The following is a 55,066-nucleotide window of genomic DNA, read 5'->3' on the forward strand; positions in this document are numbered from 1 at the left end:
ATGAAGCTGCGCGGACGCTACTACCCGAGAGGAGGGCGGACATGACCTTCGAGATGACGGACCACGTGCCCGGACTCACGGATGCCCGCGTTGCTGAACTCGTCGAGGCGGCGGAGGCCGGACACGACCTCACCGATGCGGAGGTTGAGCCCAACCCCCATCTCGGTCACGCACAGGTCGTGCCGGAGGAACTGTGGGGTGCCATCGAGGAGCGTGCCCGTCAGGACTGACGGTCTCCGGAGGCGGTGGTGCGTGAAGCGCTCTCGAGGTATCTCGACACCGCCTGAGCGGCCGTCACCGCCCCCTCAGACCAGGGCGCGCTCCAGGAGGACCTCGGCCAGCTGCACGGTGTTGAGCGCGGCACCCTTGCGCAGGTTGTCGTTCGAGATGAAGAGCACGAGACCGCGGCCGTCCGGCACGGACTGGTCGACGCGGATCCGGCCGACGAGGGAGGGGTCCTTGCCCGCGGCCTGCAGCGGCGTCGGGACGTCGGCCAGCGCCACCCCGGGCGCCTGCGCGAGCAGCTCGCGCGCCTGGTCCGGCGTGATCGGCTCGGCGAACTCGGCGTGCACCGCGAGGCTGTGCCCGGTGAAGACCGGCACCCGCACGCAGGTGCCCGAGACGGCGAGGCCCGGTATGCCGAGGATCTTGCGCGACTCGTTGCGCAGCTTGATCTCCTCGGTCGTCTCGTCGTCGGCGCCGAGGTCACCGGCCAGGGGCAGGACGTTAAAGGCGATGGGGGCGACGTAGACCCCGGGCTCGGGCATCGCGACCGCGCCGCCGTCGTGGGTGAGCGTCTCGACCGGCAGGTCGCCACCCAGGGCGGCGCGGGCCTGGTCGGCGAGCTCGGTGACACCGGCCAGCCCCGAGCCGGAGACGGCCTGGTAGGTCGCGACCCGCAGCCGCTCCAGGCCGGCCTGCTCGTGCAGCGGGCGCAGCACCGGCATCGCGGCCATCGTGGTGCAGTTGGGGTTGGCGACGATGCGCTTCCCGCCCTCGGCCAGCGCGAGCGCCAGGTCGTCGGGGTTGACCTCGCTCACCACCAGCGGCACGGCGTCGTCCATCCGCCAGGCGGAGGAGTTGTCGACCACGACCGCGCCGGCCTCGGCGAAGCGCGGCGCGTGCTCCTTGCTGGCGCCGCCCCCGGCGGAGAAGAGGGCGACGTCGATGCCCGAGAGGTCGGCGGTCGCGACGTCCTCGACCTCGATGTCGCGGGCCACGTCATACCCCGGCGCGCCGGCGGCGGACCCCGCCCAGGCCAGGGTCGTGCCCGCGGAGCGGGCGGAGGCGAGGTAGCGCACGGAGGCGACCGGGAAGTCGCGCTCGGCGAGCAGCCGGCGCATGACGGCACCGACCTGGCCGGTCGCCCCGACGATCGCGACGTGCAGCCGCCGCCCGTCCTGCGCGCCGGTGTCCTGACGCTGCTGCGCCTCGGTCATGGTGCTCACCGTCCCGTCCCGCCGTAGACCACGGCCTCTTCCTCGGCGTCCAGGTCGAAGGCGGTATGCACCGAGCGCACCGCCTCCTGCAGGTCGCTCTGGTCGCAGATCACCGAGATCCGGATCTCGGAGGTGCTGATCATCTCGATGTTGACCCCGGCGTCGGCGAGGGCGGAGAAGAGCCGGCTCGCGACCGAGGGGTTGGAGCGCATGCCCGCCCCCACGAGGGAGAGCTTGCCGACGTGGCTGGTCCAGAGCACGTCGGCGAAGCCCATCTGCTCCTGCAGGCCGCGCACCGCGGCGACCGCGGTCTGGCCGTCGCTCTCGGGGAGGGTGAAGGAGATGTCGGAGGTCTCGGCGTCGGTCGTCGAGACGTTCTGCACGATCATGTCGATCGACACCCCGGCCTGGGAGACGGCGCCGATGACGGCGGCCGCGGCGCCGGGCCGGTCCGGGATGCCGACGGCGGTGATCTTGCCCAGGGACGTGTCGTGCGCGATGCCGGAGATGATCGGCTCTTCCATGGTGTCCTCCGTGAGGGGTCGCCCGACCAGGATCCAGGTGCCTTCCTGGTCGGAGAAGCTGCTGCGGACGTGCAGGGGCACCTGGAAGCGGCGGGCGTACTCCACCGCGCGCAGGTGCAGGATCTTGGCGCCGTGCGCCGCCATCTCGAGGGTCTCCTCGATGGTGATGCGGGTGACGCGCCGGGCGCTGGGGACGATGCGCGGGTCGGCGGTGTAGAGCCCGTCGACGTCGGTGTAGATCTCGCACACGTCGGCGTGGAGGGCCGCCGCGAGCGCGACCGCGGTGGTGTCCGAGCCGCCCCGGCCCAGGGTGGTGATGTCGTCGTCGGTGGAGATCCCCTGGAAGCCGGCGACGATCGCCACGGCGCCGTCCTCGAGGGTGCGGCGCACCCGGTCCGGCTGCACGTCGAGCAGCCGGGCGCGGCCGTGGGCGGTGTCCGTGCGCATCCCCGCCTGGGCGCCGGTGTAGCTGCGGGCCGGCACGCCGAGCTGCTCGATCGCCATGGCCAGCAGCGCCATCGAGATGCGCTCGCCGGCCGAGAGGAGCATGTCCATCTCGCGCTGCGGGGGAGCGCCGGTGGCGATCTGTCCGGCGAGGTCGAGCAGGTCGTCGGTCGTGTCTCCCATGGCGGAGACGACGACGGCGACCCGGTCGCCCGCCCGGTGGGCGGCGACGACGCGCTGGGCGACGCGGCGCATCGCCTCGGCGTCGGCGACCGAGGAGCCGCCGAACTTCATCACGAGCAGAGCCATGGAACTTCCTGTGCAGGGGTATGCGAGTACCTGGGAGGCCGGACGGCGGCGTCCCGACCTCGTGGGTCCGAGGAGCAAGTCTAGGGGGCGCGCTCCTGTGCCCTTGACGCCGGGGAATCCGCACAGTGCAGAGCGTCCGGTGTGGTTGCGCGCCGGGCCCACGGCATACCCTCGGGGCCATGGATGACGAGGACCGGATCGCGCTGCTCATCGACTACGAGAACCTCGCGCTCGGGTCGCGCGACCACCTGGGCGTCCCCTTCGACCTGCGTCCGGTGGCGGACGCGCTGGCCGAGCGTGGCCGGGTGGTGACGCGGCGGGCGTACGCCGACTGGTCCTACTTCGACGAGGACCGCCGGATGCTCACCCGCAACCACGTCGAGCTCATCGAGATGACGCAGCGCATGGGCGCCTCGCGCAAGAACGCCGCGGACATCAAGATGGCGGTCGACGCGGTCGAGACGGCCTACGAACGTGACTACATCACCACCTTCGCGATCTGCACCGGGGACAGCGACTTCACCCCGCTGGTGCACAAGCTGCGCGAGCTCAACAAGCGGGTCATCGGCTTCGGGGTCCGCGACTCGACCTCGACGATGCTGCCGCCGGCCTGCGACGAGTTCCTCTACTACGACGACCTCGACGGGGTCGTCCCCGCCGGCGCCGAGGACACCTCCTCGCGCGGATCGGGGCGCAAGGGCCGAGGCCGCGGGTCCTCGGCCAAGGGCGGCGGGAGCTCCGCGCCGACGCAGGAGCCGGAGCCGACCGAGGACGCGGACGACGGGGGCGAGGACGCGACCGACGACAGCGCCCCCGACCTGGCATCGCTCGTCGCGCAGACCGTGTCCGGGCTGCAGCGCAGCAGCGGGGGAGCGGTCACCGCGTCGGTCCTCAAGCGGACGCTGGTGCGCAAGGACTCGACCTTCTCCGAGGCGGCCTACGGATTCCGTGCCTTCGGCGAGCTGCTGGAGCACCTCTCCGGTCGCGGCATCATCGACCTCAGCGCCGGCCCCGCCAAGGGGGACCCGGAGGTCACGCTCCCCGAGGAGGGCGGCCGCCCGGAGGCCTTCGCGCTGCTGCGGCAGACCGTGAGCGAGCTCGACGACGGCGGCGGCGTCGCGCTCTCCGGGCTCAAGGACCAGCTGCGCACCCGGCGCGAGGGCTTCTCCGAGAAGCCGCTCGGCTACGGCTCCTTCCTGCAGTTCGCCAAGGGGGCGGACGCCGCCGGCCTGGTGCAGCTGCGGCGCAAGGGCTCCGGGTATGTCGTGAGCGCCCCCTGAGGGCGCCCGGCGACACGCCAGGAGGTCCTGCTCGGACTCGTACAGGTTTTCGATTATCGTCGTCCACATGGTGCCGCCGCCGGCACGGTCGTCCACAGATCTTCTGTGGAGGCCGGGGTATGTCGGTGGGGGCCCCTAGCGTCTGACGCAGACGCAGGATCACCCGCCCGGGTGGCCCTCGCCGTCGGTCGAAGGTAGGCGCGCCCGCCACGAGACGAAGGAGCAGGCACATGCCGCAGGCAAGCAAGACCACCGGGGCGACCGGGGTCAACAACGACAGGCTCAGGGCCCTCGACACGGTCATGGCCCAGATCGAGAAGCAGCACGGCAAGGGCTCGGTGATGCGCCTCGGCGACGAGGACCGCCCGCCGGTGCAGGTCATCCCGACCGGTGCCATCGCGCTGGACGTCGCGCTCGGCGTCGGCGGTCTGCCCCGCGGTCGCGTGGTGGAGATCTACGGCCCGGAGAGCAGCGGCAAGACCACGGTCGCGCTGCACGCCGTGGCCAACGCGCAGAAGGGCGGCGGGATCGCCGCCTTCATCGACGCCGAGCACGCGCTCGACCCGGAGTACGCCAAGAAGCTGGGCGTCGACACCGACGCGCTGCTCGTGAGCCAGCCGGACACCGGCGAGCAGGCGCTGGAGATCGCGGACATGCTCATCCGCTCCGGCGCCCTGGACATCATCGTCATCGACTCGGTCGCGGCGCTGGTGCCCCGCGCCGAGATCGAGGGCGAGATGGGCGACAGCCACGTGGGTCTGCAGGCCCGGCTCATGAGCCAGGCGCTGCGCAAGATCACCGGTGCGCTCAACTCGACCGGCACCACCGCGATCTTCATCAACCAGCTGCGGGAGAAGATCGGCGTGATGTTCGGCTCGCCGGAGACCACGACCGGTGGCAAGGCGCTGAAGTTCTACGCCTCGGTGCGGATCGACGTGCGCCGGATCGAGACCCTCAAGGACGGCACCGACGCGGTCGGCAACCGGACCCGGGCCAAGATCGTCAAGAACAAGGTGTCCCCGCCGTTCAAGCAGGCCGAGTTCGACATCCTCTACGGCCACGGCATCTCCCGCGAGGGAGGGCTGATCGACATGGGTGTCGAGCACGGCTTCGTGCGCAAGTCCGGCGCCTGGTACACCTACGAGGGCGAGCAGATGGGCCAGGGCAAGGAGAACGCCCGGCAGTTCCTCAAGGACAACCCGGACATCGCCGACACCATCGACCGCAACATCAAGACCAAGCTCGGCATCGGTGCCCCGAAGCAGACGGAGGACCTCCCGGACGGGGTGGACCCGGTCACGGGTGAGGTCTCGGTCGACTTCTGATGGCCGGCGCAGACAGGCTGTCTGCGGCTCGCGAGGCGCTGGCGGCGGCCGAGGCCTCCGCCAGTGCCTCCGGTCTCCGTCCCGCCGACGCGACCAGTGTCCGGAGCAGCACCGAGCCGGACCCGCACGCCGTCGCCCGCAAGATCGTCCTGCGACAGCTGGCGATGGGCCCGCGCACCCGGCGCCAGCTCGAGGACAAGCTCGCCGACCGCGACTGCGACCCCCAGGTGGCTGCCCGCGTCCTGGACCGGATGGCCGAGGTGGGGCTGGTCGACGACGAGGCCTACGCCGAGATGTACGTCCGCTCCAAGCAGGAGACCAAGGGTCTGGCCGCCGGGGCGCTGCGCCAGGAGCTGCGCCGCAAGGGCGTCGCCGAGGAGGTCGTCGACAGCGCGCTCGACGACATCAACCCCGAGCACGAGCGGGAGCAGGCCCGCGCCCTCGTCAGGCGTCGGCTGCGCACCATGCAGGGTCTGGAGCGGGAGGTGCAGACCCGCCGGCTCGCGGGCTTCCTGGCCCGCAAGGGCTACAGCCCGGGTGTGTCCTACCAGGTCATCCGGGACGCCCTGGACGGTCTGCCCGAGCACCAGCGCGACTGAGCCGGCCGCCTCGCCCCCTCGCCGGGGCGCCGGCGAGGGGGGAGGACCTAGGCGGGTGCCTGGGCCGGTTGTCCGGGGACCGCGGTCAGCCCCGCACCTTCGGCTCGGGCAGCTCCGGCGGCGCGGCGGCCGGGGTCTGCGCCAGCTGGGCCAGTGCCTCCTCGATGGCGCGGTCCAGCTGCCGGTCCCGGTCGTGCGCCGTGTCGGCGGGGGAGTGGACCACCTCGATGTCCGGGTCGACACCGTGGTTCTCCACACCGAAGCCCTTGCCCTCGAGCCAGAAGGCATACCGCGGCTGGGTGATCGCCGTCCCGTCGACGAGGTCGAAGCGGCCGTCGATGCCGACGACCCCGCCCCAGGTGCGGACCCCCACGACCGGGCCGAGGCCCATCGCCTGGGCACCGGCGTTGACGATGTCGCCGTCGGAGCCCGAGTGCTGGTTGGCGACGAGCACGACCGGCCCCCGCGGCGCCTGCTCGGGATAGCTGCCGACCGCCTCGTAGTAGCGCGCCGGGGCCCAGCCCACGACACGGGCCGCGAGCCGGGCCAGGACCAGCTGGCTGGTGTGCCCGCCCCGGTTGTAGCGGACGTCGACGACCAGTCCCTCCGCCCGGGTGGCGTGGTGCAGGTCGCGGTGCAGCTGCGCCCAGCCCACGCTCATCATGTCCGGGATGTGCACGTAGCCGAGCCGCCCGCCGGTCTTCTCCTCGACGTAGGCCCTCCGTGAGGCGACCCAGTCCTGGTAGCGCAGGACCTCCTCGTCACCGATCGGCACCACGACGACGCGCCGGTCCTGCCCGTCGCGGCGCAGGGTCAGCTGCACCGGCTTGTCCGCGGCACCGACGAGCAGCGGCGCGGGGCCGGCCGCCGGGTCGACCGGACGCCCGTCCACGGCCACGACGACATCGCCGACCTGCGCGCCGACCCCGGCCGCCTGCAGCGGGGATCGGGCGTTGGGGTCGCTGGACTCCCCGGGCAGGATCCGGTCGATGCGCCAGCCGTCGGCCTCGGGCGACAGGTCCGCGCCCAGCAGCCCCAGCCGCCGGTCCAGGTCGCCCGGCGGGTGCGGCGGCGTGACGTAGGCGTGCGAGGTGTTGAGCTCGCCCACGGTCTCCCAGAGCACGTCCTGGAGGTCGTCGTGGGTCGCCAGCCGCTCCACGAGCGGTCGCCAGCGCTGCGTCGTCGCCGCCCAGTCCACGCCGTCCATGTCCGCGCGCCAGAAGTGGTCGCGCATGATGCGGGCGTTCTCGTCGAACATCTGGTGCCACCGCACCCGCGGCTCCACCTCGACCCGCACCCGCTCGAGGTCCACCGACACCTTGTCGGCGCCGCCCTCGTCGCCGTCCTCGGGCTTGCGGTCGGCGGGCTGCACGTGCAGCGACTCCTTGTGGTGGACCACGGCACGCTCGCCGTCACCGGAGACCTGGTAGTCGTCCACGGCGTCGGCGACCGTGGTCAGCGTCCGCTTGGTGAAGCTGTAGAACTCCAGGCTGTCGGTCGCGGGCTCGCCCTCGACGCCCGAGCGCCGGGTGCCGAGCACGCCGGAGTCACCGGCGACGTGCACCCAGAGCACGCCGTCCTTGGCGGCCCGCAGGTCGCGATAGTCGGCCGAGGGCACCGGGAACGGCGTGATGCGCTGCTCGGCTCCCTCCGCGTCCAGGTCCGGGCTGGCCGGGGGAGCGGCCGCCTCGTCCGTGCTCTTGTCCTCGGCGTCGGTCGCCGCGTCGCCGCCGGGGCGCTTGTCCTCCTGCACCTCGCTGATCCGCCAGCCCTCCAGGCTCGGCCCGAAGGGCGGCGTCCGGTCGGCCGCGAGCGGGACGAGCCAGGGCCGGGTCGCCCCGGTGAAGCTCAGCGCGAACTCGTGCGCGTCGTAGGTCGGGTCGAAGGTCCGGTCGGACAGGAAGACCACGGCGGCGCCGTCACGGGTGAAGTCGGGGTCCCGGTCGTGGTAGCGGCCGCTGGTCAGGGCCACCGGCTCGCCCTCGGTCCGCACGTCCAGCAGCACGACCTGGTGGTGCTCGCCCTCGCCCGAGGTGGGCTGGCTCCAGACGAGGTAGCGGCTGTCCGGCGAGAAGCGCGGGGTGAGCGCCTCGCCCTGGCGAGAGCGACCGACCTCCCGCACGGCGCCGCTGCTCGCGTCCAGCACGCGCATCGCGCCGTCGTGGCTGACGGTCGCCACCCGCGACCCGTCGGGCGAGGCGGCCAGGTGCAGCACCCGGCCCAGCTCGCCGCCCACCAGGCGGCGCGGCGGGGTGGAGCCGTCCAGGGTGTGGACCTCGAGCGCGTCCTCGCCGTCGGCATCGGTGACAAGCACCGCGCGCGACCCGTCCTGGCCGAGGAAGATTGGCTCCCGGGTGCGCACGGCGGAGTCGGCGACGAGCGCGCGCACCGGCCCTGAGCGGTGGCTCACCCAGAAGCTCGCCCCCTGCGTGCCGACGAGGCTGGCGTCGCCGCCGCGGTCGACGTCCAGGTGGTCCAGCCGCTCCGCGGCGGGCACGGTATGCCCGGCCGGCGGCCCCACGGGCAGGTCCACCTCGATCCGGCGCGGGGTGGCGGCGAGCGAGTCCAGCAGCCACAGGTCGCCCCGGGAGTGCCACACGACCCGGGTCCCGTCGGTGCTGGCGTCCCGGACGTAGCCCTCCTGCTCGCCCTGGTGGGTCAGCTGCCGCGGCTCGGTCGGGCTCTTGCGGAGCCGTCCGGTGGTGCCACCGGGCCGCTTCCAGGCCCACAGGTTGGCCTGCTCGTGCGCGTGGTCCGGGAAGGTCGCGGCCCGGTCGGAGACGAAGAGCAGCTCGTCGCCGACCCACATCGGGTCCACGAGCGAGGCCGGCTCGTCGGCGAGCAGCTGGCTCCAGTCGCCCTTGCCCTTCTCGTCCAGCCACAGCCGCGGGGCGGTACCGCCGCGGTACCTCTTCCACTGCGCGGGCACCCGGCTCCCGACGGTGCTCAGCGCCACGGTGCCGTCGCCCCGCACCGCCACGCCCCAGGCGCTGCCCCAGGGCAGACGCTCCACCGAGCCGTCCAGCCCCACCGCCTTGACCACGGCGTGCCGCATGTTGCTCTCCCCGGCGTTGCTCGCCACGAGGACCCGGCCGTCCTCGCTCCAGCCGAGGACGAGCGCCACCGAGCCGCCCCACCAGGTCAGGCGCCGGGCGGCGGCGGTCGCGACCTCGACGACCATGACCTCGGGGTGGCCGTCGCGGTGGCTGACGTAGGCGATGTGCGCGCCGTCGCGGGAGAAGCGCGGGCAGCGCGCCGGCTCGTGGTCGGCGGTCAGCCGCCACGCCCGGCCGCCGTCGACCGGCGCGATCCAGAGGTCGTCGTCGGCGACGAAGGTGACGAGGTCGTCGTGGACATGGGGGTATCGCAGGTATCCGTTGCTCACCCGGCCGACCCTACGTCTCCGCGCGGCAGGGCGCATGGGGGTTGGACAGGCGGTGCTACTCGTCCTCGCCGGGCTGCGGCTCGTCGGAGGGCTCCCACTCGACCTCGGTCAGCTCCTCCTCGTCCGGGTCGTGGTAGTGCATCGCCGACTCCTCGGGGGAGTCCCAGCTCGTCGTGCGGCACTCGCGCGCGATCTCCCGGGCCTCGCCGTCGGGGCGGTGCCGGTCGGCATACCGCTGCGACTCCTCCTGCCGCTCCCGCTGGGCGATGCTCTCCTCGTGCGACTGCTCGTCGGCGGTCACCCCGAAGGCGCTGGACCCGACGTAGTGGTCCCCGGACTGGTAGCCGCGGTCGAGCACGTCGCCGTCCCCGTCGAGCGTGTCCTCGGGCTGGAGCTGGTCCTCTGCGTCGATGCTCCACACCCCGAGGTCGTCGCCGATGGTCTCGCGGTCGGCCTGGTCGCTCATGACGGTGCTCCTTCGCTCACGCCTGTGGAGCACACAGTAGCGCCGACGGGCGCCCACCGGCAGGGGTCGAGAACGCAGCATGGGTGACACTGTGCCCATGACCCTCGCCCTGCTCCTCGTGCTGACCGTGGCGCTCGGGGCGGCGCTGCAGCGGGTCTCCGGTATGGGGCTGGGCATGACGGTCGCCCCCGTCATGTCCGTGGTGGTCGGGCCGGTGGCGGGGGTCACCCTGAGCAACGTCGCCGCCGTGGTGGGGGCGCTGCTGCTGGCGTATGTCATGCGCGCCGACATCGACTGGCGCCGGTTCCGGGGGCTGGCGCCGCTGCTCGTCGTCGGGTCGGTGGTCGGGGCCTGGGTGGTGCGGGTGGTCTCCCCGGACGTGCTCGACCTCGTCCTCGGCGGGTGCGTCCTGCTCGCCATCGGCGCGGCGCTGGGCCTGCAGCGCCTCCTCGTCGTCCGGGGGCGGGCCGCGGTGCTCGTGACCGGCACGGTCGCCGGCTTCATGAACACCACGGCGGGGGTCGCCGGGCCGGCGATGACGGCGTATGCCGTCGCCTCCCGGTGGGGGCAGCGCTCGCTCGCGGCCACCCTGCAGCCGATCTTCCTCACCGCCAACCTCGCCTCGATCCTCACCAAGGCGGTGCTGGGCGCCACCCCGGAGCCCGGCGTGCTGCCGTGGTGGTCCTGGCTCCTCGCCTGCGCGGCGGTGCCGGTCGGGATCGTGCTCGCGACCCCGCTGGCGCGGCTCGTACCGCTGCCGGTCGCCCGGGCCCTCGCGATCACCATCGCCAGCGCCGGGGCGGCGCTCGCGCTGGGCCGCGGCCTGGTCGGCGTCCTCGGCTGAACGCCGTACCCTGGATGCTGCCATGAGCAGCACCAAGACCTATGACGTGCGCACCCACGGGTGCCAGATGAACGTGCACGACTCCGAGCGCCTGGCCGGGCTGCTGGAGACGGCCGGCTACATCGACCTCGCGGCCGTGCCCGAGACCGAGCGCCCGGACGTCGCCGACGTCGTCGTCTTCAACACCTGCGCGGTCCGCGAGAACGCCGCCAACAAGCTCTACGGCAACCTCGGTCAGCTGCGCCCGGCCAAGCAGGCCAACCCCGACATGCAGATCGCGGTCGGCGGCTGCCTGGCGCAGAAGGACCGCTCCACCATCGTCGAGCGCGCCCCCTGGGTCGACGTCGTCTTCGGCACCCACAACGTCGGCTCGCTGCCGGCGCTGCTGGACCGGGCCCGGCACAACAAGGCCGCCGAGGTCGAGATCCTGGAGTCGCTGGAAACCTTCCCCTCGACGCTGCCGACCCGGCGCGACTCGGCATACTCCGGCTGGGTGTCGATCTCCGTGGGGTGCAACAACACCTGCACCTTCTGCATCGTCCCGGCGCTGCGCGGCAAGGAGAAGGACCGGCGCCCCGGCGAGATCCTCGCCGAGATCGAGGCGCTCGTGGCCCAGGGGGTCGTCGAGATCACCCTGCTCGGGCAGAACGTCAACACCTACGGCGTGGAGTTCGGCGACCGGCTCGCCTTCGGCAAGCTGCTGCGCTCGTGCGGCCAGATCGAGGGCCTGGAGCGGGTGCGCTTCACCTCACCCCACCCGGCGGCCTTCACCGACGACGTCATCACCGCGATGGCGGAGACCCCCAACGTCATGCCGAGCCTGCACATGCCGCTGCAGTCCGGCTCGGACCGCGTGCTCAAGGCGATGCGGCGGTCCTACCGCTCCACGAAGTTCCTCGGGATCCTGGACCGGGTGCGCGCGCAGATCCCGGACGCGGCGATCACCACCGACCTCATCGTCGGCTTCCCCGGCGAGACCGAGGAGGACTTCCAGGACACCCTCGACGTCGTGCGCGCCTCCCGCTTCTCCAGCGCCTTCACCTTCCAGTACTCCATCCGCCCCGGCACCCCCGCGGCCGAGATGGACGGGCAGGTGCCCAAGGAGGTCGTGCAGGAGCGCTTCGACCGGCTCATCGCGCTGCAGGAGGAGGTCTCCTGGGCCGGCAACCGCGAGCTCGAGGGGCGCGAGGTCGAGGTGCTCGTCGCGCCCGGCGAGGGCCGCAAGGACGCCGAGACGCACCGCCTCTCCGGTCGCGCCCGCGACAACCGGCTGGTCCACTTCGCGGTCCCCGAGGGAGCCGAGGTCCCGCGGCCGGGGGACGCGGTGACCGTGGCGGTCACCTACGGCGCGCCGCACCACCTCGTCGCAGACTCCGGCGTCCAGGGCGGACGGTATGCCGTCCGCCGCACCGCGGGCGGGGACGCCTGGGCGGCGCTGCAGGAGGGCGGGACGCCCGGCGCGGTGAAGAAGCCGGCGGTGAGCCTGGGCATACCGACGATCGGTGCTCCGCCGCTGCCGGACGTGCCCGCGGGTGCCTGCTGCCCCACCGACTGACCGCGCGAGCCCGCGGCGGCGTTGCTAGGGAGCCTCGCTGCGGGCGGAGCGCTCGCTGAGGTCCGCCCGGCGGTCGGCCTCGCGCGCCCGCTCGGTCGCCTCGCGAGCCTGCTCGGTCTCCTCGCGCGCCTCCCGGCGCTCGTGCTGGGCGACCGAGGCGCGGTAGTGGGCCTCCACCCGGTCGATCCAGGCGCGTGCCTCGGGCTTGCCGTGGAAGCGCACGATGCTCCAGACGATGAGCCCGATCGCGATCGCGCTGGAGGCGAGCATGGTGATCGCCACCGGGCGCCCGCCGAAGAGCCACCAGGCGTCGTCCAGCGGCCACCACCCGGGCGGCGGGGGAGAGATCAGCCAGACCACGCCGACCGCGATGAGCCCGGCGGTGATGAGCAGCGTCAGCGCGATGCGGGGGATGGTCTCGACGCTCTCGGCGGCGCCGCGCAGCGCCCGGATCTTGACCGGCATGGTCCACCGGCGGGCCCATTCGTACTGCGTCGACAGGATCGCCAGCCCGGCGAACGTCCCGAGCAGGCCGGGGCCGGGGAGCAGCAGCATGAGGACGCCCGCGACCAGGACGACCCACCCCAGGGTCTCCAGGACGATGCGCTTGGCCGCGGCGTTCACCGGGACAGCGTAGGTCAGCGTCCTGACGGGCGCGAGCGGCGAGCACCGCCCCGCTCCGACCGAGCGCGCGACCCGATGTGACGGATGTGGCAGGCTACGCGCCGTGACATGGAGCCAGGTCGACCGTGACGAGCTGCTCATCCGCTCCGGCAAGGACCCCTTCGTCCGCTTCGCGACCAGCCACGAGCTGGTGGCGGTCGCGGGCCCGCACGGCTGGGCGTGCGCCAGTCCGTGGCGCCCGGGCTCGCGGCACTGGGGCGGCGCCGCCGTCGTCGGGCCAGACGCGCCGGCGGACGCCGAGACCGCAGCGCTGCGGGCGATCGCGCTAGCCGCCCCTGATCTCGCGCTGGAGTGGTTCTCGACCGAGGACGGGCGAGATCTGGCGCTGCCCCCGGCCTACCTCGGCACGGGCTCGGGTCGGTGGTCCTTCATGTGGTGCGAGCGCACCGCCGCCGCGGTCGACCCCGCCGGTCTCGCGGCCCAGGGCCTGGAGCTCGTCGAGCTGGCCGACGACGCGGACGCCGACCTGCTCGACGCCTTCGGTCGCACCCACGGCGAGGATCCCTACATGGGCTTCCCCGGGCACGGCTTCGCCTCGCTGTGGCTCGCCGCCCGCGACGAGGTGGGGCAGATCGTCGCCGTCGGAGCCTTGCACGAGCTCGGCTCCGGTATGCCCCACCTCGCCGGCCTCGTCGTGCGCCCAGAGCTGCGCGGCCAGGGGATCGGCGCGCTGCTCACCGAGGCGCTCACCGCGCGGGCGGTGCAGGAGGCGGGCGTCTCGACCCTGTCGGTCTTCACGTCCAACGCGGGCGCCGTCCGGCTCTACGAGCGGCTCGGGTATGCCACCGCCCACCGCTTCCTCACCCGCGAGCTGGCACCGGCCGGGCCGCCCGGCTGAGGGCGGGGCGACCTACGATGGTCCGGTGAGCGAGCGGCATACCTCTGCGACGGCGGGCACCCTGCCCGCACCGACGGAGCGCCAGCGCGCCGCCGGACGTCTCGCGGCCGTGCTGGTCGCGGTGGAGGCGGTGGTCATCACCGGGCTGGCGGTGTTCTACCTCGTCGAGCTCGCGCTGGGGCAGGGGCAGGACCTCATGATCGTCACCATGTCGGTGGTGACGATGGTCGTCTTCATCATCGGTCTGGCCTACACCGCGCTCGGCCTGTGGCGTCGCCACCCGCGCTCGCAGGCCCCCGCGATCGCCTTCAACTTCCTCATGGTGCCGCTCGGCATCGCGCTGCTCCCGCTCGCGCCGTGGTGGGTGGGCCTCGGGGCGCTGGCCCTCGGCGTGGTCACGGTCGTCGCGGCCTTCCTCATGGGCCGGCTGGAGGACCGCGACCAGACCGCCTGAGCGGGCGACCGTGGGTGGGCGGCTCAGAGCCGGTTCGTCCACTGACCGCCTCGATGTCACTCGCGAGCCTGTTCGAGGGGGCTGTCACCTGACGAACCGGCTCTCAGTCAGGCGGGCCTGACCTCGGTCGCACCCGGATCATCTCTCGGGTGCAGCGACCTGGACCCGGGTGCAGCGGCCGCGGTGGACGAGCACGCCGCGCCCCGGCAGCTGCAGGTCGCCGACCGGGAGGCTCGCGCCCAGCACGGCGCCGTCGCCGGGGCTCCGCGGCTGGAGCACCACGCCGCTGCGGGAGCGGGTCACCAGCGCGAGGATGCCGCGGAAGGCGCTCGTGGCCGCCTCCGTGTCCGCCGCCACGAGCAGCTCCATCCGGTATGCCGTCGCCAGCTCGACCAGCACGTCCTCCGCAGGCGTGCCGACCAGCAGGTGGGCGTCGTCGACCACGAGCAGGCCACCGGTCCCCAGCTCGGCGCACGCGGCGCGCAGCTGCTCGGCCTCCGGCGGCGACGCGAGATCCACGACGACCGCGGGGCGACCTCCCTGCAGTCGGTCGAGGGTGTGCGTGCGGCCGGACCCGGGTTGCCCCACGACGAGCATCGACCCCGCAGGCTGCGGCACCGGTGCGGCCTCGTCGCCGCCGACCGCCCAGTGCCCGCTGCCCACCGGGGCGCTCCAGCGTCGGGGGAGCGGGCGGCATACCAGAGGGGGCGGACCGTCAGGGCGCTCGAGCCCGGCGCCCATGGCGGGGAGCACGACGTGTGCCTCGGTGCCGTCGCGCACGCCGACCAGGCGCCCGGGGGGCTGCGAGGACGGGACCTGGTGCGGGCGCAGGCCGGTGAGGAGCAGATCGGTCGGGTCGTTGAGCCGCAGGGCCCAGGTGGTCGGCAGCACCGGCGCGACCCGGCCCAGCAGCAGGCTGCGGTCGCCGCTGAGCAGGGCCACGACCCCGACCGCGGGTCCCTCGCGCAGGACGCGAAGTGCCACCTCTAGGGCGCGCCCGCGCTCGACGGGCTCGTAGAGGTCGACGAAGCGGTCCCAGCCGTCGAGCACCAGCACGACCGGCGCGCGAGGCTCGCCTCGCCCGGCCGCCTGACGGCTGCGCACCAGCTCGTCCAGCCGGTCCAGGACCTGTATGCCGTGGGCCAGGTCGTCCGGCTGCACCCACGCCACCAGCCCAGGGTGGGTGCCGGCCTCGGACGCCTCCAAGCCACGACCCAGGTCGAGCACGACGACCCACGCGCCACTCGTGCGGCTGAGCACCGAGCGCAGCGCCGTCGTGCGCCCGGAGCGGGCCGCGCCGACGAGGCCCAGGTGCTGGTCCACGCCCCAGGTCAGCGGGGAGCGGGCCTGCTCCGCCGGCAGGTCGGCCAGCGCCCAGGCGCCCGGCTCGCCGGGAAGGCTCTCGATCCGGTCCGGCAGCGGCGGGTGCCAGACGACGGGTGGCCGCAGGTCCTCCCGCTGCGCCGCCGCGCGGAGCGTGCACGCGAGCGCCCCGAGGTCGTCCTCCTGGGCCTCCGGCTGGCCGGCCTGGTCGAGCACCCGCCTGGCCGACCAGATGTCGGGGAGCGCCTGCACGTCCCATCCCGCGAGGGAGCGGCGCCGCGGTGGACCGACGCGGGCGACCTGGACCGCGTGCGGAGGCTCGGCGCCGGTGCGCCACAGCGCCAAGCCGGGGCGTCCCTCGGGGAGCAGGGCGGCCTGCCCGGTCTCGATGACGTCGTGGGAGTCCGAGGAGTCGCGCAACCGCAAGGCGATGCGGAGGTTGACGTTGGCCCGCAGGTCGGGGCCGACGACACCGGCCGGGCGCTGGGTGGCGAGGACGAGGTGGACCCCGAGGCTCCGGCCGACCGCGGCCAGGCGAATGAGGCCGCTCATCACCTCCGGCACCTCCTCGGCGAGCACCCGGAACTCGTCGATGACGACGACGAGGCGGGGCAGGCCGGGGACCTGCGCGGCGTCCTTGGCGCCTGCCGCCGCGACGACGCCCTCGCGCCGGGTCAGCTCGGCCCGGAGCGAGGCGAGCACCCGGCCCGCCAGGTGCGGGTCGAGGTCGGTGACCATGCCCGTGACGTGCGGCAGCGAGGCGCAGTCGCCGAGGGAGGACCCGCCCTTGAAGTCGACGAGCAGCAGCGCCAGGTCTGCGGGTGAGTTCCGCAGCGCGAGGGCGACGACGAGCGACCTGAGCAGCTCGGACTTGCCCGCGCCGGTCGTGCCGGCGACCAGCGCGTGCGGCCCGTCGCGGACCAGGTCGACCGTCACGGCCTGCCCAGCGAAGTCATGGCCGAGCGGCACCGCCAGCCCTGGCAGGGCCCACGCGGCGAGCGCCTCCTGGGCGTCCTGGGGCCAGCCGACCAGCTCCCCGAGGGGCGGTGACCCGGTGGGCAGGGCCGGCGCGTCGGGGTCGGCGTCCGCGGCGTCGCGCGCCCGCAGCGGTGCCAGCGTCGAGGCGAGGGCACGGGCACGGGTCAGACCGAGCGTGGTCGGGACGAAGACCACCTCCGGCCGGCCCGGTACCTGCAGGACCGCCCGCGTGCCGGAGGTGAGCAGGACACGGGTGGCGCCCGGTGGGGCCTGGGTCACGTCGTCGACCAGGACCACGTCCTCGCCCCAGCGCAGCGCGCGTCCGACGGGGTCCGCGCCACTCGTGTCGGTGTGCGGCAGCCAGCCCAGCAGGTCCCATGCCTCTCCAGGCGCGCGCCCGGGTTCGACGAGGAGGCTCCACTGCGTCGGCGGGTGTCGGGTGGCGAGCTGCAGGACGAGCGACCGCGCGAAGGCGTCCCGGAGGGAGCGCTCCCCACAGATGACCAATGGCCCCAGCAGGACCAGCGGCAGCGGCGCCGCGTCGTGCCAGAGGGCCTCGCCCTCGAGGTGCACGCGCGAGGGGCACCGGTGCTCGCCCAGGCATACCTCGAGCTCCTCGGCCGAGCACGCCCAGAGCGAGGTGGAGGGATGGGGGACCAGCGCGGTGGTGACCCCGACCAGCCCGGGGTGGCGCTCGCGCAGCTGCACCAGCTCCTCGGCGAGGGCATGCCTCGCGACCAGCTCGTTGTCCCGTCGCGCCCGGGCGTGCTCGACCAGCGCCTCCTCGTGCTCGATCCGGGCGGACCGGCGGTCGCCCAGGAAGTGACCCAGGACCATCGCCGGCCCCAGCAGCCCGAAGAGCAGGAGCCAGGGCATACGCAGGAGCAGGGCGACGGCGAGCGCGACGACCAGGGGAAGGGTCCAGGTCCAGGCGCTGGGCGGACGGACCCGGCGCCGCGCGGGCACGGGTGGCGTGGTGAGCTCGACCTCCACCGGGGCGGAGACCGAGCGCGGCCAGGGCACGATCTCGCGCAGGCCTGCGGAGGGGGCCTGACGGACCGGTGCCGGCGGGCGCGGCACGAGCACGACCCCGGACACCCCGAGGAGCAACCGGTCACCGACCGGCCAGGTGCCGGCGCACGGCGGCTCTCCGCCCTCCCAGCCCACCCCGTTGGTCGACCCGAGGTCCTCGACCCTCACGCCGTCGCGCTCCTGGCGCACCCGCAGGTGCCGGCGCGACAGCCCGGGATCGGCGACGGTCAGGTCGCACCGTGGGTCCCGGCCGAGCGTGACCCACCGTCCTGGCGGCAGCGCGGCGGTGCCCCCGGCGTCCGGGCCGGTGGCCACGACGAGCCGTGGCACCCCCGCCGGAGCGGTATGCCTGTCCGAGGAGCGGCTGCCGATGGCGGCCCCGTGCTGCAGCGGCTGGGCGTCCGACCCGGCCCCAGGACTCCCGCCGGAGACGGCTGGGTCGAGGTGACGCCGGAGGTCGCCGAGGGTGGCGTCGTCCGGTGCGGTGACGACCAGGTGCTCCACGCGGTCGTGGACCGGCCGGGTCACGATGACTCTCATGCCCCGATCCTGCGCGGATCGGGGATCGTGCCCCCGGAGTTGTCCACAGGCTCGACCGCGGGCACAGCGCGGAGGCCGGCCCCGTGCATACAGTGGCAGCGACGGAGGACGACCCTTGGCAAAAGCAGGTGCCAGTGCCAGGATCGGCCAGAACAGCGGGCGCAGGCCGCGACGGCGCGGACCGCGCGACCAGGCTGGGGAGGCAGGGGAGATGTCGGCGACGGCGTTGCAGCTGCTCGAGGACGACGTCCGCGAGCTCATCCGGCGACGACGCCTGGACCCCTCCCGGGACGACGCAGCGGTCCGCGACCTCATCGGCGAGGTGCTCGACGACTACGACGACCGCTCGCTCGTGGGCGGGCTGGTGCCGCTCGCCGACCGCAAGGAGGCCCACCGCGTCCTGCTGGAGTCCGTGGCCGGTTTCGGGCCGCTGCAGCCCTACCTCGACGACCCGGCGGTCGAGGAGATCTGGATCAACGAGCCGAGCAAAGTTTTTGTTGCTCGCAACGGCCGCTCCGAGCTGACCCCGACGCTGCTGAGCGAGCAGCAGGTCCACGACCTGGTCGAGCGGATGCTGCGCAGCTCGGGCCGGCGCGTCGACCTCAGCAGCCCGTTCGTCGACGCCAGCCTGCCGGACGGCAGCCGCCTGCACGTCGCGATCCCCGACATCACCCGGCGTCACTGGGCGGTCAACATCCGCAAGTTCGTCGTCGCCGCGGACGAGCTCGCCGACCTGGTACGGCTGGGGACGCTCACCGCGCAGGCGGCGCGCTTCCTCGATGCCGCCGTGGCTTCAGGGCTCAACATCCTCGTCGCGGGCGGGACGCAGGCCGGCAAGACGACGATGCTCAACTGCCTGACCGCCGCCATACCCCCGGGGGAGCGGGTGGTCACCTGCGAGGAGGTCTTCGAGCTCAAGGTCAACCTCCGCGACGTGGCGGCCATGCAGTGCCGCCAGCCGAGCCTCGAGGGCACCGGCGAGATCCCGCTGCGCCGCCTGGTCAAGGAGGCGTTGCGGATGCGACCCGGGCGGATCATCGTCGGTGAGGTCCGCCAGGAGGAGAGCCTGGACCTGCTCATCGCGCTCAACAGCGGGCTCCCCGGGATGTGCACGATCCATGCCAACTCGGCCCGCGAGGCGGTGACCAAGATGTGCACCTTGCCCTTGCTCGCCGGCTCCAACGTCAGCAGCAGCTTCGTCGTGCCGACGGTCGCCAGCTCGATCGACATCGTGGTCCACCTCGCCCTGGAGGCCGGCGGTCAGCGACAGGTGCGGGAGATCGCCGCCATCCCGGGACGGACCGAGGGAGAGGTGATCGAGATTGCCGACCTCTTCGTGCGCTCCGGCCAGGACCTCGGGCGTGCCGACGGCTACCCGCCGCACCGGGAGCGCTTCGCCCGGGCGGGATTCGACCTCGGTCAGCTCCTGGGGCAGCCCACATGATCGCCGGCGCGGGGTGGGGGCTGGTGCTCGGCCTGGGGCTGGCCAGCATCTGGTGGTCCTTCTGGCCACGGGCGCAGCGGGTCGGACCCCGCCGCGGCAGGCGCCGTCTCGAGCGCCTGCAGGACCAGATCGTGCTGGCCGGCCTGCGCGGACTGGGCGCGCGCACGCTGGTCATCCTGTGCGTGGCGGCCTCGCTCGTCGTGCTGCTGCTCGGGTATGCCGTGACGCGGGTCTGGACGATCAGCGTCTGCTTCGCGCTCATGGCGGCCTGGCTGCCGCTGGCGGTGGTGATGGCCCGCGCCCGCCGGCGCAGGTCGAGGCTGCGCGACGTCTGGCCGGACGCGGTCGACCACGTCCAGTCGGCGGTCCGGGCCGGTCTCGCGCTGCCGGAGGCCCTGGTGCAGCTCGCCGACCGGGGTCCGGAGGCGCTGCGCCCGGCCTTCGAGGAGTTCGCCCACGACTACCGGGCGACCGGCCGGTTCTCGGAGAGCCTGGACCTGCTCAAGGAGCGCCTCGCGGACCCGGTGGCCGACCGGCTCATCGAGGCGTTGCGGATCGCGCGTGACGTCGGAGGCACCGACCTCGGCCGTGTCCTGCGCACCCTGTCCTCGTTCCTGCGCGACGACGCCCGGGCCCGGGCAGAGCTCGAGGCCCGCCAGTCCTGGACCGTCAACGCGGCCCGGCTCGCGATGGCGGCTCCCTGGGCCGTGCTGCTCCTGCTGGCCACGCGGGGGAGCACGCTGCAGGCCTACGGCACCCCGGCCGGTGCCCTGGTGCTGGCCATCGGGGCCGGCCTGTCCCTCGTCGCCTACCGGGTCATGATCACGGTCGGCCGGCTTCCCGAGGAAGCGCGGGTGCTGCGGTGAGCCCGGCGTGGTGGGGAGCGGTGCTGGGCCTGACGTTCGGCGTGGGCCTCGTCCTCATGTGGGCCGGCCTGCCCCTGGCGCGCCGGGTGGACCTGGCGGACCGCATCGAGCCCTACCTGGACCGCCCGCCGCGACGGTCCCGCCTCCTAGCCCTGGACGACCCGCGTCCGTGGGAGGTGAGCGACCTGCTGGCGCCGGTGACCCGCCGGGCGGCACGTCTGCTCGACCGGGCGCTCGGCGGGACGGACTCGGTGCGCAGCCGGCTGCACCGGGCCGGCCTGACCGGCGACGTCGAGGGTTTCCGGGTCCAGCAGGTGGTCTGGGGCGTGCTGGCGGCCGCGGCCGCCGTGCTGCTCGGGACCCTGCTCTGGTTCGCGCGCGGGACCAGCCCGGGCATCGTCCTGCTGCTGGTCGGCTCCGCCTTCCTCGGCGGTGTCATGGGACGGGACTGGATGCTCAGCCGGGCCGCGGCCCGTCGTGAGCGGCAGATCATGGCCGAGTTCCCCGCCGTCGCCGAGCTGCTCGCCCTGTCGATCACGGCCGGTGAGGGGACGGCCCAGGCGCTGGAGCGGGTCGCCCGTCTCTCCCGGGGCGAGCTGGCCGCCGAGCTCGACCTGTGCCTGGCGCAGGCCCGGACCGGCGCCAGCCTCCCCGAGGCGCTGCAGGGTCTGGGTCGACGCACGGGCATCGCACCGATCGTCCGCTTCGTCGACGGTCTGGTCGTCGCGCTGCAGCGCGGCACGCCGCTGGGCGAGGTCCTGCGCGCGCAGGCCGCCGACGCCCGGGAGGCCGCGCGCCAGCAGCTCATCGAGGAGGGCGGCAAGCGCGAGATCACGATGATGATCCCGGTCGTCTTCCTCATCCTGCCCGTGACGGTGCTCTTCGCCGTCTTCCCCGGCGTGGTTCTCCTGCGCCTCAGCCTCTAGAGATCCAGCACAACACAACACAAGGAGTTCGACCATGACCCGACGCTTCCGTGTCGCCCCTCACCGCCTGGGAGCCCGTGTCCGGCTGTGGCTGGACGAGCCCGAGCGCGGTGACGTGCCCGGGTGGGTGCTCATCACCATCATGACCGCAGCCCTCGTGACGGCGCTGCTGCTGGTGGCCGAGCCGCTGCTCACCAACCTGTTCTCCCAGGCCGTCAACTCCGTCGGCACCTGACGTGCGCGGCGCCGCGGTCGACCGGGGCGCGGCTCCAGCAGAGTTCGCGATGCTGGCCGGCCTGGTCAGCGTCCTCATGCTCGCGGTGATGCAGCTCGCCTTCGGGCTGCACCTGCACAACACCGCCACCGCCCACGTCGTCGAGGGGGCCCGGGTCGGCGCGCGGGCCGACAGCACCCCGGCGGACGGTGCTCGCCGCGCGGAGGAGCTCATGGCCTCGAGCCTGCCCGGCGGTGCGTCGGGGGTGAGCGTGACATCCTCGCGCACGACGGTCGGTGGGATCGAGGTCGTCGAAGTCAGCGCCACAATGAGGCTGCCCATCGTGGGACCGCTCGGACCCGGGCGGCAGATGACCGTGGTGGGGCAGGCCTTCGCGGAGGACCAGTGAGCGCCTCGCCCGTCCGGGTGCGCGCGGCACGCTGCGCCCCGGATCGAGGGTCGATGACGGTGGAGGTCGCCTTCCTCCTCGTGCTGCTCGTCGTCCCGCTCTTCTACCTCGTGGCCACCGTCGGTCGCGTCCAGGCGGGGGCGTATGCCGTCACCGCCGCCGCCCGGGAGGCCGGCCGCGCCTTCGTCACCGCCGACGGCGTGGAGGACGCCGCCTCGCGCGCCCAGATCGCGGCGACGCTGGTCTACCGTGCCCACGGGTTCGGGGACGGGGAGGGAGGGGTCCAGGTGTCCTGCCCGGAGGGCGGCTGCCTGGCACCCGGCACGACGGTGGTCGTGGACTCCCAGATCAGCGTCGAGCTGCCGCTCGTCCCCGACTTCATGCGCGACCGGGTGCCCACGGCCATCACGCTCACCTCGACCCACAGCGAGCCGGTCGACGAGTTCCGCGGCGGTGGCCGGTGAGGCCCCTCCTGGCGCAGGAGCGCGACGGTGGACAGATCAGCATCCTGCTCGCCGGCATGGTGGCCCTGACGCTCACCACGATCTTCGCCGTCATCGGGGTGACCTCGGTCCAGCTGAGCCGGATCCAGCTGCTCGACGCGGCGGACGCGGCGGCCCTGGACGCCAGCGACGCGCTGGCGCGCGAGCAGGTCTACGAGGGAGGTCTCGGGTCCGGTCCGCCGGTGACCGACGCCACCGTCATCGATGCCGCCTCGGCCCACCTCGCGAGCCGGGTGCAGCCCTCGCGCATCGAGGAGTGGGGGCTCGGCAGCGGCACCGGCACCCCGGACGGCCGCACGGCGGTCGTCACGGTGACCGGGCGTGCGAGCATCCCGGTGGTCAGCTCGGTGCTCGAGGCCTTCGGCGGCGGCGTCACCATCACGGTCACCTCCACCGCCCGCTCGGAGGTGGCGGGCTGAGGCGGGCCGCGAGCCGCGGGCGGTGACGAGGCAGAGCGCCAGGCGCGGGCGGGATGCGGCGTACCCTCGGGCGTCCTGACACGATGAGCGGGTGCGCGACATCACGACCGAGACCTTCGAGGCCGTCCTCTTCGACAACGACGGCACGCTGACCGACTCCCGCGGGCCGGTGGAGCGCTCATGGCGCTCCTGGGCGGCCGAGCACGACGTGCCCTTCGAGCGCTTCGGCAACTTCCACGGGGTGACCAGCCGCGGGATCGTCGAGCGGGTGGCGCCGCACCTGGACGCGGACGCCGCGACCGCCGACATCGACCGACGTGAGCTGGAGGACGTCGAGGGCATCGTCGCGCTGCCGGGTGCGGTCGAGGCGCTGGCCGCCGTGGGGGACCGGGGCGCCATCGTCACCTCGGCCGGCCGCGAGCTCGCCGAGGTGCGGATCCGCGCGGCCGGGCTGGCCACCACCGCGGTCGTGGTCACCGCCGACGACATCAGCTCTGGCAAGCCCGACCCGGAGCCCTTCCTCACCGGTGCCCGGCTGCTCGGCGCCGACCCCGCGCGGTGCCTCGTCGTCGAGGACGCCACCGCCGGGCTGGAGGCCGGTCGGGCCGCCGGCGCCGCCACGCTGGCCCTGCGCACGACCACGCGGGAGGAGGCGCTCGCGCCGGGTGCCGACCTCGTGGTGACCTCGCTCGCCGACGTCCGCTTCGAGCGGGTCGACGGGGGAGTGCGGGTGCACCTGCGGAACGGCTGACAGCGACGAGGGCGCCGCCCGTGGTGGTCGCGCCTCAGACCGACGCATCATTGGCCAACTGAGAGCCTCGTCGTCCACTGGGAGCCTCGACGTCATGTGACAGCCCCCTCGAACAGGCTGCTGAGTGACATACCGGCTGTCAGTGGCGAGCGGCGCCGACGACGTCGAGGTGCTCATCCGCCGGTAGATCGGCCCCCTGGTCGACTGGGAGCCTCGTCGTCCACTGGGAGCCTCGACGCCATGTGACAGCCCCCTCGAACAGGCTGCTGAGTGACATACCGGCTGTCAGTGGGGACCGGCACCGACCGCGGTGGAAACGCCTGCGGGTATGCCGAGCGCGCCCCCTGCCACGCCGCTGACCTGCGGAGCCTGACAAGCGCGGCTACCTACGTTACCGTAACCTACGCAAGCGAAACCTACGTCGCCGTAGGTTGCCCCACGACCAGACAGGTGAACCCCTCGTATGGCCGCACCCGTGACGATCGACCTGCCCACCGACCTGACGAGCGCCGACCAGCCCCGCCGCCCCCGCCCGACGATCATCCAGGGCGGTATGGGTGTGGCCGTCTCCGGCTGGCGCCTCGCCCGCGAGGTCTCCCGGGCCGGCCACCTGGGCGTCGTCTCCGGCACCGCCATGGACGCGGTCATCAGCCGGGTGCTGCAGGACGGCGACCCCGGCGGGCACTACCGGCGGGCGCTCGCGGCCTTCCCGAGCCAGGACATCGCCGAGCGGGTGCTCGACAAGTACTTCATCGAGGGCGGCAAGGCCCCGGGCACGCCCTACAAGCCGATCCCCAAGCTCACCCTCGACACCGCCCGCGCCGGGCAGGAGCTCGGCGTCGCCGGCAACTTCGCCGAGGTGTGGCTCGCCCGCGAGGGCCTCGAGGACCACCCGGGCGGGGGAGCGGTCGGCATCAACTGCCTGGAGAAGATCCAGATGGCCAACCCCACGGCCATCCTCGGCGCCATGCTCGCGGGCGTCGACTACGTGCTCATGGGTGCGGGCATCCCCCGCGAGATCCCGCAGCTTCTGCGCTCCCTCGCCGCGGGCGAGCCGGGCAGCATCTCCGCCGACGTCGCCGGCGGCTCGCTGCGCCGCACCATCACCGTCGACCCGGCCGACCTGCTCGGGGACGACCTGCCGCAGGTCGCCAAGCCCGACTTCCTCGCGATCATCTCGGTCGACCAGCTCGCCAACTACCTGCACCGCGACCCCGAGATCCGCCCCGACGGCTTCGTCGTCGAGCGGCCCCCGGCCGGCGGCCACTCGGCCCCGCCGCGCGGCAAGATGCAGCTCGACGACGCGGGGGAGCCGGTCTACGGCGCCCGGGACGAGGCCAACCTGGCCAAGATGGCCGAGATCGGGCTGCCGTTCTGGATGGCCGGGGCCTACTCCACGCCCGACAAGGTCGCCGAGGCGCTCGCCGCCGGCGCCGTCGGGGTGCAGGTCGGCACCCTCTTCGCGCTCTCCCAGGACTCCGGCCTCGCGGACGGCCCCCGCGACCAGCTGCTCGGCCGCCTCCGCAGCGACGAGCTGAGCGTCCGCAACGACCCGCGGGCCAGCCCGACCGGCTTCCCCTTCAAGGTCGCGACGCTGGAGGGCACCGCCAGCCAGGTCGAGGTCTACGAGGCCCGCCCCCGGCTGTGCGACCTGTCCTACCTGCGCCAGCCCTACGAGCGCGAGGACGGCGAGATCGGCTACCGCTGCGCCTCCGAGCCGGTGCACATGTACCTCAAGAAGGGCGGCGACGAGGCCGACACGGTCGGCCGCAAGTGCCTGTGCAACGGGCTCATGGCCAACATCGGTCTCGGTCAGGAGCGCAAGGACGGGTATGCCGAGGACACCCTCGTCACCCTCGGCCAGGACCTGGCCGGTGCCAGCGCGCTCATCGAGCGGCACCCCGAGGGCTGGACCGCGGTCGAGGCGCTGGACTACCTGCAGGAGCAGGTGCCCGCCGAGCTGGGGCTGCGGCACACCGCCTGACACCCTCCCGCACCCCGAGGCGAGGGGTGCTTATGATCGGGGACGCACCGCCGCGCCGGCCCCCCACACCGCAGGACCGCTCCGTGGCCACCCACGCACCACGGAAGGGGTCGACGATGACCGGGACCGGCAGCAGCCACGTGAGCACCGACCGGGCGCGGGAGGAGCGCAAGGTCCTCGCCGGCACCCTGGTCGGCACCACCATCGAGTGGTACGACTTCTTCATCTACGCCCAGGCGGCCGCGCTCGTCCTCGGCCAGCTCTTCTTCGCGCCCATGGGCGAGGGCGGCGCGCAGCTCGCGGCGTGGGCCTCCCTGGGCATCAGCTTCCTCGTGCGCCCGCTCGGCGCCGTCGTCGCCGGGCACCTCGGCGACCGCTTCGGCCGCAAGGTCGTCCTCGTCTTCACCCTGGTCGGCATGGGCGGCGCCACCGCGATCATCGGGCTGCTGCCGACGTATGCCCAGATCGGCGTCGCGGCCCCGGTCTTGCTCATCTTCCTCCGGCTGCTCCAGGGCTTCTCCGCCGGCGGTGAGTGGGGCGGCGCCGCGCTCATGTCCGTCGAGCACGCGCCGCTGGGCAAGCGGGGCCTGTTCGGGGCCTACCCGCAGATCGGCGTCCCCATCGGCATGATCGTCGCGACGCTGTTCATGTTCGGCCTCAGCACCTTCATGACCGACGAGCAGTTCCTCACCTGGGGCTGGCGCATCCCGTTCCTCTTCTCCATCGTGCTCATCGGCGTGGGGTACTGGATCCGCCGCCAGGTCGAGGAGTCGCCGGTCTTCGCCGAGATGGCCCGGCTGCGGCAGAAGGAGTCGGCCCCGCTCGGCGAGCTCTTCCGGCACCACCGCAAGAACGTCATCCTGGCCGCGCTCATCTTCGCCGCCAACAACGCGGCGGGCTACCTCGTCATCGCCTACTTCAACGGCTACGGCGTCAACGCGCTCGGCATGGAGCGCACCCAGACGCTCATCGCCTCGCTGCTCGGTGGCGTGGGATGGCTGGTCTTCACGCTCTACGGCGGCTACCTCTCCGACAAGATCGGCCGCGTCCTGACGTTCCAGATCGGTTACGGCATCATCATCCTCTGGGCGATCCCCATGTGGTTCCTGCTCGACACCGCGTCGTTGCCGCTCTTCACGCTGGCGATCCTCGTGCTCACCGTCGGGCTCGGGCCGTCCTACGGCCCGCAGTCGGCGCTCTACGCCGAGATGTTCCCCGCCCGGGTGCGCTACTCCGGCGTCTCCATCGGGTATGCCCTCGGCTCGATCGTCGGCGGCGCCTTCGCCCCGCTCATCGCCGAGCTGCTGCTGCAGCGCACCGGCCAGTCCTGGACCATCGGCGTCTACATCGCCGTGCTGGGCCTGATCTCCTTCGTCGCCGTGTCGATGGTGCCGAAGTCGCTGCAGGACTCCGACCTGCACCAGCAGGAGCACGCGCGCACCTGAGCCCACTACTGTGCGCTGCATGAGTCAGCCCACCATCGACGACGTGGTCGACGAGGCCGACGACGTGCGGCGCACGTGGGAGCGGTCGGTCGAGCGCTCCCGGCAGGCCCTGCGCGAGGCGCTCGCCACCGAGGGTGAGGACCCGTTGGGTGCCCTCCACCCGGCCTGGGGCGGGCGGGGCCAGGTGTCGGTGCGCTGGATCCTCGCGCACGCGGTCGAGGAGTATGCCCGGCACAACGGCCACGCGGACCTGCTGCGCGAGGTGGCCGACGGGCAGACGGGGGAGTAGCCCCCACCACGGGCGGGCCCCGGACCTGCTGGGCGTACCCTTGTCGATCGTGGCAGTCGACTTCGAGACCGAGATCAAGCAGCTCCGCACGACCATGGCGTCGGTGCGGGAGGTCACCGACCTGGAGCGGCTGGGGGCGCAGATCGCCGAGCTCGAGGAGCAGGCGAGCGCACCGGACCTGTGGGACGACGTCGAGAACGCGCAGAAGGTCACCTCGGCGATGTCGCGGGCCAAGGCCGAGCACGACAAGGTCACCGGGATGGACTCCCGCATCGACGACCTCGAGGCGCTGGTCGAGCTCGGGCGCGAGGAGGAGGATGCCGAGACCCTCGAGGAGGCCGAGAAGGAGCTCGCCTCGCTGCGCAAGGCGGTGGAGCAGCTCGAGGTCCGCACGCTGCTCAACGGGGAGTACGACATCCGGGAGGCGGTCGTCACCATCCGGTCCGGCGCCGGGGGAGTGGACGCCGCGGACTTCGCCGAGATGCTCATGCGGATGTACCTCCGCTGGGCCGAGCGGCACGACTACCCGACCGCGGTGCTCGACACCTCCTACGCCGAGGAGGCCGGGCTCAAGTCGGCCACCTTCGAGGTCAAGGTGCCGTATGCCTTCGGCACGCTCGCGGTCGAGGCCGGCACCCACCGCCTCGTCCGGATCAGCCCGTTCGACAACCAGGGCCGCCGGCAGACCAGCTTCGCCGCGGTCGAGGTGGTCCCGCTCATCGAGAGCACGGACACCATCGACATCCCCGAGGCCGACCTCAAGGTCGACGTCTTCCGCTCCAGCGGGCCCGGCGGTCAGTCGGTCAACACCACCGACTCCGCGGTGCGCATGACGCACATCCCCACCGGCACCGTCGTCTCGATGCAGAACGAGAAGAGCCAGATCCAGAACCGTGCGGCGGCGCTGCGCGTGCTCCAGTCGCGCCTGCTCCTGCTGAAGAAGCAGGAGCAGGACGCCGCCCGCAAGGAGATGGCCGGCGACATCAAGGCCTCCTGGGGCGACCAGATGCGCTCCTACGTCCTGCACCCCTACCAGATGGTCAAGGACCTGCGCACCCACCACGAGGTCGGCTCCACCTCGGCCGTCCTGGACGGCGACATCGACGACTTCATCGACGCCGGCATCCGGTGGAAGCGCTCCGCCGACCGCGAGCAGGACTGACCGAACCCTCCTGACGCCAGGGCCCTGCGGGGCCCGGCGACGGCATACCCAAAACGTCCGCGGACGACTCTTGACGCCGCCGAAGTTCCGGGTCTACTCTCCCTATGCGGAATCAAATTTCCACTGAATGGAAATCCTGGTCTCGAGGGAGAGCGACATGGCAGCAGGGAACGTCGGGACGGTGCGCCCCGAGGACGAGCGGCTCGGCATCGGCGCGAGCGTGGCCTACGGCCTGCAGCACGTCCTGACGATGTACGGCGGGATCATCGCCGTGCCGCTCATCATGGGCGGCGCCGCGGGCCTGGACGCGGCGCAGACGGGGCTGCTCATCGCCTCCTGCCTCTTCGTGAGCGGTCTGTCGACCATCCTGCAGTCGGTGGGGGTGCCCTTCTTCGGCTCCCAGCTGCCGCTGGTGCAGGGCGTGTCCTTCGCCTCGGTCGCCACGATGCTCACCATCCTCGAGGGCGGCAACGGGCTGCCCGGGGTCTTCGGGGCGGTCATCGCCGCCGGAGCGCTCGGGCTGATCATCGCCCCCTTCTTCGCCCGGATCGCGCACTTCTTCCCACCCGTGGTCACCGGGGTCGTCATCACCACCATCGGCCTCACCCTGCTGCCGGTCGCCGGCCGCTGGGCGATGGGCAACGCCGTCGACTCCCCGGACTACGGCAGCGTCGCCAACCTCAGCCTCGCGGGCTTCACCCTCCTGGTCATCGTCGCGCTGTCCAAGGTGGGGCTCGCCTCGCTGTCCCGCCTGTCCATCCTGCTCGCCATCGTGCTCGGCACCGTCGTGGCCGCGCTCTTCGGGATGGCCGACTTCTCCCGCATCGGCGAGGGGTCGATCTTCGCCGTGCCCCAGCCGTTCGTCTTCGGGGCCCCCGTCTTCGACATCGCGGCGATCCTGTCGATGTTCATCGTCATCATCGTCATCATGACCGAGACGATGGCCGACATCATCGCCGTCGGGGAGATCGTCCGCACCAAGGTCGACTCGCGCCGCATCGCCAACGGCCTGCGCGCCGACATGCTCTCCACCATGGCCCGCCGGTCTTCAACTCCTTCCCCCAGTCCGCCTTCGCGCAGAACGTCGGGCTCGTCGCGGTGACCGGCATCCGCTCGCGCTGGGTCGTCACCGCGGGCGGCGGCATCCTCGTGCTCCTCGGCCTGCTGCCGGTGGTGGGGCGGATCATCGCCGCCGTGCCCTACCCGGTGCTCGGCGGCGCGGGGGTCGTGCTCTTCGGCTCGGTCGCCGCCTCCGGCATCCGGACGCTGCAGAAGGTGAAGTACGAGAACAACATGAACCTCATCATCGTCGCGATCTCGCTGGCCTTCGGGCTGCTGCCGGTCGTGCAGCCGACGATCTACGACCAGTTCCCCGAGTGGTTCCAGATCATCTTCCACTCCGGCATCAGCTCGGCGGCGATCATGGCGGTGCTGCTCAACATCGTCTTCAACAAGATCACCGCGGGCAACGCCGAGCAGGGCTCGGTCTTCGTCGCCGGCACGGCCCGGGTGGTGCGCGAGGACGAGGTGCGCTCGCTGCGCGAGGGCGACTACTACGCCGACGGCCGGCTCGTGGACGTCGACGGCGAGGAGGTGCCCGTCGTCTCCGCCGAGCAGCACGAGCGGGTGCAGGAGGCCATCGACTCCGGCGAGGTCACCTGCCGCGAGGACCTCCAGGCTCTCCTCGAGCGGGAGCGCTGACATCATGACGGCCACCCCCGAGACCGCGTCTCCCACCCCTGAGAGGACCTGACATGCCGAGCGAGAGCCCGAGCCCGACCTACTACGTCCCCCGCGGCGGGCTTCCCGGCCAGACCGAGCTCACGACCGACCGGGCCGTCTTCACCCAGGCGTATGCCGTCCTCCCGCGCGGCACGATGCGCGACATCGTCACCAGCCTGCTGCCGTTCTGGGAGGGGACCCGGCTCTGGGTCATCGCCCGCCCGCTGTCCGGCTTCGCCGAGACCTTCTCGCAGTACATCGTGGAGGTCTCGCCCGGCGGTGGCAGCGACCGTCCCGAGCTCGACGAGGGTGCCGAGGGCGTCCTCTTCGTCGTCGACGGCGCCCTCACCCTCACCCTCGAGGGCACCGAGCACGCGCTGGAGCCGGGCAGCTACGCCTTCCTCCCGCCCGGAGCGAGCTGGACCCTGCACAACCGGAGCGAGGAGACCGCGACCTTCCACTGGGTCCGCAAGGCCTACCAGCGGGTGCCGGGGCTGGACCTGCCCGAGGCCTTCGTCACGCACGAGCGCGACGTCGAGGCCGGCGCGATGCCGGACACCGACGGGGTGTGGCGCACCCAGCGCTTCGCCGACCCCACCGACGTGCGGCACGACATGCACGTCAACATCGTGACCTTCGAGCCCGGCGGGGCCATCCCGTTCCCCGAGACGCACGTCATGGAGCACGGGCTCTACGTCTTGGAGGGCAAGGCGATGTACCTGCTCAACAGCGACTGGGTCGAGGTGCAGGCCGGCGACTTCATGTGGCTGCGGGCGTTCTGCCCGCAGGCCTGCTACGCCGGCGGTCCCGGCCGCTTCCGCTACCTGCTCTACAAGGACGTCAACCGGCACGCAGCGCTGACGCTCTGAGCGGCCCACGACGAACGCCGGCGGGCGGCATACCTCGAGGTATGCCGCCCGCCGCGTCGTGTCAGGCCGGTGACCGGCCGCCTCCCGTCAGGGCGCCTGGTCGCCGTTGAGGGCGGCGACGAGGGTGTCGAAGACGTTGTCTGTCAGGGCGGTGGTTCCACCCAGGAGGAACGCCTGGGCCGGGTCGAGGGCGACGATCGCGTCCAGCGTGTCCGCCGGGATGTCGTCCGTGCGGCTCAGCATGACGGGGACCTGCTGGACCCCGGCCAGGGCCGACCCGGCCAGCGCGTCCGGGTAGTCCAGGCCGGTGGCGACGTGGACCGCCGGGGCGGGGTTGGTGTCGTCGTAGCCGAACCGTTCGGCCACGGCCACCGAGGTGCCGTAGCGGTCGGTCCCGGCGAGACGCTCGGTCGCGTCCAGGGCGGTGAAGACGTCACCGCTGACGGCACCCTCGCCGCCCAGGACGATCACCTCGGGGTCGCCGAGGGCCTCCAGGGCGGTGGTGAGCGAGCCGGGCACCGTGGCGGTGCGGGTCAGCAGGACCGGCACCCCCTCGGTCGCGGCCAGGGACGACGCGGACAGCGCGTCGGCGAAGGCACCGTTCTGACCGGTCGCCACGTAGACGTGATCGACCTCGCCGTACTGCGTCGCGAGCAGCGCGGAGGTCTCGTAACGGTCCTCGCCCGAGATCCGGCTGACCTCGCCGTAGCCCTCGAGCGCCTCCTCGACGTCCTCGGAGACCGCGACCTCGCCACCGAGGATGACGATGTTGTCCGGCTCGAGGTCCTCCAGCGCACCGATGGTGGCCTGGGGCAGCCCGTCGGTCCGCGTCAGCAGGATCGGGGCGGGCGAGCCGTCGGGGGCGACGGCGACCTCGCTGCTCGTCGTCGGCAGCAGGCCGCGGGCGGCGGGCGCCGCGCCGGAGAGCGCGTCGGCGAAGCTCTCACCGGTGGCGACGTAGACGGTGCTCACGTCCTCCGGGTAGGCCTGCGCGATCCTGGCCGCCGTGTCGTAGCGGTTGGTGCCCGCGATGCGCTCCACCGGTACGACCTCGTCGGTGGCGCCGGCCAGTCCGACGAGGACCGGGTCGTGGTCGGAGCTGGCGAACTGGTCGTCGCTGTGGAAGTCGACGAGGTTGTAGTTGCGCCGGCTGTACTGGAACGCGATCGACTCATCGCCGTTGATGTCCCACACGCCCGCACCGGACACCAGCTCGGTGGCCGCCTCGTTGGCGAAGACGTGGTCCAGCGAGCCCAGCCGTCCGCTGAACTGGTAGGTCATGGAGTCCGGCTCGAAGGCGCTGGCCACGTTGGTGTAGCCGGCGTCCTCGATGACCCGGACCGGGTCCTCGCGGCTGTAGGCGTTGAAGTCGCCCATGAGGAAGACCGCCTCGTCCGCGAACATCTCCTCCGACCAGGCGCTGAGCGCCTCGGCCTGCGCGATGCGCGCCGGGTTGGCCAGGCCCTGACCGGTGCCGTCGTCCTCGCCGGACCCCTTCGACTTGAAGTGGTTGGCGATCGCCACGAAGGACGTGCCGTCGGTCGTGGTGAACTCCTGCGCCAGCGGGTACCGGGCGTTGGCGAAGGCGTCGTCGAGCTGGATCATCGAGGGACCCTCGAGCGACACCTCGGACGGGTCGTAGATGAACGCGGTGCGGATGACGTCCTCGCCCGGCGGGGTCACCGTCGGCGACGGGGCGTAGGCCCAGCGCTCCTCGCCGGCCTCGGCGTTGAGCGCCGCCACGAGATCGGCGAGCGCCTTGTCGCGCGGGTGGTCGATGTAGGACAGCGCCGCGGAGTTCTCGATCTCCATGAGGGCCAGGACCTCGGCGTCGGTGCCGTTGATGGCGGTGACGAGCTTGGCCTGCTGGTCCTCGAAGGCCTGCTGGGACCAGGCGCCCCGGACCTCGCAGAAGTCGGTGCCGACCGGGTTGCCGAAGCGGTCGGCGTAGTAGTCGCAGCCCTCCTCGTCCCGGCCCAGGTCGGAGAAGTAGTTGAGCACGTTGAACGCACCGATCTGGACGTCGCCACCGACCGCGGGCGGGTCGACCTCGCGGTCGTTCTCGCTGGTGATCGGGTCGACCGGGCTCTCGGAGCCGACGACCTGGCCGACCGGCTGGTAGTTCCACTGGAAGCGGTAGTCCAGGATCACCGGCGAGGCGAAGGTGACCTGCGAGCCGGTGCGGTGCGGCTCCTCGGCAGACAGGTAGGGCAGCGCCGAGGACTGGGCCGTGCTGTTGCGCAGGTAGTCCCAGCTCGAGCCGTCGTCCAGGGTGATGTAGCGCTCCTGGTTGGCCGCCTCGTAGGCCTCGGCCTCCTCACCCGGCAGCACGCGGTCCGTGGCCTGGTAGAGCGGCTCCTCACCCAGCGCCAGACCGATCTGGCCGTACTGGTTGAGCTGGTAGTTGTTGGTGATGGTGTAGGTCCCCTCGGGCTGCACGAGCATGCCCTCGTAGACCTCCTTCTCGGCGTCCGTCACCGGCAGCGTCGAGAGCGAGGTGGGCGAGACCGCCTCGCAGCCCTCGACGACGTCGACGAAGCCGCCGGAGATCTCGGTGAGGCCGTTGTACTCGACCACCTCGGCCCCCTCGACCTGGAGGCAGTCGCCGATCTCGGCGTTGTCCGCCGCCCACGAGCTGTAGAGGAAGATGCCGTCCGAGGCGTCGCCCGGCACCTTCTCCACCCCGCCGGTGCCGGCCGTCTGCAGGTAGACCCCGCTGAAGCCGCCGGTGGGGTAGGCCGCGGTCACCACGCCGCTGGTGTTGACGCTCTGGCCGACGAGCTCGGAGGCCTCGCCGGTGCCCTGGATCTCGGCGATGCTCGCCTCGACCGGGTCCGGGTCGGGCTCCGGCTCCGGGTCGGTGCCCCCTCCACCGCTGTTGGTGGGGGTGGGCTCGCCGCGGGTGAAGTCGGCGGCGTTGTCGTCGGTGTCGACCGCGTCGGTCCGGCTCGCCGAGGTCGTGTTGCTCAGCCCCTCCGCCGCGGCGCTGCCCTCGAAGAGCGAGGCCGAGCCGTAGCCGACCAGGTCGACGACCTCCTCGCCGGAGGTGAGCTCGACGCTGCCGCTGGAGCCGCTCATCGAGGCGCTGCACTCGGCGTCCGGGTCGGGCAGGGGAGTGGTGCCGCCGCTGCCCGCCTGCTGCTGCACGAGGAAGTGGGTGCCGGGCTCGACGGTGCCGGTCAGCTCGCACCGGTTGCCCAGGTTGCCGGAGGAGGAGTAGTAGGAGACGGCATACCCGTCCAGGTCGATCGGCTCCTCGGTGGAGTTGAAGAGCTCGACGAAGTCGTTGGTGTAGTCGGCGCCGGAGTTGCCCCCGCCGCCGTAGACCTCGTTGACGACGAGGCCGGGGCCCGCCGCCATGCTCGTCGGGGCCAGGGCGACCAGTCCGGTCGCCGCCAGCGCGGTGGTGGAGGCGGCCGCGACGACGCGCCTGAGGTGGTTCTGCATCAGTTGCACTCCCATGGACCAGCGGCAGGTATGCCGGGGCACCGTCGCCCCGGTCCGAAGACCGTACATGGCGGCGCCGACAAGGGCGAGCACGACGGGCACCCACCAGGCAGATGTCACCCCGGAGTCCGGCACCGTTCGCCGGCTCGCCACCCGGCGGCGTGGGAGAGCTTGACCGCGGACCACTTCCGCTACCGTGTGTCGCGGTCGACACTCCCTGCCCTCTCGTCACATCTGTCACACGAACCTCTGGAGTCCCGCCCGGATGATCACGATGGAGCGCGTCAGTCTGCGCTACGCCAAGGGCGACCCCTGGGCGTTGCGCGAGGTCGACCTCGACGTCACCCGCGGTGAGTTCTGCTTCGTCGTGGGGGAGTCCGGCTCCGGCAAGTCCTCGCTCCTGCGCCTGGTGATCCTCGAGCAGCGGCCCTCCTCCGGGCGGGTGCTGGTCGCCGGGCACGACCTCGGGGAGCTGGCGGCCCGCCGCGTGCACCTGCTCCGGCGCCAGATCGGCACCGTCTTCCAGGACTTCCGGCTGCTCTCGGGCAAGACCGTCGACCAGAACGTCGCCTACGTCCTGCAGGTCCTCGGTGCCGGCCGGCACGAGATCCGGCAGCGGGTCCCCGAGACCCTGGCCCTCGTCGGCCTGGAGGGCAAGGGCAGGAGGCTGCCGCACGAGCTGTCCGGCGGGGAGCAGCAGAGGGTCGCGATCGCGCGCGCGATGGTCAACAAGCCGCCGATCCTGCTGGCCGACGAGCCGACCGGCAACCTCGACCCGGACACCAGCCAGGAGATCGTGGCGATCCTCGACCGGATCAACCGGGCGGGCACCACGGTCCTCATGGCCACGCACGACACGACGATCGTCGACCAGTTCCGCAAGCGCGTCGTCCAGCTGCGCGACGGCGAGGTCGTGCGCGACCAGGCCGAGGGCGGCTACCGGCAGGTGGTCGCGCCGTGAGGCCGGGCTTCCTGCTCGGCGAGGTCGGCAACGGCCTGCGCCGCAACTTCTCGATGTTCGTCTCCGTCGTCCTCGTGACGATGGTCTCGCTCTTCTTCCTCGGCGTCGGGCTGCTGGCCCAGGCGCAGGTCGACACCGCCAAGGGGGAGTGGTACGACAGGGTCCAGGTCTCGATCTTCCTGTGCACCCCCGACTCCACCGACGCCCCCGGGTGCGCCACCGGCGCGGTGACCCCCGAGCAGCGCGACCAGATCGAGCGGGACCTGCAGGGCCTGGAGCCCCTGGTCACCGAGTACTTCTACGAGTCCAACGAGGAGGCATACCAGCGGTTCACCGAGCAGTTCCGCAACTCCTCGGCGCTGGAGTCGGTGCCGCAGGAGTCGATCCCCGCCTCGTTCCGGGTGAACCTGTCCGACCCGTCGCAGTACGACGTGATCCGCGCCGCCTTCGAGCAGGCGCCCGGGGTCGACAGCGTCGAGGACCAGCGTGAGGTCGTCGACAAGCTCTTCGCCTTCCTCGGCGCGCTCAGCTGGGGGGCGCTGGCGCTCGCCGTGGCCATGGTCGTCTGCGCGGCCCTGCTCATCTCGACGACCATCCGGCTCACCGCGTGGACCCGGCGCCGGGAGACCGCGATCCAGCGGATGGTGGGGGCCTCGGCCTTCTCCATCCACCTGCCGTTCATCCTCGAGACCGTCGTGGCGGCGCTGCTGGGCGCCGCGCTCGCCATCGGCCTGCTCTGGGCCACCGTGCGCTTCGGGGTGAGCGGCTTCCTGTCCGAGCTGCTCGCGGGTGAGAGCGGCCTGGTCAGCCTGGTCGGGGAGCGCGACCTGTGGCTGATGACCCCGTTCCTCGTCGGCGGAGCCGTCCTGCTCGCCGTCGTGACCGCCTGGATGGCGCTGCTGCGCCACGTCAGGGTCTGAGAAGGAGAAGACACATGGTGACCACCCCCCGTCCCGGCCGGGACGAGAGCGACGCAGCGACGCGGCTCGCGGGCCGCCGGGCATACCGGGTGAGGCGTGCGCTCGCGGTGGCTCTCGTCGGCGCGCTCGGCGCCGCCACCCCTGCCCTCGCCTCCGACGAGCTGGACGACATCCGGGACCGGCTGGCCAAGGTCGAGCAGGACCGGGAGTCCGCCGCGCAGGAGCGTGAGGCCGGCGAGCAGCGGGTCGAGGACCTGCACGAGGAGCACGAGCACTTCAGTGCCGAGCTGGAGGAGGCGCAGGCCCGTCTGGACGAGACCGCGGGCCAGGTCGAGCAGGCGCGGGTGGTGCTCGACGAGGCAGAGCTGGACCTGGCCGACGCCGAGGCCGAGACCGAGCGGATCGAGGGCGAGCTCGCCGTGGCGCGGGAGAACGAGGCCCAGATCGAGGACTCGATCGAGCAGGTCGCCTCCGACCGGGAGCAGACCCGCACCACGGTCGGGGCGATCGCGCGGGAGAGCTACAAGGACGGGGGTATGGGTTCGCTCGCCACCACCCTGGAGCTGCTGTCGGGCGAGGCGGACGCGGTGGACCAGATGTCGATGGCGCGCACCGTGCTGCGCGTGCAGGACCAGCAGATCCAGCAGCTCGCGACCCAGGAGGCCGAGCAGGTGGCCGAGCAGGACCGGCTCACGGGGATCCGGTCCGACATCGACTACCTCCTGGCGAAGGCTGAGGCCAACGTCGTCGCCAAGGAGCAGGCGCGGGTCGCGGCCGACGCGGCCAAGGTCGAGCTGGAGGAGCTCGAGGCCCAGCAGGAGCAGGCCCGGGCCGACCTCGAGACCGAGAAGGCCAAGGTCGAGGACTCGCTCGCGGCCGAGCAGGAGCGGGCGGAGGACCTGGAGAGCGAGCTCGCGGAGCTGGCCCGGACCAAGCACGGCCTGGAGACCGAGGAGGAGGCCGAGCTGCAGCGGATCGCCGAGGCGGAGGCCCGCCGCAAGGCCGAGGAGGAGGCGCGGCGCAAGGCCGCCGCCGAGGCCGCGGCGAAGAAGGCCGCCGAGGAGGAGGCAGCCCGGCAGCGGGCCGCCGAGCGGGAGGCGGAGCGGCAGCGGGCCGCGGAGGCCGAGGCGCAGCGGCTCCGGGACGAGGCTGCTGCGGCGGAGGCGGCCCGTCGGGCAGAGGCCGCGGAGGCCGAGGCGGCTGCTGCCGCCCAGGCGGCGCAGGAGGCCGCCGAGCGCGAGGCGGCCGACCGTGCCGCCGAGGAGGAGCGGGCCTCACGTGCCGCGGCGGAGGAGCGCAGCGCCGCGGCGGCTGCCTCGTCGGGGATCCTGTCCGCACCCAGCAGCGCCCCGATCACCAGCGAGTTCGGCAACCGGTTCCACCCGGTCTACCAGGTGTGGCGCCTGCACGCCGGCATGGACTTCGGCGCCGCCTGCGGGACACCGGTCGTCGCGGCCGCGGACGGCGTGGTCTACAGCGCGGGCTTCGACACCGGTGGCGGCAACATGGTCATCGTCGACCACGGGGTGCAGCGCGGGGTGAACCTCACCACCAGCTACCTGCACTTCGAGAGTGCGGCCGTGGTCTCCGCCGGTCAGTCGGTCAGCCGCGGGCAGCTGCTGGGGTATGTCGGCACGACCGGCTCGTCGACCGGGTGCCACCTGCACTTCGAGACGCGGGAGAACGGCACGCCGGTCAACCCGCGCGGGTGGCTGTGAGTCAGCTGCGTCCGTAGACCTGCTTGACGAAGTCGACGATCTTGTCCTCGTCGACGTTGCGTGCCAGGTCGGACTCGCTGATCATCCCGATCACCTCGTGCCCGTCGACGACCACCAAGCGCTTGATCTGCTGGTCGCCCATGACGCCGACCACCCGGTCGACGTCCTCGTCCGGGGCGACGGTGGAGACGATCCCCTGGGTGACGGTGCCGACGGCGACCGCACCGACGTCGTGCGAGGCGGCCACACCGGCGACCACGATGTCGCGGTCGGTGATGATCCCGGACAGCATCCCGTCCTCGGACATGACCGGCAGCGCCCCGACGCCGTGCTCGCGCATGAGCGTGGCGGCCTCGACCAGCGAGGCGCTCTCGCTCACGGTGTGGGCCTGCGGGGTCATGATGTCGCGTGCGGTGGTCATGCTCACTCCTCGTGGTCGGGGGCACTGCTCCTGCCGCCCCACCCTGCCCGCACCCCGGCACCGCGGCAACCGGAGGGCAGCCGTGAAACTCGGCAGACGGCATACCTCCTGGTCGCCTAGAATTGTCCGGCCATGCCCAAGGACTCCGGACGCAAACTGATCGCCAGCAACAAGAAGGCCCGCTACGAGTACCTCATCGAGGACACCGTCGAGGCCGGCCTCGTGCTGACCGGGACCGAGGTGAAGTCGCTGCGGCAGGGGCGCGCGACCCTCGTCGACGGGTATGCCACGCAGTACCAGGGCGAGCTGTGGCTCGAGGGCGTGCACATCCCGGAGTACACCCAGGGCACGTGGACCAACCACTCCGCCCGGCGGCGCCGCAAGCTGCTGCTCCACCGCGAGCAGATCGACAAGCTGGTCGCCAAGGCCGAGCAGGCCGGGCACACGATCGTGCCGCTGTCGCTCTACTTCGTCGACGGGCGCGCGAAGGTCGAGATCGCGCTGGCCAAGGGCAAGAAGCTGCACGACAAGCGCCAGACGCTGCGTGAGCGCCAGGACCGGCGCGAGGCCGACCGGGCGATGTCAGCCCACCTCAAGCGCCACGGCTGATCCGCTGCGCCACCACCGAGGGGCGCGCGAAGAGCCACATCCCGGCCACCGAGAAGACCGCCGGCAGGGCGTAGACGAGCAGCGTCTGACGGTCGATGAAGAACAGGACCAGCCCGAGGATCGCGGGAGCCTCGAGCACCGCGGCCCGGACGACGACCACGGGGGAGACCGCGGCGGGGGAGGGTATGCCGTCGCTCGGGCGGGGCACCGGCATCACGAGCACCAGGGCCCAGGCGGCCAGGGTCGCGGCCGCGACCACGAGCAGCGCCCACGTGGAGGGGGTCTCGAGGACGCCGCCGATGAGGGCCAGGATGACGCCGATGAGGACCAGCCCGCCGGCCATGGCGCCGACCATGATCGCCAGCGGCCGGAGGTCGGCCGGAGCAGGGTTCGTGCCCCCGAGAGTGCTCATGGCAGCGACCCTCTCACGAGGTCCGGAATCTGCGTGGCCCGGCGCGCGTTCACCCACTAGACTGATCGTCTGCCCGGCCTGGCCGGGTCGTTGACAACTGCACAGCGTGAGGCACCCCCTTGGGGGTGATCGGTTTCGACGTCGCTCGACACTTCAGGGGAAGCGGGTCGAGGATGCAAGGTCATCTCGTCAAACGCTCCTTGCAAAACCAATAGCTGCCAATTCCAAGCGCAGCGACTTCGCCCTCGCCGCCTGAGCGAGCCCGAAGTCTGTCAGCCTGAGCTCGTCATCGTCTCAGGACCTGGCATCGTCTAGATGACTAGCCGCGTGATCATGTCGGGGGATCACGCGGGACTCTTACTCGACTGGGCCTGTCAGGGAACGTGTGCGCGCGAGCCCTGGGGCCGAGAAAATCCCTAGCGCACTGCACCCGGAGAAGCCCTGATTTCTCGGTGACGGACGCGGGTTCGATTCCCGCCACCTCCACCTCTGTGTCTCACGCTGTGCAGCTTGTCGCGTCTCAGCCCCCAGATTCCGCAGAACGACGCGGATCTGGGGGTTCTGTGTGTCCGGACAGGGGTGGTCACCCCGCAGGCCGCCGACGACGCTGGACAGGCCTGGCAGCCTTTCCGCGAGGCGTCGACCAGGGCCGGGAAGCGGTTACGCCGAGCGGTGGACCCGTTGCCGGCTGACGCCTACGGGCTGGTGCCCGGGCTGGTCAACGGGGACACCTCGTTCACGCCGCCGGATCTGACCCGGGCCATGCGCGACACCGGCGTGACCCACCTCAGCGCGGTCAGTGGGAGGAACGACCGTTGAGGATAGTCGTTGCGACCCCTCTGCATTCAGCCTATTGCCAGACAGTGTCAAGCACCGGTATGTTCCGCTCACCCGAACGACTCGGGGCCTCCAGAAAGTGGGTCACGCCCGTGAAGCGACTCAACGCCATCCTCCTCTCCACCGTCCTGGCGATGTCTGTCCCCGTCCTTCCTGCTACGGCCGCCTCCTCCGTGAGGGTGTCCGGACAGGTCACGTGCCTAAACTCCTCCGTCCAGGGAGTGTGGATCCAAGGCAAGACCAGTAAGTCTGGTTGGGCCTCCTGGAGCCAGCCTCGCGTGATCGGCGGGCTGAGCAAGGCTGACTACAGCTTCACCCTCAACAAGGGGGGCGAATATCAGGTCCACGTGGGCTGTGGCGGCACCCCCAAGAAGTGGGCCGTAAACGCGAAGTCGTCCTACGTCAAGGGGACGAAGAACAACTTCAAGTGCAACGACATCCACCCCGCGCTCGCGGCGGCCGGCAAGATCCTCAGGTGGAAGGTGGACCTCACCCAGGGAGTCGCCTACAAGACGTGCAAGAAGATCTAACGACGACGGGCCTCAGCCGAGTCCCTCAACGGCGCGGCCCCGCGGCCCCGCCTGCGTAAGCCGGCGCGCTCCAGGATATTGCGGACGGCGCCGTGGCTGCGTCCGGTGATCTTGGCAAGTTCGCGCAGGGACCGGCCGGCTTGGTACTCGCGGATGACGTAGGCCTTGACGTCGTCGGGGAGGTTGTGCCCCGGCTGGGTCCACCGTGCGAGCTCGGGTCGGGCTCGAGACTAGATGGCCGGCCGGAATACGCCATTGCACCTACGGTTGGGTCAGGAGGGTAGGGATGCTTCGTCGTTCGGCTTGGTTTGCCCGGGCGTCTTTCGCGGCACGTCCATCGATGCATCAACGGTGGCACATTGAGTTCGAGCTTGCGTAGCCGCGACGTCATACAAGAGGTGCTCGAGCTGAGGAGTCCAGTCCGCCTCAATCTGTCGCAGCTCGTCGGCGGAGAACGCGTGGCCATCCTTGGGTCCGGGTTCTGTGAGCACAGCCACGGCCGAGGTCCCGACCTGCCATCCGGTCTCATCGGTGATGAACAGGTCGCCGAACAGCGCGGGACGGACGTCGTCGTCAATCAGCGCCGAGGCGCCTGTGATCGTCCAGTGCACAGGCGCCCCTTCTACGTCGGAACCGTCGACCTGTTGGATCATCGACCGGACGATTCGGACTATGCCTACGACCGCTCCAGTCTCGGTCATGCGGGCGCGTCCGCCATCTCGCGTCGACCAAACGTGTTGATGGACACGTTCTTCGGGCTGCCGAACTGGTAAGGAGCGATCTCAGACTTGAGGTGCACCGACAGGTGGCCTCCATCTTCCCGACGCCTCACCCGGTAGGTGATGAGAACGCCAAGGGCATGGGCGTACCTGCCGAGTGTCGACAACCTTGGGTCGCGATCACCCGCCTCGATGCGGGCCACCGCGCCCTGACTGATCCCCATGAGGTCCGCGAGGTCGCCTTGAGTCATGCGCCGCTTGCGGATGCAGATCAACTCGTCAAGTAGGTCCGAGTGCTGCTCGACCTGGGCAATCGCCAGTCGCTGCACTGGATCTTCGATGTGGGGGGTCAGAAGGTCTTGCAAGTTCATGGTGTGGTCCTCCTGTCGCTACTATGCGCTAAAGGTAATATCCGTGCAAGTCACAGGTCGGTCTCGCCGTAGTGCCAGTCGAGGCGACGATCAGCCTGGATCATCTGGCCATTCTGCTCCTCGAGGCCCACCCGGCCTGGGCGCTTCCAAGCCATCAGAAGCTTAAGCAGCACACCCTCCTCATGAGCTGGCTCGGTGAAGTAGAAGCGGGTGTGCTGCTCGCCCTCTTCACCTCGCTGCTTGGTCATGGCGATCTCAAGCACTCGCGGCCGGATGTGGGAGAGCGCCACATCCCCTTCCGCGTCCCTGTTCGGACGGTAGACGAGCTCGCCCACCTGTGCTCGCATAAGAAGGTTGCGCAGCTCAGCCACGAGGTAAGCCCGCTGAACGTCGCCCAGGCCTGCAAGGCACTCGTCCAGGTCGGTCGAGTGGTCGCTGCCCCAGAAGATCTCACACTCCTGCCACGCACCCCCCAGGCCAGGCCGGTCTTCGCCTTGTCTGTCACGGCACGATCGGACCGCTACCGGCGCAGCCAGCCGTACCTTCAAGGCAACCTCCCCGCATTAACTAGACCTTGGACTATAGCTGCTGCCGATCGCCTCATCTCGGCCAGGACACGTCCAGCGCCCCCACCCTCGCGTGGAGGGTGGGGGGCGCAACTGCTGTCCGTGGTGGCCGGCGGTGTCAACGGCCAGTTGGAAGTCCCCGGTTTTGGCCAGGTGGAAGTCCCCACCCTTTGCGGGGTGGATCACATGGTGGGCAGCTCACCTCCTCGGCGTTGAAGGGCTTGGCGCATGCGGTAGGACTGGCCGTTGGTGAGCACGGTGGTGGCGTGGTGCAGGAGCCGGTCGAGCATGGACACGGCGGTGGTGTGCTCGGTTAGGAACCGGCCCCAGTCCTCGAAGGAGTGGTGCGAGGCGATGCCGAGCGCTCGGCGTTCGTAGGCGGCGGCGACGAACCGGAACAGCAGCTGGGCGCCGGTGTCGTCCAACGGGGCGAACCCGATCTCGTCGACGAGGACGACGTCGTTGCGCAGCAGGGCCTCGATGACCTTGCCGACGGTGTTGTCGGCCAGGCCGCGGTAGAGCGTCTCGACGAGGTCGGCCGCGGTCAGGTACCGCACCCGGTGCCCGGCCAGGACGGCCGCATGACTGAGCGCGATCAGGGTAGGTCCTCAGGTCGCTCGGTCTCAGCCCCCGCACCGATCGTGGTCTTTCGGGTCTTCTCCCGCGGGATTCCCCGCGGGCCCTCGGTCTTCATCAGCCGCTCTACGGTGCAGCGGGCGACCTGGACGCCCTCGCGATTGAGTTGGGCGTGGATCTTGCGGGCGCCGTAGACACCCAGATTGGCCTTGTGGGCGGTCCGGATGTCCTCGGCCAGCTCGGCGTCCCGAATGCTGCGCGCCGAGGCAGGCCGGGTCTTGGCGGCTCTCGGGGGAGGAGTTGGGCAAAGAGGGCGAGACCGTCACCTTCGGCTGGAAGGGCAACACCTACGAGGTTGATCTATCCACTGATGAGGCGGCGGAGCTTGCCACTCTTCTGCAGCCCTACCTCATGGCAGGGCGGAAGGTGTCTGGTGGAACGCGCAGGACCGGTACGAGCAGCAGCGCGAGTCAGCAGGACCGGGAGCGCACGAAGGCCATCCGGGAGTGGGCGAAGGAGAACGGGCACTCCGTCTCTGACCGCGGACGTATCTCCAGCGAGGTCGTTGCCGCGTACGAGGCTGCGCAGAAGGGCTGACTAGGCCGCGTGCTGTGGGTCGTGACTTCGACACGCGACGGGGTGGCTCAGGCCTCGAATCTGACACAGGGCTGACACACGGAAGTCGACGCGAGCATCTGTGCTGTTCACAGCGCTAGCGAGGAGTTTCCCGCCACCTCCACCTCTGTGTCTCACGCTGTGCAGCTTGTCGCACCTCAGCCCCCAGATTCCGCAGAAGGACGCGGGGCTGGGGCCTGTTCTCGTAGATCTGCTGCCTGACGCCGGGAACCCCTTGCTGCGCGTGGCAGGAATGAGCGAGGAGCTCAGCGACGTCTTGGGCCGGCGCGTCGATGTGGTGACGACAACCCTTCTGCGCGATGCGGTATCGAGCACTGCGCTCAGCGATGCGGTGGCGGTGTGACGCGAGCAGAGCAGGAACGCTTCGCGGACCTCCTGCAGGTGGCCCATCGGTGGTCGAGTAATTAGCCCTTCTCTGCGGCCAGCCTGAGCCCCGAAGAGGCTGTGCGCAGCGGAAATGCCGTCTGCTGTCGTATTATCGGCGGGAATTGACCGGCGGAAATGTCGGTCACCTGGTGGTGCCGGACATTTCGGCTTCGGGGAGGAAATCCTATGGTCGCTACCCGTCGGACGTTTCTGCAGGCCGCGGCCCTCGTTCCGCCGTTGACGGCCATCTCGGCCGCTCCAGCGCTGGCGGCGAGCGTGCAGACCTACCTCAGCCTTCGCCGCCACTACACACCCGCTCACTTCGAGAGCGCGTCCCGCTCCGCCGTCGTGGTGGAGAACCGTTCCGGCCGTGCCCACGTGCGACTGGCGTCGAGCGGCCTGCAGTCCGGGCGGAACCCCGAGCTGTACGGCACCTCCGCCACCTACTACTACGGGCGCCTCACCTCACCGCAGATCACGCCGGCCCAGCCCTTCGACAGGCTCATCGCGTCCTGGAACGCGCTGACCCCGGTCGGAACCTGGGTCCAGGTGGAGGTACGCGCCTACCGTCCCTCGACCTCGCGGTGGACGAAGTACTTCAACATGGGTATCTGGACGGAGACCAACGCGACGATCGGACGGCGCAGCGTCGCGGGTCAGGGGAATGCGGACGGCACCGTGGAGACGGACCTGCTCAAGCTCGCGGGCGGGGCGGCATACACCAGGTTCCAGTACCGGTTGACGCTCTTCACGACGGACCGGACCCGCAACCCGTCGGTGAGCATGGTGGCCGTCCTGGCGTCGAACTCGGCCAAGGAGGCGGCCGGGCTGCCCGTCTACTCGGACCGGCAGGCCTGGGGGCGTGACCTGAACGTCCCGAAGCGCTCGCAGATGATCTATCCGGACGGCGGTGAGGTGTGGTGTTCGCCGACCTCCACGTCCATGGTCCTCGCCTACTGGGGGAAGAACGTCACGGTGCCCCGCGCGGCGGCGCGGACCTACGACTACACCTACCGGGGCCACGGCAACTGGCCCTTCAACACGGCCTGGGCCTCCACGCAGGGCCTGGATGCCTACGTCACCCGGATGGGTTCGCTCGCGCAGCTCGAGGAGTGGATCAGCGCCGGGGTGCCGGTCGTCATCAGCATCGCCTGGAAGCGGGGAGAGCTCACCGGCGCGCCGATACCCTCCAGCAACGGGCACGTCATCGTCGTGCGCGGGTTCGACAGCAACGGCGACGTCATCGTCAACGACCCGGCAGCCTCGAGCGATGCCCGGGTGCGCCTGGTCTACCGACGCCTGGAGCTCTTCACGGTCTGGCTCAAGTACTCCGGCGGCACGGCATACCTCATCCATCCCCGCGACCACGCGGTGCCGACCGACAAGCGTCACGGCAGCTGGTAGACGCGCGCGCCGCCTCGGGAGTGGCTACGGTGGCGGGATGAGCGAGCAGCAGAGCAGCAGTGGCGCGTCCGAGGAGTCCGACGCCCGGCAGGAGGCGGCGGACCAGGTCGTCGAGCGGGTCGAGAGCTGGGACGAGGGTGCCCAGCCCGAGACGATCCGCGAGGACCTCGAGGAGGGGATGGAGCAGGCCGAGGTCGAGGTCGACGACGGCGACCTGGAGCAGATGGCCGAGGAGATCCACGACGAGGGCGGCACCGACACCCCCGAGGTGGGGTGAGCCGCGGCCTGCGCCTGCTCATCCTCGCCGACACCCACGTGCCGAAGCGGGCCAAGGACCTGCCGGCGCAGGTGTGGGAGCACGTGGCCGTCGCCGACGTGGTCATCCATGCCGGTGACTGGGTCACCCCCGACCTGCTGGACGAGCTGGAGCAGCGCGCCGCCCGCCTCGTCGCCGTGTGGGGCAACAACGACGGCGAGGAGCTGCGTCGCCGCCTGCCGGAGGTGGCCCGGGTGGAGCTGGGGGGTATGCGCTGGGGCGTGGTGCACGAGACCGGCGCCAAGGCGCGCCGCGAGGAGCGGATGCGCGCGGCATACCCGGACCTGGACGTCCTCGTCTTCGGGCACAGCCATATCCCCTGGGACACCGAGCACGAGGGGCTACGGCTGCTCAACCCCGGCTCGCCCACGGACCGGCGGCGTCAGCCCTACTGCACCTACCTGGCCTGCACCGTCGCTGCCGGAGCGCTGGACGAGGTCACCCTGCACCGGATCGGGGAGTAGCTCACTCCCAGGGCATGTCCCGCAGGATCTCGCGCGGGCGGGCCAGCACGGTGAAGAAGAACAACGACGCCGTGGCGCACACGACCATGATGGCCGCCATCGGCACCGCCGAGCCGACCCCGAACAGCCCGCTGAGCGGGGAGATGAGCGCGCCGAAGACGAAGTTCGTCGCCCCGAGCAGCGCGGCAGCCGCTCCGGCCCGCTCCCCGTGATCGGCCAGCGCGATGCTCGGGCTGTTGGGCATCACGAAGCCCACCGAGCCCATGAGCAGGACGATGCCGCCGACGATGGCCCACACGCCGAGGTCCACCAGGGCTGCGGTGAGCAGGGCCAGGGCGATGGCCAGCATCGAGGGCAGCGCCACCCGCATCACCGAGGCCGGGTGCACCGTGCGCACCAGGGACCCGTTGACCTGGCTGGTGACGGTCAGCGCTCCCGCGCCGGCGGCGAAGACGAAGGCATACTGCTGGGTCGTCATCCCGTAGACCCCCTGGAAGACGAAGGTCGCGCTGGAGATGTAGGCGAACAGGCAGCCCATCGCGGTGCACACGGTCAGGACGAGGCCGATGTAGCGGCGGTCCGAGAGCAGCACCCGGTAGCTGGACCACAGGGTCCGCGGACCGAAGTGGCGCCGTCGCTCCGGGGGCAGGGTCTCTTTGACGAGGACCAGCGCCAGCACCGCCAGCAGCAGCCCGAAGGCTCCCAGCGCCCAGAAGATGGTCCGCCAGCTGCCGAAGATCAGGAACTGGGCGCCCAGCGTCGGCGCCAGGATCGGGGCCACGCCGACGACCAGGAAGAGCCGGGAGATGAAGGTCGCCATCCGGGACCCGCTGTAGAGGTCGCGGACCATGGCCTGCGACAGCACCATCCCGGCCGCACCGGTCAGGCCCTGCACGAAGCGCAGGACCAGCAGCAGCTCGATCGAGGAGGAGACCGCGATCGCCACGGAGACCAGGACGTAGACGGTCAGCGATGCGATCAGCGGTCGGCGCCGGCCGAAGGAGTCCGACAACGCCCCGATGAGGAGCTGGCCGCTGGCGAGCCCGACGAGGGTCGCGGTCAGGGTCAGCTGCACCGTGGCCTCGGTCGTGGACAGGTCCTCCACGACGGCCGGGAAGGCGGCGAGGTACATGTCGATCGTCAGTGGACCAATCGCGACGAGCGCCCCGAAGAGCAGCAGCCGGCCCAGCGGGGAGGGCTCGGTGCGGGGGTGGCCAGGTGCGGCGGGTGCTTCGACGGGGGCTGAACTCACCCAGAGGCAAGGGTGGATGCCCTCGTCGATATTCCCGGCAGCCGGCGCCAGGTCGTGCCTGCCCGCCGGCGTCCGGCCCTACTCGCCGGTCTGTCCGTCGATCGCTTCCCGGAGCAGGTCGAGGTGGCCGGCATGACGCGCATACTCATAGAGGACCTGGAGCAGGGCGCCCCGCACAGACCCGAGCTTGTCGTCCGGATCCCACACGAAGTCCAGGTCGCTGGGCTCGAGCGAGTCCATGACGGCGTCGGCGCGGGCGCAGACCGCGTGCCAGGTCTCGAAGGCATCCGCGACGAGAGCGTCGTCGGCTGCCGCGTCGCGGAACTGTGCGTCCCAGTCACCGTCCGGCACGTAGGGCCGCGGCTCGTCCTCCCGCGACAGGGTCGTGATGAACCAGTAGTGCTCCATCTGTGCCAGGTGTCGAACCAGTCCGAGGATGGAGAGGTCGGAGGGCGGGACCGACCGCGCTGCGAGCTGCTCCGCCGACAACCCCTCGGCCTTGCGGACGACCGTCGCGCGCAGGTCCCCCAACCACCATCGGAGGGCTTGCAGCTCGTTGAGCGCAGACGGCGCGTCACCCATGTCCGGAGCCTAGCGCGCACGCAAGCCGAGCACCTGCTCACATGAAGCGCTCGGACACGCTGTTCCGGAAGAGTGAGTCCGGGTCGTACCGGCGCTTGGTCTCGAAGAACTCCGCGAGCCGCGGGTAGGCCTGCGACCTGGTCGCGGGTGTAGTGCTGCTGGTACGGCAGGTAGAACGTGCCGCCATGCTCCAGCGAGGCCGCGACGAGGGCACGGGTGAGTGAGGCCATGTCCTCGTTCCCGGTGTCGCTCACGTCCTGGCTCAGGTAGAGCACGACCGAGAAGCGCTCCCCCTGCGCGTAGTCGAGGACGACATCCTCTTGGTGGACCGAACGGATCGAGGCGCTGAGGAGCTGGGCGTCGTGCTCACCGAGCTGGGCCCGCAGCTCGTCCAGAAAGGGCACGAGCTGGTCGTGGGGCAGGAAGTACTCGTGCAGCACGTCGGTGTACTGCGGCAGCCGGTTGTTCAGGAAGCCCAGGCTCTCGTACATCGCCTGGTTGCGTCCCACCATGCACGCCTCCGCCTCGCGCAGCGACTCGTTGCGCGAGCGCAGGCACCCTCGCACACGGGGAAGCACCTCCCGCTGCGCCGTCCACCTCAGCCGCTGCCCAAAATCCCCGGTCCGGGCCAGGTTGAAGATCAGGCGGCTCGCCCGGTCCGAGGCCCGTTCGCGAAGTGGTGGCACCGGCTCGGGCTCCTCTGCCTGCTCGTAGGCGTAGACGATGGTCTCCCGGAGGAGGCTGCCCGGTGCCGTCGACAGGTGCGCGTACGTCATCCGGACCGCGTCGTCCCCGGCCACCTCCGAGGCGAAGTGGGCCGGGAAGTCCTGGTAGTCCACGACGGTGGTGCGCAACCGGTACATCTCGCTGTCGACGAGGTTGAGCTCCACATCGAGAATGACGCCGACCAGCCCGTAGCCACCGACCACGGCCGCGAACAGCGCTGGCTCCTCGTCCGGGCTCACCCGGTGCACGCTGCCGTCCGCGAGCATGACCCGCACCGAGGCGATCGTCGACGACAGGCTGCCTGCTCTGAAGTCCAGCCCGTGGGCTTTCACCGACACCGTGCCGCCGACGCTGAGGACGTCGATGCCCGGCATGGTCGCTACCGCGAGGCCCGCGGGGTGCACCGCCTCCAGCACCTGGTGCCAGGTCGCCCCGGCTTGCACGACCGCGGTCCTCGACTCCTCATCGACCGTGATGGCGTCCATGCCCCGCATATCCACGACGAGGCCACCCGGGTATGACGCCTGGCCACCCATGGCGTGCTGGGTACCGCCCACGGATACCGCCAGCCCGTGCTCGTGGGCATAGGCCAGGGCCGCTCGGACCCGCGCCTCGTCGCGCGGGCGTGCCACCCCGTGCACCGGGGTGCGCGTCAGGCAGCTCGCGTCCGTGACCGTGCCCCCGGTCTGCTCCAAACCGCCCGGGTATGCCGCACGCCTGACCGTCCCCGACGTCTGCGAGGCGGCCCGGACCAGGGCGTCCGGGGCCGGGCCGACCTGGCAGTCCTTCGCCGAGACGGGGCCCCTGACCACAAGGCCAGCTCAGGGCCGCCGACGAACAGCACCAGCAGGAGAGCGGTGGCCGCGATGCCCCAGCGCAGACCACGCCGCCGACGGCCGCGTCGGTGGGCCCCCCGGGGGCGCTCAGATCGTCGGACCACGCCCCATTAAACCCTGACAGATGGCACCGGCCCGGGATATGAAAGCCCGAGCCGGCGAAAGGCTTTCCGCACCGTTCAAGCAACGGTGCTGTCGATCTACGCCCTTGGACGACGCCAAGTTCCGCAATCCGGCACGAGCGAGCCGCTCCATGTGCGTGCGTTGGTATGGGAGGCTCTCCGCATGGTGCTGCGGCGCGACTACAGCGAGTACCGCTGGGCGATGACTCGGCTGTTCGCCGACGTCGATCCGCGGGGCTACATCAGCCAGTACGGCACCCCGGACGACGAGTACGAGCGTGACGTCACCGCGCTCTTGAAGTGGCGCACTCCCGTCACCGATGGGGACGTCGTCACGACTCTTGGCGACGTCGAGCCGACGAAGGTGCAACAACTCGTCGAGGGAATCGCGCGGATCCGGCGCGACTTCGGATACGAACCAAAGGAGGACTGACGTTCTGCTCGCTCGTGGTCGTCTGTGCCGGGTGCGCGGCAACAGCGGACATCTTGACGACCTGCCCGAGCGCTCGGTTGAGCCCCGCTTGCCACTGGATATGTTTGCGCGATGTTCCGGGTACAACGCGTGCTGATCTATGGGGTCACGGGGTCGGGCAAGACGACTCTGGCCCGGACCCTGGGGGCGATAACCGGGTTGCCCTGGCACTCCGCGGATGACGAGATCGGGTGGTTGCCCTCGTGGCGTGAGCGCCCGGCCGACGAGCAACGGGCGGTAGCGCAAGCGATCGCGGAGCAGCCCGCGTGGATCCTGGATACGGCCTACGGAAAGTGGAAGGACGTCATCGTCGCGCAGGCGCAGCTGGTCGTGGCTCTCGACTATCCCCGCCATGTGTCGTTGCGGCGGCTCCTCAGGCGGACCCTCGCACGGACTGTGACCCGTGAACGCGTGTGCAACGGCAACGTCGAGTCGATCCGCCAAGTTCTGTCCAGGGACTCCATCATCCTGTGGCACTTCCGCAGCTTCGACCGCAAGAGGAGTCGGATAGTAGAGATGCTTGACGATCCTGAGGGCCCTACGGTGGTCCGCCTGACTTCACCGGAACAGACCCGACAGTGGGTCGCTGACGTCGAACGCCAAGGTCTCCCTCTGGTCCATGAGGCGTAGCAGGACACAGATGAGACTCGAACTCCACGGCGCTCCCCGCGGGCAAGAGCGGATGCCGTGGAGGGCTGTCGGTGCCTATCTGGCGAGACCGAGAAGGGCCATCATGGCTCGTTCGACCTCCAGGAGGTTCCCCGGCGCCAGCCGACCGACGCGGATGCGGAGGTTCTCGCGGCAGACCGTGGTGATCTTGTCGATCATGACCTGGCTCTCATGTTGAAGACCGGTGACGTCGTCGGTGGAGAAAGCCACCCGAAGCAGAGGGGCGTCGATCAAGGTGGTCGTCAGCGGTGCCACAGTCACCGATGCGGTGCTGTCGAACACATCGTCCTGCACGATCAGCGCATCCGCCTCCGATATTCGTTGACTCGATGCTTCACCGTCATGAGTGTCACGTGACATGTCACTAGGCTGACGCCATCAACGCTGCGGTCTCCCGCGCGGCCGTGATGTCGAGCGTCTTCTCCGGGTCATTCGTTGGTCGTGTGCGGAATGAACTCGTGGATGAAGTAGCAGCTCGTCGAGTCAGACTGGGCCGGGTCCCTGCCGATGGACACGTACCGCGGGGTGCCCTCGGCATCGAGGGCGACGCGCCGGGCGACGCCGCCGCGGTTGGCCTCCTCCACGATGTCCTCCAACGTCATCGCCGACTCCACGACCGCCTCACTCATCGTGCTCTCGCCGAACCGGTCCCCGAGCGGCTCGAGGGCGGTGACCTCGCCGCCGGCGACGTCGATCTCGAAGGTGCCCAGGAACGCGCGTTGCCCGCACATGCTCGTGACCTGGAAGGTGTAGGTGTCGGGGGCCGCCCAGTCGATGCGCCCGGCCGGTTCGGGGCTCGGCAGGTGCCACCGGGCGGGCCCGGGGTCGCAGGGGGCGGTTCCAGCGGCCTCGGCGCCGTCCAGGCAGGCAGCATCGACCAAGTCCTTGCCCAGGGCGTCCGGCCCCAGTTGCACCTCGAGAGGGACCGTGTCGTTCCCGAGGCAGTTTGCGGCGCCGGAGCGGGCTTCCACCGGGGTGCTGATGACGACGCTGTTGGGCTCTACATCGATCACAGGGTCGAGGACGGGGCCGGTGACGCCGCCGGCACACCCCAGGCGGGTGACCAGAAGATTGACCACGGCGCCGTCCTGTGTGACTTCGGGTGCGCTCCCGATCTGCCACGTCGCCGTGTCACCCTCACGAGCGGTGCCCTCCGCTGCTCCGGGGGCGGTGGCCGATCCGGTTGCGCATCCCGACAAGCTCAGCGACAGGGCTACGACGATGGCACCCCACAGGTGGCGCCGCGCCCGATCACCCCGTCCAGCAACACCGCCATGGTCCATGGCCACCTCCAGTCGTCAATGCGTTTGAGACTCCCACCTCCCGGACGGGGTTCCCACCCACGAACAAAGGCCTACTACCCGGGAAGATGCCGACCCGGAACGCCACTCGCACCGGCCCCCGATTCACGCGCGCCACCACGGGCAACCAGCGGCATTTCCGGATGCCCTTAGGATGCGTCGCCGAGTTTGCGGATGACGTACTGGTTGAGGCTGAGGTGTTCTTCTGCTGCTTTGGTGGCGAGTTGCCGGTGGAGTCGTTCACCGACGCGGAGATTGAACTTGCCCGAGTAGGTGCGGGAGGCCAGTGGCTCTGGGATCGGTTCCCCGTTGCGATGCATGTCTTCGGTGACACTGTTCACGAGATCGCGAAGGCCGTGCAGGGCCGCGTCCTGGGTGGGTGCGAGCCAGGACAGCGAGGGCAGCTCGAGGCAGGTAGCGACGAACTCCTGGTCCTCGGCAGACCAGCTGACGCGGTAGGTGTAGTGGGTGATGTCGGGAATCGCGGTGCTCACTGGTCTTCCTCCTTCTTGTAGATCGCTGCCAGGACCTGGCGGACCTGGTAGGGCTTGGCCTTGCCGTGGTCGTTCTGGATGTTCACTCGCGGGTCTCCGGGCCAGGGGGTCTTGTACACGGCGTGGGAGCCGCCGCTGGTCCGGGGCGGACCGAAGTGGTGCTCGCACACCTTGGCCAGGTCCTGGTACCGGATGTTGGCAGGGTTGCTTCTCATCTGATCCAGGATCTTCGCCACTGACGGCACACCAGAATGGTACTGCTTGTAGTACCAACTGGCAACGCTGGTCCAGCCCGAGGCCAGGGCCGGCGACGCAAGGACCGGCCGTGGATCAGGTGCCGGAGGCCATGTAGGCGGCGAGGATGTAGTTGGGGTGTCGGTCGAGGTTCTTGCGTGCCCGGTCATAGCGCATGGTCGTGCGTGGGTCGGCGTGGCGGGCTGCGATCTGGACGTCGCGCAGGTCCACGCCGGCGTCGAGCATGGTGGTGACGAAGGTGTGCGGGAGCATGTGCGGATGCATCCGCGGCAGGTCGATGCTGGCGTCGTCAGCCAGGTGGTGCAGACGACGGGTCGCGGCGTGCCGGTCCATCCGACCGCCCTGCCGGTTGCGCAGAATCGGACCATCCTCACGGCGGTCGACGGCGCGTTCGATAGCGCGCTGCACAGCTGGGGGTAGGGGTGTCAGGACGACCTTGCCGCCCTTGCCGCGGACGCTCAGCACTCGGTGACCGTGCTCCTCCCGCAGATCGTGGATGTCGGCGCCGCACGCTTCGAAGATGCGCAGTCCCAGCAGCCCGAGTATGCAGACCAGGGCGAAGTCGTTGATGTTGCTGCTGGCACGCGCCGCCTGAAGCATCGCTTCGAACTGCAGGTGGGACAGACCGAGAGTCGGTGATTCGGGTGGTACGTGTGGGCGTCGGACGTGGTCGGCTGGGGAAGCGGTCAGGACCCCGTCGATGACGGCTGTGCGGTAGAAACCGCTCACCACGGATAACCGCCGCGAGATGGTCGACGGCTTGTAGCGACGAGCCTCCTGCATCCACCGTACGTAGAGCTCGACGTGCACACGATGGGCGGCCAGGGGGTCCAGCTGACGCTCGCCGCACCAGCTCAGGAAGGCGCGCAGGTCCGACTCGGTGTGGGTGCGCGTCTGTCCGGTGTAGCGGGCAAGGTGCGCGGCTATCGCCTGGCGTAGAGCTGCACCGGCCGGGTTTTCAGTCGATACGGGAACGAGGGCAGAGGTGATCTGGAATCTGTTCATGCACCATCGTGACCCGAAGCAAGCGGTTGCCAGCAAAGTCCTTCCTCGGAACCTTCATCCCCGTGCCAAGCCGACCGACGCGCGGCAGTACCGAACGCTGCAAAGATCGCGGTCCGGAGTTCAACTCAACGCCCTGGATGGGGCACACTCTGCTCGTGGGATTCGCGAAGAGAGCCTGGTGCGTGGACATCGACATCACGGATCGAGCTACCGCGGAGCGTGCCTGCACGGCGGTGCTTACCGTCTTGGGTGAGCGCGCAGCGGCCGCGACTATCGACGCGATTACGGACTTTGCGGATGCCATGCCGGACGATGCTCGGGCGGCCAAGGACGAACTCATGAGTCTTGGCCAAGGTGAGGTCGGTGTGGTGCTGGACCTTCAGAACGGCAGACACCGAAAACTCCTCTATGTGTTCGCGCCATGGTCTATTCAGGTCGACGTCTTTGACGAGGAAGCCCTGCTGATCGCCAATTTCCACGACTGTGGCCATGATGTCCTGTTTGTGCCGCACGCCGACGACATTGAGCAGATGCAGACCCTGCTCCCTGACCTGCCGGTAGCCAGGCTGCGGCCTGGCAGGGACTAAACGGAGGCACCTCGGTTCGACCTGCGGCAGGAGCGTGCATCCGCCGTCCCCGCCAGTGGGATCGCTCAGGACGTCCTCGCGACTCGGGCGAAAGCGCTGAGAATGCGGGGCCGGGCGGCGACGTGCGTGTTGAGCCGCTGGGGCTGAGAAACGGGACGCCAGCATGGGCAGGATTGGGCGCTCGGCGGATCCTGTTCCGATGGGATCGCAGGGTTCAGACGAAGGTCGTCACCAGGTCTGGCGCTCGACACGCCGACGGCCGACCCGTGAGCGTCGGCACCAACCGAGATACTCGAGAGGTGGTCAAGCCCGAGAAGAAGAAGAGGAAGAAGAAGGCCAAGACGACGCCAAGGTGGGAGGCCGACCCCGCCGGCGTCTTCTTCAGCGACCGCTTCAACGTCAACCCAGCGGTTCTTGACAAGTACGGCGCGTTCGACATCTCTGTAGTCTCAGACCTCCCGATCTTCGTC

Annotated in this window: 58 protein-coding genes, 1 other RNA gene and 2 pseudogenes (1 of these 61 running past the window's edge); 38 read left to right on the forward strand and 23 right to left on the reverse strand. The window is 71.1% G+C overall.

Features of this window, described 5'->3' with window-relative positions:
• Positions 1–41 precede the first annotated feature (41 nt).
• Entirely contained in the window at positions 42–230 is a 189-nt protein-coding gene (locus tag SGUI_RS16085; protein ID WP_066641967.1) for a hypothetical protein, read from the forward strand.
• A 75-nt stretch (positions 231–305) separates the two neighbouring features.
• Here SGUI_RS16085 and SGUI_RS16090 read toward each other — a convergent pair whose 3' ends face one another.
• Complete coding sequence (locus SGUI_RS16090; protein ID WP_066643625.1) at positions 306–1,439, reverse strand: aspartate-semialdehyde dehydrogenase; 1,134 nt, start codon at positions 1,437–1,439, stop codon at positions 306–308.
• Positions 1,440–1,444: 5 nt separating this feature from the next.
• A complete protein-coding gene (locus SGUI_RS16095) occupies positions 1,445–2,716 on the reverse strand; it encodes an aspartate kinase (protein ID WP_066641971.1) in 1,272 nt (423 codons plus the stop codon).
• 179 nt (positions 2,717–2,895) lie between these two features.
• Between SGUI_RS16095 and SGUI_RS16100 the strand changes: the two genes are divergently transcribed.
• From SGUI_RS16100 to SGUI_RS16110, 3 genes are all read left to right on the forward strand, one after another.
• Positions 2,896–3,996 carry an NYN domain-containing protein gene (locus SGUI_RS16100; protein ID WP_066641972.1) on the forward strand — a complete coding sequence of 367 codons (1,101 nt, stop codon included), beginning with the start codon at positions 2,896–2,898 and terminating at the stop codon, positions 3,994–3,996.
• Positions 3,997–4,298: 302 nt separating this feature from the next.
• Entirely contained in the window at positions 4,299–5,321 is a 1,023-nt protein-coding gene (gene recA / locus SGUI_RS16105; RefSeq protein WP_472537424.1) for a recombinase RecA, read from the forward strand.
• On the forward strand, positions 5,321–5,920 hold the full coding sequence (locus SGUI_RS16110) for a regulatory protein RecX (protein WP_066641976.1): 600 nt from the start codon (positions 5,321–5,323) through the stop codon (positions 5,918–5,920). Before recA ends, SGUI_RS16110 begins: the two co-directional genes overlap by 1 nt.
• A gap of 85 nt (positions 5,921–6,005) precedes the next feature.
• Here SGUI_RS16110 and SGUI_RS16115 read toward each other — a convergent pair whose 3' ends face one another.
• Both SGUI_RS16115 and SGUI_RS16120 read right to left on the reverse strand, forming a co-directional pair.
• The gene (locus tag SGUI_RS16115; RefSeq protein WP_066641977.1) at positions 6,006–9,305 is read right to left on the reverse strand and encodes a S41 family peptidase; all 3,300 of its coding nucleotides are present in this window, start codon (positions 9,303–9,305) and stop codon (positions 6,006–6,008) included.
• 55 nt (positions 9,306–9,360) lie between these two features.
• Positions 9,361–9,771, reverse strand: a complete 411-nt coding sequence (locus tag SGUI_RS16120) for a hypothetical protein (RefSeq protein WP_066641978.1) — start codon at positions 9,769–9,771, stop codon at positions 9,361–9,363.
• Positions 9,772–9,868: 97 nt separating this feature from the next.
• Here SGUI_RS16120 and SGUI_RS16125 point away from each other — a divergent pair, with 97 nt between their 5' ends.
• Both SGUI_RS16125 and miaB read left to right on the forward strand, forming a co-directional pair.
• Positions 9,869–10,615, forward strand: coding sequence for a sulfite exporter TauE/SafE family protein (locus tag SGUI_RS16125; protein WP_157621882.1), 747 nt, complete (start codon positions 9,869–9,871; stop codon positions 10,613–10,615).
• 22 nt (positions 10,616–10,637) lie between these two features.
• Positions 10,638–12,170, forward strand: a complete 1,533-nt coding sequence (gene miaB, locus SGUI_RS16130) for a tRNA (N6-isopentenyl adenosine(37)-C2)-methylthiotransferase MiaB (RefSeq protein WP_066641988.1) — start codon at positions 10,638–10,640, stop codon at positions 12,168–12,170.
• Between the two features lie 24 nt (positions 12,171–12,194).
• On the opposite strand, the gene SGUI_RS18170 is transcribed toward miaB, so the two are convergent.
• Positions 12,195–12,794 (reverse strand): PGPGW domain-containing protein, encoded by a 600-nt coding sequence (locus tag SGUI_RS18170; protein WP_066641991.1) that lies wholly within the window; start codon positions 12,792–12,794, stop codon positions 12,195–12,197.
• Between the two features lie 103 nt (positions 12,795–12,897).
• Between SGUI_RS18170 and SGUI_RS16140 the strand changes: the two genes are divergently transcribed.
• Positions 12,898–13,692: a GNAT family N-acetyltransferase gene (locus SGUI_RS16140; RefSeq protein WP_066641996.1), complete on the forward strand. Its 795-nt coding sequence runs from the start codon at positions 12,898–12,900 to the stop codon at positions 13,690–13,692.
• Between the two features lie 25 nt (positions 13,693–13,717).
• Entirely contained in the window at positions 13,718–14,146 is a 429-nt protein-coding gene (locus SGUI_RS16145) for a hypothetical protein (RefSeq protein ID WP_066641997.1), read from the forward strand.
• A 138-nt stretch (positions 14,147–14,284) separates the two neighbouring features.
• Here SGUI_RS16145 and SGUI_RS16150 read toward each other — a convergent pair whose 3' ends face one another.
• Entirely contained in the window at positions 14,285–18,019 is a 3,735-nt protein-coding gene (locus tag SGUI_RS16150) for an FtsK/SpoIIIE domain-containing protein (protein WP_083190760.1), read from the reverse strand.
• 211 nt (positions 18,020–18,230) lie between these two features.
• On the opposite strand from SGUI_RS16150, the gene SGUI_RS16155 reads away from it, so the two are divergent.
• The 14 genes and pseudogenes from SGUI_RS16155 (at position 18,231) to SGUI_RS16220 (ending at position 31,022) form a co-directional block, all read left to right on the forward strand.
• Positions 18,231–19,463 carry a CpaF family protein gene (locus SGUI_RS16155; RefSeq protein WP_066642001.1) on the forward strand — a complete coding sequence of 411 codons (1,233 nt, stop codon included), beginning with the start codon at positions 18,231–18,233 and terminating at the stop codon, positions 19,461–19,463.
• Positions 19,463–20,329: a type II secretion system F family protein gene (locus SGUI_RS16160; RefSeq protein WP_083190885.1), complete on the forward strand. Its 867-nt coding sequence runs from the start codon at positions 19,463–19,465 to the stop codon at positions 20,327–20,329. The genes SGUI_RS16155 and SGUI_RS16160 overlap by 1 nt, the downstream gene beginning before the upstream one ends.
• A complete protein-coding gene (locus SGUI_RS16165) occupies positions 20,326–21,255 on the forward strand; it encodes a type II secretion system F family protein (protein ID WP_066642005.1) in 930 nt (309 codons plus the stop codon). The genes SGUI_RS16160 and SGUI_RS16165 overlap by 4 nt, the downstream gene beginning before the upstream one ends.
• Before the next feature lie 34 nt (positions 21,256–21,289).
• Entirely contained in the window at positions 21,290–21,490 is a 201-nt protein-coding gene (locus tag SGUI_RS16170) for a hypothetical protein (protein ID WP_066642007.1), read from the forward strand.
• A 1-nt stretch (position 21,491) separates the two neighbouring features.
• Positions 21,492–21,878 carry a TadE/TadG family type IV pilus assembly protein gene (locus SGUI_RS16175; RefSeq protein WP_083190761.1) on the forward strand — a complete coding sequence of 129 codons (387 nt, stop codon included), beginning with the start codon at positions 21,492–21,494 and terminating at the stop codon, positions 21,876–21,878.
• A gap of 53 nt (positions 21,879–21,931) precedes the next feature.
• On the forward strand, positions 21,932–22,342 hold the full coding sequence (locus tag SGUI_RS16180; protein WP_066642015.1) for a hypothetical protein: 411 nt from the start codon (positions 21,932–21,934) through the stop codon (positions 22,340–22,342).
• Positions 22,339–22,800 carry a pilus assembly protein TadG-related protein gene (locus SGUI_RS16185; protein ID WP_066642024.1) on the forward strand — a complete coding sequence of 154 codons (462 nt, stop codon included), beginning with the start codon at positions 22,339–22,341 and terminating at the stop codon, positions 22,798–22,800. Before SGUI_RS16180 ends, SGUI_RS16185 begins: the two co-directional genes overlap by 4 nt.
• A 91-nt stretch (positions 22,801–22,891) precedes the next feature.
• Positions 22,892–23,551, forward strand: a complete 660-nt coding sequence (locus SGUI_RS16190) for an HAD family hydrolase (RefSeq protein WP_066642031.1) — start codon at positions 22,892–22,894, stop codon at positions 23,549–23,551.
• A 475-nt stretch (positions 23,552–24,026) separates the two neighbouring features.
• A complete protein-coding gene (locus tag SGUI_RS16195) occupies positions 24,027–25,535 on the forward strand; it encodes a beta/alpha barrel domain-containing protein (RefSeq protein ID WP_237141389.1) in 1,509 nt (502 codons plus the stop codon).
• Between the two features lie 116 nt (positions 25,536–25,651).
• Positions 25,652–26,980, forward strand: a complete 1,329-nt coding sequence (locus tag SGUI_RS16200; RefSeq protein ID WP_066643629.1) for an MFS transporter — start codon at positions 25,652–25,654, stop codon at positions 26,978–26,980.
• Positions 26,981–26,999: 19 nt separating this feature from the next.
• Complete coding sequence (locus SGUI_RS16205) at positions 27,000–27,269, forward strand: mycothiol transferase (protein WP_066642033.1); 270 nt, start codon at positions 27,000–27,002, stop codon at positions 27,267–27,269.
• A 49-nt stretch (positions 27,270–27,318) separates the two neighbouring features.
• A complete protein-coding gene (prfB, locus tag SGUI_RS16210) occupies positions 27,319–28,431 on the forward strand; it encodes a peptide chain release factor 2 (RefSeq protein ID WP_066643632.1) in 1,113 nt (370 codons plus the stop codon).
• Between the two features lie 127 nt (positions 28,432–28,558).
• A pseudogene (locus SGUI_RS16215) lies at positions 28,559–30,132 on the forward strand (nucleobase:cation symporter-2 family protein).
• Between the two features lie 53 nt (positions 30,133–30,185).
• Positions 30,186–31,022, forward strand: a complete 837-nt coding sequence (locus tag SGUI_RS16220; protein WP_066642035.1) for a bifunctional allantoicase/(S)-ureidoglycine aminohydrolase — start codon at positions 30,186–30,188, stop codon at positions 31,020–31,022.
• An 87-nt stretch (positions 31,023–31,109) separates the two neighbouring features.
• Here SGUI_RS16220 and SGUI_RS16225 read toward each other — a convergent pair whose 3' ends face one another.
• Positions 31,110–34,469, reverse strand: a complete 3,360-nt coding sequence (locus SGUI_RS16225) for an ExeM/NucH family extracellular endonuclease (RefSeq protein WP_083190763.1) — start codon at positions 34,467–34,469, stop codon at positions 31,110–31,112.
• Positions 34,470–34,743: 274 nt separating this feature from the next.
• Between SGUI_RS16225 and ftsE the strand changes: the two genes are divergently transcribed.
• The 3 genes from ftsE to SGUI_RS16240 are packed head-to-tail and all read left to right on the forward strand — an operon-like array spanning position 34,744 to position 38,068.
• Positions 34,744–35,430: a cell division ATP-binding protein FtsE gene (gene ftsE, locus SGUI_RS16230; RefSeq protein ID WP_335675422.1), complete on the forward strand. Its 687-nt coding sequence runs from the start codon at positions 34,744–34,746 to the stop codon at positions 35,428–35,430.
• Positions 35,427–36,350 (forward strand): permease-like cell division protein FtsX, encoded by a 924-nt coding sequence (gene ftsX / locus SGUI_RS16235; protein WP_066642039.1) that lies wholly within the window; start codon positions 35,427–35,429, stop codon positions 36,348–36,350. Before ftsE ends, ftsX begins: the two co-directional genes overlap by 4 nt.
• A 14-nt stretch (positions 36,351–36,364) precedes the next feature.
• Positions 36,365–38,068, forward strand: a complete 1,704-nt coding sequence (locus SGUI_RS16240) for a M23 family metallopeptidase (RefSeq protein ID WP_066642042.1) — start codon at positions 36,365–36,367, stop codon at positions 38,066–38,068.
• A 1-nt stretch (position 38,069) separates the two neighbouring features.
• Here the strand turns inward: SGUI_RS16240 and SGUI_RS16245 are convergent, their stop codons facing one another.
• Positions 38,070–38,489, reverse strand: coding sequence for a CBS domain-containing protein (locus SGUI_RS16245; protein ID WP_066642044.1), 420 nt, complete (start codon positions 38,487–38,489; stop codon positions 38,070–38,072).
• A gap of 132 nt (positions 38,490–38,621) precedes the next feature.
• Here SGUI_RS16245 and smpB point away from each other — a divergent pair, with 132 nt between their 5' ends.
• A complete protein-coding gene (gene smpB / locus SGUI_RS16250; RefSeq protein ID WP_066642049.1) occupies positions 38,622–39,098 on the forward strand; it encodes an SsrA-binding protein SmpB in 477 nt (158 codons plus the stop codon).
• Here the strand turns inward: smpB and SGUI_RS16255 are convergent.
• Complete coding sequence (locus SGUI_RS16255; protein ID WP_066642051.1) at positions 39,082–39,510, reverse strand: hypothetical protein; 429 nt, start codon at positions 39,508–39,510, stop codon at positions 39,082–39,084. The genes smpB and SGUI_RS16255 overlap by 17 nt on opposite strands.
• A gap of 121 nt (positions 39,511–39,631) precedes the next feature.
• On the opposite strand from SGUI_RS16255, the gene ssrA reads away from it, so the two are divergent.
• From ssrA to SGUI_RS16270, 3 genes are all read left to right on the forward strand, one after another.
• Positions 39,632–39,999: a transfer-messenger RNA gene (ssrA, locus tag SGUI_RS16260) on the forward strand.
• Between the two features lie 21 nt (positions 40,000–40,020).
• Positions 40,021–40,329 carry a hypothetical protein gene (locus SGUI_RS17575; RefSeq protein WP_157621884.1) on the forward strand — a complete coding sequence of 103 codons (309 nt, stop codon included), beginning with the start codon at positions 40,021–40,023 and terminating at the stop codon, positions 40,327–40,329.
• Positions 40,330–40,439: 110 nt separating this feature from the next.
• Entirely contained in the window at positions 40,440–40,877 is a 438-nt protein-coding gene (locus SGUI_RS16270) for a hypothetical protein (protein ID WP_066642056.1), read from the forward strand.
• Here the strand turns inward: SGUI_RS16270 and SGUI_RS18445 are convergent.
• From SGUI_RS18445 to SGUI_RS18450, 6 genes are all read right to left on the reverse strand, one after another.
• Entirely contained in the window at positions 40,874–41,032 is a 159-nt protein-coding gene (locus tag SGUI_RS18445) for a helix-turn-helix domain-containing protein (RefSeq protein ID WP_418314017.1), read from the reverse strand. The genes SGUI_RS16270 and SGUI_RS18445 overlap by 4 nt on opposite strands.
• 117 nt (positions 41,033–41,149) lie before the next feature.
• A complete protein-coding gene (locus tag SGUI_RS16275; RefSeq protein ID WP_066642058.1) occupies positions 41,150–41,530 on the reverse strand; it encodes a hypothetical protein in 381 nt (126 codons plus the stop codon).
• A 44-nt stretch (positions 41,531–41,574) separates the two neighbouring features.
• A complete protein-coding gene (locus tag SGUI_RS16280; RefSeq protein WP_066642060.1) occupies positions 41,575–41,967 on the reverse strand; it encodes a helix-turn-helix domain-containing protein in 393 nt (130 codons plus the stop codon).
• 50 nt (positions 41,968–42,017) lie between these two features.
• Positions 42,018–42,338 carry a hypothetical protein gene (locus tag SGUI_RS17580; RefSeq protein ID WP_191090925.1) on the reverse strand — a complete coding sequence of 107 codons (321 nt, stop codon included), beginning with the start codon at positions 42,336–42,338 and terminating at the stop codon, positions 42,018–42,020.
• A 377-nt stretch (positions 42,339–42,715) separates the two neighbouring features.
• A complete protein-coding gene (locus SGUI_RS16290) occupies positions 42,716–43,090 on the reverse strand; it encodes an ATP-binding protein (RefSeq protein ID WP_269465836.1) in 375 nt (124 codons plus the stop codon).
• Between the two features lie 38 nt (positions 43,091–43,128).
• Positions 43,129–43,362, reverse strand: coding sequence for an IS3 family transposase (locus tag SGUI_RS18450; RefSeq protein ID WP_083190765.1), 234 nt, complete (start codon positions 43,360–43,362; stop codon positions 43,129–43,131).
• Positions 43,363–43,409: 47 nt separating this feature from the next.
• Between SGUI_RS18450 and SGUI_RS16295 the strand changes: the two genes are divergently transcribed.
• The 5 genes from SGUI_RS16295 (at position 43,410) to SGUI_RS16315 (ending at position 46,295) form a co-directional block, all read left to right on the forward strand.
• Positions 43,410–43,706 carry a histone-like nucleoid-structuring protein Lsr2 gene (locus tag SGUI_RS16295; protein ID WP_066642063.1) on the forward strand — a complete coding sequence of 99 codons (297 nt, stop codon included), beginning with the start codon at positions 43,410–43,412 and terminating at the stop codon, positions 43,704–43,706.
• 166 nt (positions 43,707–43,872) lie between these two features.
• A complete protein-coding gene (locus tag SGUI_RS16300) occupies positions 43,873–44,088 on the forward strand; it encodes a hypothetical protein (RefSeq protein WP_157621886.1) in 216 nt (71 codons plus the stop codon).
• Between the two features lie 260 nt (positions 44,089–44,348).
• Complete coding sequence (locus tag SGUI_RS16305; protein WP_157621887.1) at positions 44,349–45,515, forward strand: peptidase C39 family protein; 1,167 nt, start codon at positions 44,349–44,351, stop codon at positions 45,513–45,515.
• A gap of 37 nt (positions 45,516–45,552) precedes the next feature.
• Positions 45,553–45,792: a hypothetical protein gene (locus SGUI_RS16310; protein WP_066642066.1), complete on the forward strand. Its 240-nt coding sequence runs from the start codon at positions 45,553–45,555 to the stop codon at positions 45,790–45,792.
• On the forward strand, positions 45,789–46,295 hold the full coding sequence (locus tag SGUI_RS16315; protein WP_237141390.1) for a metallophosphoesterase family protein: 507 nt from the start codon (positions 45,789–45,791) through the stop codon (positions 46,293–46,295). The genes SGUI_RS16310 and SGUI_RS16315 overlap by 4 nt, the downstream gene beginning before the upstream one ends.
• Before the next feature lies 1 nt (position 46,296).
• On the opposite strand, the gene SGUI_RS16320 is transcribed toward SGUI_RS16315, so the two are convergent.
• The 3 genes and pseudogenes from SGUI_RS16320 to SGUI_RS18455 form a co-directional block, all read right to left on the reverse strand.
• Positions 46,297–47,547 (reverse strand): multidrug effflux MFS transporter, encoded by a 1,251-nt coding sequence (locus tag SGUI_RS16320; protein ID WP_066642068.1) that lies wholly within the window; start codon positions 47,545–47,547, stop codon positions 46,297–46,299.
• A 78-nt stretch (positions 47,548–47,625) separates the two neighbouring features.
• A complete protein-coding gene (locus SGUI_RS17585; RefSeq protein WP_157621888.1) occupies positions 47,626–48,129 on the reverse strand; it encodes a mycothiol transferase in 504 nt (167 codons plus the stop codon).
• 1,019 nt (positions 48,130–49,148) lie between these two features.
• Positions 49,149–49,667, reverse strand: a pseudogene (locus SGUI_RS18455) (FAD-binding oxidoreductase); the annotation flags it as partial.
• Positions 49,668–49,880: 213 nt separating this feature from the next.
• On the opposite strand from SGUI_RS18455, the gene SGUI_RS16330 reads away from it, so the two are divergent.
• Together SGUI_RS16330 and SGUI_RS16335 are read left to right on the forward strand one after the other, a co-directional pair.
• On the forward strand, positions 49,881–50,246 hold the full coding sequence (locus SGUI_RS16330) for a hypothetical protein (RefSeq protein WP_157621889.1): 366 nt from the start codon (positions 49,881–49,883) through the stop codon (positions 50,244–50,246).
• Between the two features lie 111 nt (positions 50,247–50,357).
• Positions 50,358–50,915 (forward strand): P-loop NTPase family protein, encoded by a 558-nt coding sequence (locus tag SGUI_RS16335; RefSeq protein ID WP_066642072.1) that lies wholly within the window; start codon positions 50,358–50,360, stop codon positions 50,913–50,915.
• Positions 50,916–50,990: 75 nt separating this feature from the next.
• Here the strand turns inward: SGUI_RS16335 and SGUI_RS16340 are convergent, their stop codons facing one another.
• From SGUI_RS16340 to SGUI_RS16360, 5 genes are all read right to left on the reverse strand, one after another.
• A complete protein-coding gene (locus SGUI_RS16340) occupies positions 50,991–51,314 on the reverse strand; it encodes a type II toxin-antitoxin system PemK/MazF family toxin (RefSeq protein WP_066642074.1) in 324 nt (107 codons plus the stop codon).
• Between the two features lie 68 nt (positions 51,315–51,382).
• Positions 51,383–52,237, reverse strand: a complete 855-nt coding sequence (locus tag SGUI_RS16345) for a DUF6174 domain-containing protein (protein ID WP_335675536.1) — start codon at positions 52,235–52,237, stop codon at positions 51,383–51,385.
• Between the two features lie 167 nt (positions 52,238–52,404).
• Entirely contained in the window at positions 52,405–52,749 is a 345-nt protein-coding gene (locus SGUI_RS16350) for a type II toxin-antitoxin system HicB family antitoxin (protein ID WP_066642078.1), read from the reverse strand.
• A complete protein-coding gene (locus SGUI_RS16355) occupies positions 52,746–52,964 on the reverse strand; it encodes a toxin HicA (RefSeq protein WP_202816591.1) in 219 nt (72 codons plus the stop codon). Before SGUI_RS16355 ends, SGUI_RS16350 begins: the two co-directional genes overlap by 4 nt.
• Positions 52,965–53,079: 115 nt before the next feature.
• A complete protein-coding gene (locus SGUI_RS16360) occupies positions 53,080–54,009 on the reverse strand; it encodes a tyrosine-type recombinase/integrase (protein ID WP_066642083.1) in 930 nt (309 codons plus the stop codon).
• Positions 54,010–54,191: 182 nt separating this feature from the next.
• Here SGUI_RS16360 and SGUI_RS16365 point away from each other — a divergent pair, with 182 nt between their 5' ends.
• Both SGUI_RS16365 and SGUI_RS16370 read left to right on the forward strand, forming a co-directional pair.
• Positions 54,192–54,596 carry a hypothetical protein gene (locus tag SGUI_RS16365; RefSeq protein ID WP_157621891.1) on the forward strand — a complete coding sequence of 135 codons (405 nt, stop codon included), beginning with the start codon at positions 54,192–54,194 and terminating at the stop codon, positions 54,594–54,596.
• 299 nt (positions 54,597–54,895) lie between these two features.
• Positions 54,896–55,066 carry the beginning of a hypothetical protein gene (locus tag SGUI_RS16370; protein WP_237141392.1) on the forward strand. The gene runs 1,356 nt beyond the window's last position, so 171 of the gene's 1,527 nt are visible here — the first part of the coding sequence; the start codon lies at positions 54,896–54,898; the stop codon falls past the right edge of the window.

The organism is Serinicoccus hydrothermalis, from assembly GCF_001685415.1.
GTDB classification, from domain to species: Bacteria; Actinomycetota; Actinomycetes; order Actinomycetales; family Dermatophilaceae; genus Ornithinicoccus; species Ornithinicoccus hydrothermalis.

Excerpts from the sequence above, each read along its gene's own strand:
- SGUI_RS16275 (WP_066642058.1), bottom strand. The coding sequence starts at position 41,530 with ATGATCCAACAGGTCGACGGTTCCGACGTAGAAGGGGCGCCTGTGCAC.
- SGUI_RS16155 (WP_066642001.1), top strand. The coding sequence starts at position 18,231 with ATGTCGGCGACGGCGTTGCAGCTGCTCGAGGACGACGTCCGCGAGCTC.
- SGUI_RS16225 (WP_083190763.1), bottom strand. The coding sequence starts at position 34,469 with ATGCAGAACCACCTCAGGCGCGTCGTCGCGGCCGCCTCCACCACCGCG.
- SGUI_RS16240 (WP_066642042.1), top strand. The coding sequence starts at position 36,365 with ATGGTGACCACCCCCCGTCCCGGCCGGGACGAGAGCGACGCAGCGACG.
- SGUI_RS16335 (WP_066642072.1), top strand. The coding sequence starts at position 50,358 with ATGTTCCGGGTACAACGCGTGCTGATCTATGGGGTCACGGGGTCGGGC.
- SGUI_RS16355 (WP_202816591.1), bottom strand. The coding sequence starts at position 52,964 with ATGAGAAGCAACCCTGCCAACATCCGGTACCAGGACCTGGCCAAGGTG.
- SGUI_RS16090 (WP_066643625.1), bottom strand. The coding sequence starts at position 1,439 with ATGACCGAGGCGCAGCAGCGTCAGGACACCGGCGCGCAGGACGGGCGG.
- SGUI_RS16125 (WP_157621882.1), top strand. The coding sequence starts at position 9,869 with ATGACCCTCGCCCTGCTCCTCGTGCTGACCGTGGCGCTCGGGGCGGCG.
- SGUI_RS16180 (WP_066642015.1), top strand. The coding sequence starts at position 21,932 with ATGACGGTGGAGGTCGCCTTCCTCCTCGTGCTGCTCGTCGTCCCGCTC.
- SGUI_RS17585 (WP_157621888.1), bottom strand. The coding sequence starts at position 48,129 with ATGGGTGACGCGCCGTCTGCGCTCAACGAGCTGCAAGCCCTCCGATGG.
- ftsE (WP_335675422.1), top strand. The coding sequence starts at position 34,744 with ATGGAGCGCGTCAGTCTGCGCTACGCCAAGGGCGACCCCTGGGCGTTG.
- SGUI_RS16170 (WP_066642007.1), top strand. The coding sequence starts at position 21,290 with ATGACCCGACGCTTCCGTGTCGCCCCTCACCGCCTGGGAGCCCGTGTC.
- SGUI_RS16095 (WP_066641971.1), bottom strand. The coding sequence starts at position 2,716 with ATGGCTCTGCTCGTGATGAAGTTCGGCGGCTCCTCGGTCGCCGACGCC.
- SGUI_RS16245 (WP_066642044.1), bottom strand. The coding sequence starts at position 38,489 with ATGACCACCGCACGCGACATCATGACCCCGCAGGCCCACACCGTGAGC.
- recA (WP_472537424.1), top strand. The coding sequence starts at position 4,299 with ATGGCCCAGATCGAGAAGCAGCACGGCAAGGGCTCGGTGATGCGCCTC.
- miaB (WP_066641988.1), top strand. The coding sequence starts at position 10,638 with ATGAGCAGCACCAAGACCTATGACGTGCGCACCCACGGGTGCCAGATG.
- SGUI_RS16340 (WP_066642074.1), bottom strand. The coding sequence starts at position 51,314 with ATGTCACGTGACACTCATGACGGTGAAGCATCGAGTCAACGAATATCG.
- SGUI_RS16280 (WP_066642060.1), bottom strand. The coding sequence starts at position 41,967 with ATGAACTTGCAAGACCTTCTGACCCCCCACATCGAAGATCCAGTGCAG.
- SGUI_RS16150 (WP_083190760.1), bottom strand. The coding sequence starts at position 18,019 with ATGAGAGTCATCGTGACCCGGCCGGTCCACGACCGCGTGGAGCACCTG.
- SGUI_RS16220 (WP_066642035.1), top strand. The coding sequence starts at position 30,186 with ATGCCGAGCGAGAGCCCGAGCCCGACCTACTACGTCCCCCGCGGCGGG.
- SGUI_RS16110 (WP_066641976.1), top strand. The coding sequence starts at position 5,321 with ATGGCCGGCGCAGACAGGCTGTCTGCGGCTCGCGAGGCGCTGGCGGCG.
- smpB (WP_066642049.1), top strand. The coding sequence starts at position 38,622 with ATGCCCAAGGACTCCGGACGCAAACTGATCGCCAGCAACAAGAAGGCC.
- SGUI_RS16345 (WP_335675536.1), bottom strand. The coding sequence starts at position 52,237 with ATGGACCATGGCGGTGTTGCTGGACGGGGTGATCGGGCGCGGCGCCAC.
- SGUI_RS16200 (WP_066643629.1), top strand. The coding sequence starts at position 25,652 with ATGACCGGGACCGGCAGCAGCCACGTGAGCACCGACCGGGCGCGGGAG.
- SGUI_RS16360 (WP_066642083.1), bottom strand. The coding sequence starts at position 54,009 with ATGAACAGATTCCAGATCACCTCTGCCCTCGTTCCCGTATCGACTGAA.
- SGUI_RS16085 (WP_066641967.1), top strand. The coding sequence starts at position 42 with ATGACCTTCGAGATGACGGACCACGTGCCCGGACTCACGGATGCCCGC.
- SGUI_RS16205 (WP_066642033.1), top strand. The coding sequence starts at position 27,000 with ATGAGTCAGCCCACCATCGACGACGTGGTCGACGAGGCCGACGACGTG.
- SGUI_RS16100 (WP_066641972.1), top strand. The coding sequence starts at position 2,896 with ATGGATGACGAGGACCGGATCGCGCTGCTCATCGACTACGAGAACCTC.
- SGUI_RS16310 (WP_066642066.1), top strand. The coding sequence starts at position 45,553 with ATGAGCGAGCAGCAGAGCAGCAGTGGCGCGTCCGAGGAGTCCGACGCC.
- SGUI_RS16255 (WP_066642051.1), bottom strand. The coding sequence starts at position 39,510 with ATGAGCACTCTCGGGGGCACGAACCCTGCTCCGGCCGACCTCCGGCCG.
- SGUI_RS16120 (WP_066641978.1), bottom strand. The coding sequence starts at position 9,771 with ATGAGCGACCAGGCCGACCGCGAGACCATCGGCGACGACCTCGGGGTG.